A 57671-nucleotide genomic window follows, 5' to 3' on the forward strand; every position below is an offset into this window, starting at 1 on the left:
GGAGACGGCGGACACGTCGCGCCCCGAGCGCTCGGCGTACCGCTCGATCAGCTCGGCCGGGGCGGGGTGGCCGGGGGCCTCGGCGGTGGTGGAGACGGGCGACTTCGGCATGCCGAGCGGCCTGCTGTACATCACCAGCAGACCGAGGTCGGTCAGCGGGTCGCCGAGGGTGGACATCTCCCAGTCGAGGACGGCCCTGATCGTGTCGTCCTCGCCGATCAGCACGTTGTCGAGCCGGTAGTCGCCGTGCACCACCGCGGGGGCGGGGGAGACGGGCAGCTCCCGGCCGAGCGCGGCGTGCAGCTCGTCGATGCCGGGCAGGTCGCGGTTGCGGGAGGCGTCCAGCTGCTTGCCCCAGCGGCGCAGCTGGCGGTCCAGGAATCCCTCGGGCCGGCCGAAGTCCGCCAGGCCCACCTCGGCGGGGTCGACGGCGTGCAGCTCGACGAGCGTGTCGACCAGGTTCAGCACGGCGTCCCGGGTGCGCTCGGGGCCGAGCGGGGCGAGCTGACCGGCGGTGCGGTACGGCGTGCCCGCCACGAACTCCATGACGTAGAACGGCGCCCCGAGCACGTCCTCGTCCTCGCACAGCAGCACCGGCCGCGGCACCGGCACGCGCGTGGGGTGCAGGGCGCTGATCACCCGGTGCTCGCGCTTCATGTCGTGCGCGGTGGCCAGGACGTGGCCGAGCGGCGGGCGGCGTACGACCCACCGCGAGACGCCGTCGGTGACCGCGTAGGTGAGGTTCGACCGTCCGCCCTCGATCAGCCGGCCGGTCAGCGGGCCGCACACCAGCCCCGGCAGCTCACGGTCGAGCAGACCGCGCAGCCGGTCGGGGTCGAGGCCTGGCGGGTGGTCGGAAGCCATCGTCGCTCCTACGGACGCGTGAACGGGACGCCTTCATGATGCCGACCGGTCGGTATGCCGTCCAGAGTGTCGCGCGAACGTGATCGGAGCCACGATAGGCCGAAAGTCGTGCGGCCGGTCGCCGACGGGCGTGCCGGCGGGCGCGGGACCCGGACGCCCCCGTGTCCGGTCAGAGGACCAGGGCCGCCGCGCACACCGCCAGGGCCGCCGTGCACAGGGTGGCCGCCGTGGCGTGGCGGGGCGCCATGGCCGCGGGGCGGCCGGTCGCCGCCAGGGTGCGGATGCGGGCGTGGGCCAGGAGCAGGAAGCCCAGCCACAGGGCGCAGCACAGGGCCGCGGCGACGACGCGGGCGGGCGACGGGCCGGCGTGCAGGGCGCTGCGGACGGCCAGTACGGCGGCGACCGTGCCGGACAGCGTGGTGCGCCGCCAGGCGAGCCGGGTCCGCTCCGGCTGCAGCCCCGGGTCCCTGTCCCCCTCCGTCGTCCGGGACCGGGCCCCGGCTTCCGTCGCCGCCGGTCCCGGGTCCCTGTCCCCGCCCGTCATCCCTCGCCGCCCGCGAGCACCACGACGACCATCGCGACCGCCACCACGGCCACCACCAGGCTCAGCAGCGCCGGGAACCGCGACACCGGCAGGTCCTCGCCCCGCCGCATGGCCCGCTCGCACCGCACCCAGTGGTTGACCGCGCGCAGCGCGCACAGCACGCCGGACGCCAGCAGCGCCAGCGCCAGCCCGATCCGCCAGCCCCGGCCCAGGTCGGGCAGGAACTGGTCCACCGCGAAGCCGCCGCCGATCAGCGCGAGCGCGGTGCGCAGCCAGGCCAGGAAGGTGCGCTCGTTCGCCAGCGAGAACCGGTAGTCGGGCGTCTCGCCCTCCTCGCCGACCTGTCCGGGCGCGAACCAGAGCCGGACGTTCCGCACGAGTTCGATCACGCGTCCGACCCTATCCGGCCGTTTCCCGCCGGGCCCGGAGACGTTCGTAGGCCGCCAGTCCGTCCGGGACCCACTCCCACTCGGGGAGCCGGCGCTCGACCTCCTCCTCGGGAAGGAAGGCGTGCCAGGCCACCTCCTCCGCCTGGGGGCGCACCGGCAGGTCGCAGCGGACCCGGTAGACGGCCGACCACCAGCTGCCGCCGGCTCCGTCGTAGCGGAACTTGAACAGGAACTCGGGCCGGGGCAGTCCGTCGACGCCCAGTTCCTCCTCGGCCTCGCGCAGCGCCGCGTCGTCGTAGGACTCGCCGGCGCCGACCACTCCGCCGACGAACATGTCGTACAGCGAGGGGAAGACCAGCTTCGTCGGCGTGCGGCGGTGCACGAAGACCCGGCCGGCCGCGTCGCGGGCCAGGACGAAGACGCAGCGGTGGGTGAGGCCCCGCGCGTAGACCTGCCCGCGCGGCAGCCGGCCGACGACGTGGTCGTGCTCGTCGACGACGTCGAGGATCTCGTCAGCGGCGCTCATGGACCCATCCAAGCAGGCCGCCGGTTTCGGCCGGGCGCAGGGCGGGGGTCCGGGCCGGCGCCGGGCAGCCCCTGCGGCATCGCGGGGTGCAGGCCGAGCAGGACGATGCCGGTGACGACCGCCGCGAGCCCGCCCGCCTCCCAGGCCAGGGCCCCCGCGTCGGTGCGCAGCCGGTCGCCGAGGAAAGCGACGCCGCAGACGATGCCCGCCAGCGGCTGGGCGGCGGTCAGGGCGGGCAGCGAGGCGCGCAGCGGGCCCGCCTCGAACGCGCTCTGCACCAGGATCAGCCCGGTCACGCCGAGCAGGACGACGCCGTACGGCTGCCAGCCGGTCAGCAGCGCCGGGAGGCCGCCCGCATCGAAGCGCTGCCCGCTCAGGCGCGTCAGGGCGTCCTGCACGCCGTACAGCAGGCCCGCCGCCAGGCCCAGCAGCACCGGGGCCGATCCGGGGCAGCGCCGCGCGCGGGCCGTCAGCAGGAGGGCCAGGGCCGTCATCGCGCCCACGACGGGCCAGGGGCGGACCGCGTCGTCGGCCGGGGTGCCGCCGTGGGGCTGCCCGGCCACCAGGAACGCCGCCACCCCGCCCGCGAGCAGGACCAGCCCCGACCAGCCCTGCCGGCCCAGCGGCTGCCGGGTCCGGCGGCGGGACAGGGCGAGCGCGAACAGCAGGTTCGTCGCGAGGAGCGGCTCCACCACGGAGAGCCGGCCCGCGCCGAGGGCGGCGGCGCCCAGCGCCGTCCCGGCGATCATCAGCGCGATGCCGCCGAGCCAGTGCGGCACGCGGGCCAGGTCGAGCAGCAGCCGCGGCGAGAGGAAGTCGCCGCGCGGGGCGTGCCGGGCCGCCTCCTGCTGGAGGACGAAACCGCATCCGAGGCAGCAGGCGGCGCCGAGCGAGAGAGCGAGTACCAGGAACGACAAACCGCTTACCTCGATGGTCACCCGGCCGCGCCGATGCGCGCCGGTCGGCGGGCTCGGCCGCGGCGCCCGGCATGGCCGGAGGGCGGCGCGCGACCGCCCGGCCATCGTGGGCGCCGGCCGGTGAGGACGCCATGACCTGGGTCACGCCGGGGTCCCGCGGAGCCCTGGCGACTGCAAAGATCCCCTCGGCCCGGCGCATCGGCGGGTCGATCAATTCCCGCCATTCATCCGGTGGTTGAAGCCTGTCATATTCCGTTCGAGCTTGACGGAAAGCGTTGGCTATGGATTTGCTGTGCGGGATCGGCGCAGGCGGCCGATGACCGCGATCGTCACCTCGAGGAAAGTCCGGCGTGTCCCCACCCCCACCACTTCCGGGCCGCGGGCGCAAAAGCCCCGAGCGGGCGTTCGACGCGGCGCTCGACGACGGTGAGCTGGGCGCCGCCCGCGCCGCCCTGGCGCAGGGGCGCTGGCAGGTCGCCCGCTCCCTGCTGGCCCGCACCGGCGACGACTGGGACCGCCGGGGCCACCGCGTCGCCGTCCTCGCGTCGGAACCGTACTGCGCCGCCTGGACCCGCGCGTGGCTGCTCGCCGAACCCGACTCCGCCGACGCCCCCGTGCTGCTCGCCCTGGCACAGGTGCGCCGGGCCCTGCTCGGCAAGGAGGAGCCGGTGCGCGCCCGCGAGTCCTGCCGCGCCGCCGCCGAACGCCTCCCGGCCGACCCGACCCCCTGGCTCGGCCTGCTCATGCTGGAGCGCGAGCTGGGCCCCGAGGAAGCGGTGGTCCGCGGCTTCGAGGAGGTGCGGGCCCGCCACCGCGAGCACCATCACGCCCACCACCTGATGGTCGCGCGCCTCGCCGAGCGCCGGGCCGGGGCCGGGTCCGACCCGCTCCACGAGGTCTACGACTTCGCCGACTGGGCCGCCGAGCAGGCCCCCGCCGACTCCCCGCTCGCCGTCCTGCCGGTCGTCGCGCACGCGGAGCGCTACCGGGCCCTCGCCGCCGCCGGCCTGGAGCCCGCCGACCCGGCCGCCTCCGAGCACTGGGCCGGCCGCCGCGCGCGGCAGGCGATGAAGGCCGCCTTCGACTGGTGGCTGGAGTGGGAGCACGACGGCCACCCGCGCCGCCTCGTCGACCTCAACTACCTCGCCCACGCCAAGTGCTGCGAGGGCCGCGACGCCGAGGCCGCCGCCCTGTTCCAGCGCATCGGGGGCCGAGCCACCCCCCAGCCGTGGTCCTACCCGGACCGCGACCCCTGCACCGCCTTCCGCGCCGCGCGCGACCGGGCGCTCGGCGCGGCATGACCGCGTACGCGGCGGGCGGCGCGACCGCTGAACGCCGCCGCCGTTCCCGCCCGCTATATGACCAGCGACAACAGCAGCACCACGGCGCCCGCGACCACGGAGATGATCGTCTCCATCAGCGACCAGGTCTTGATGGTCTGCCCGACGTCGAGGCCGAAGTACTCCTTCACCAGCCAGAAACCGGCGTCGTTGACATGGCTGAAGAAGAGCGAGCCGGCGCCGATGGCCAGGACCAGCAGGGCGGCGTGGGTGGTCGACATGTCGGCCGCGAGCGGCGCCACCAGTCCGGCCGCCGAGACGGTCGCCACCGTCGCCGAACCGGTCGCCAGCCGGATCGCCACCGCGATCAGCCAGGCCAGCAGCAGCGCCGGGATGGACCAGTCCTCGGAGATGTCCAGCACCATCCGCCCCACACCGGAGTCGATCAGCGTCTGCTTGAAGCCGCCGCCCGCGCCGACGATCAGCAGGATGCCCGCGATGGGCGCGAGCCCCTTCTCGACCATCCCGGAGACCCGTTCCTTGGAGAACCCGGCGGGACGGGCCAGCGTGAAGATGCCGACGAGCACGGCGGCCAGCAGCGCGATCAGCGGCGAGCCGATCACGTCGAACACGCGCTGCACGGTGTTCTCGGGGTCGTCGATCACGATGTCGACCAGCGCCTTGGCGAGCATCAGCACCACCGGCAGCAGGATCGTCGCCAGCGTCGCGCCGAAGCCCGGCCGCTTCTCCAGGTCCTCCGAGGCGCGCTGGGGGATCATCCGCTCCGGCGCCGGGACGTCCACCCAGCGGGCCGCGAACCGCGCGAACAGCGGGCCTGCGACGATCACCGTCGGGATCGCGACCAGGACGCCGAGGGCCAGGGTGACGCCGAGGTTGGCGCCGACCGCGTCGATCGCGACCAGCGGGCCGGGGTGGGGCGGCACCAGCCCGTGCATCACGGACAGGCCCGCGAGCGCCGGGATGCCGATGCGCATCAGGGAGTAGTTGCCGCGCTTGGCGACCATCAGCACCACCGGGATCAGCAGCACCACGCCGACCTCGAAGAACAGCGGAAGGCCGATCACGGAGGCGATCAGCACCATCACCCACGGCATCGACCGGCCGCCCGCCCGGGCGAGGACGGTGTCCACCACCTGGTCGGCGCCGCCGGAGTCGGCGAGCATCTTGCCGAGGATCGCGCCGAGGGCGATCAGTACGCCGACGCCCGCGACGGTGGAGCCCAGTCCGGCGGTGAAACTGGCGATGGCCTTGTCGAGCGGCGCCCCGGCGAAGGCTCCGAGAGCCAGCGAGCCGATGGTCAGCGCCAGGAAGGCGTGCAGCTTGAACCGGGTGATGAGCAGGACGATGACGGCGATGCCCGCCAGCACGGCGATGCCCAGCTGGGCGTGGCCGGCCGAGGTGATCGGCTCGACGGGGTCCGCTGCCAGCATCTCGGCGCTGAGCCTGGTCACGGGAGTCACGGGGGTTCCTTGCGGTGAGGGGGGAGGCGGGGGAGAAGGGGGTGCGGTGGGGGAGAAGCGGGTGGGGGGTGGGCTCAGTCCGTGCCGAGGGTTCCCAGCGCGGCCGTGGCGCGCGCCGTGATCTCCTCCGGCGTCACCGAGACGTCGACCGCGACGCCGGCCTCGTCCGGCTGCAGCGGCTGCAGCGCGGCGAACTGCGAGTCCAGCAGCGCCGTCGGCATGAAGTGGCCCTGCCGCTGCGCCATCCGCCGCTCGATCAGGGCGCGGTCGCCCGCGAGGTGCAGGAACACGACGCCGGGAGCGGCGGCCCGCAGCCGGTCGCGGTAGGCGCGCTTGAGCGCCGAGCAGCTGACCACGCCGCCCAGCCCGGTCCGCTCGTGCGCCCAGGCGCCGATCGCGTCCAGCCACGGCAGGCGGTCCGCGTCGTCCAGGGGGACGCCGGCCGACATCTTCGCGATGTTCGCCTGCGGGTGGAAGTCGTCGCCCTCGGCGTACGGGACTCCGAGCCGGGCCGCGAGCAGCCGACCGATGGTCGTCTTGCCCGTGCCGGCGACACCCATGACCACGACCACGTGGGGGCTGCGCATGACTGCCTCGCTGTCTTCCTCGACATGGGACACCGGCTTCGTCATCCGGCGTCGACGTCACTGAAACCGATTAGGTACGACGAATTCAAGAGCCTGTGACAAATAAGTCTGACTTTTTGATCGCGTGATCCGCCCCGTACGCTGAGTGCATGAGCACACCGGACCGGGGGCTGCACGGCCGCGTTCTGGACACCCTCGGCCCCGAGATCACCGCGGGGGAGTACCCTCCGGGCAGCGTTCTGCGCACCGACGAACTGGCCCAGCGCTTCGACGTCTCGCGCTCCGTGATGCGCGAGGCGGTGCGGGTGCTGGAGTCCATGCACCTGGTCGAGTCCCGTCGCCGGGTGGGCGTCACCGTGCGGCCGGCGGCCGAGTGGAACGTCTACGACCCCCAGGTCATCCGCTGGCGGCTGGCCGGCGCCGACCGCGCGCGGCAGCTGCGCTCACTCACCGTGCTGCGCTCCGCCGTCGAACCGGTCGCGGCGGGGCTCGCCGCGACGAACGCCACCGCCGAGCAGTGCGCCGAGCTGACCGAGTGCGCCCTCGGCATGGTCGCCCACTCGCGCGGCCACCAGCTCGAGGGCTACCTCCTGCACGACATCGCCTTCCACCGGGTGATCCTCAACGCCTCCGGCAACGAGATGTTCGCCCGCCTGGGCGACGTCGTCGCCGAGGTGCTCGCCGGGCGCACCCGGCACGACGTCATGTTCGACGACCCCGACCCGGCCGCCGTCAGCCTGCACGTGCGGGTCGCGGAAGCGGTGCGGGAGGGCGACGCGGACCGTGCCGAGCGGCTGACGCGTCAGATCACGGTGGGGGCCCTCCAGGAACTCGACGTCCTCGCGCCGTAGGCCCTTCGCGACGGGCCCGGCCCGTCAGTCGAGGAACTCCCCGTCGACGTAGACCCACGCCCCGTCGACGCGCTCGAACCGGCTGCGCTCGTGCAGCGAGCCGCCGCGGAACGACGCCCGGAAGGTCACCGTCCCGGTGGTGTGGAACGCCGACCCCTCGCTCGTGCCGAGGACCTCCAGGCCGGTCCACCGCATCCCCGGGTCCGGGTCGAGGCGCGCGGGGCGCGTGCGCGGGTGCCAGGTCCGCAGCAGGTAGCTCTCGTCCCGCCGCACGAACGCGCTGTAGCGGGAGCGCATGAGCGCCTCCGCGGTCGGCGCCGTCGCCGCGCCCCGATGGAATCGGCCACAGCACATCGCGTATCCCTCCGCGAGACCGCAGGGGCACGAGGAGTCGTGCGCGGCGGGGGCGGATCGTCGGCTGCCGGAACGTGCGGGGCGTCGGGACATGTGTGCCATTCTGCTGCATCACGGACCGTGGAGGAATCGTGCAACCCCCGGCGTGACACGCGCACATCGTGTGCGGGTCGTGGCGGTCGCCCTCCATCGAACCTCCCCCGGGGCCGGCGCGAAGGCGCCTTGCCGGGGCGGCCGACCGGTCCTCAAGGTGGAGTGAGCACCTGAGCATCAGGAGTCACAAGTGAGCCGCTTGGCCCGGACGGCCGTCCGCCCGGGCAGTGACGGGGGAAACTGATGCGGTGTCACGGACCCGGCGTACGCGTTACGTGCCGTAACCCTTCGTGCACCGATGCCACCACTCCTCCGCCATCTCGGCGCACGCGCAGGCCGCCGCGTTGCGGACGCTCCTCGCCCGGACCGCGTACCCGGGTATCGCCGCCGCGACATGCCGCCACCACGGCTGGTCCGAGCGCTCCGTCATCGGCCACAGGGAGTGGCAGCCCGGCAAGATCGACCCGCGCGGGTTCACCATGGACGGCATGCGCCGCCGCATCGCCGAACGCCTCCGCGACGCACCCCCCGCCACCGGGCCCGCCCCGAAGCCCGAGCCTCAGCCGTCCCGGCCCCGCTACGAGCCCTCCCCGGCAGCGCCTTCTTCCACGCAGGCCAGAAGTCGCCCGTCATCACCGCGATGGGCCGCCGGCTCGTCGCCGAGGGCTGCTCCCGCTACGAGGACGGCCCCGGCCCCGAGTGGACCGAGGCCGACCGCCGCTCCTACGCCGCCTGGCAGCGCAACCTCGGCTACGAGGGCAAGGACGCCGACGGCATCCCCGGAAGGACCAGCTGGGAGGCGCTCAAGGTGCCCAACACCTGAACCGGCCTACGCGGACCCGGCGTTGGTCGGCGGATGCGCCGGCCGCGCCGGAATCCGCGTCTGCTGCTCCGGCAGCGGCGGCAGCGCCGTCCCGTACAGCCACGCGTCGAACAGCCCGTCCAGCGGCTCCGCCGCGTACCGGGCCGCGTGCGCGGTGAACGCCGCCGTGCTCACCGCGCCGCCCCGGTGCAGCCCAGCCCAGCCGCGCAGCATCCGGTAGAACGCCTCGTCGCCCAGCGCGCAGCGCACCGCGTGCACGGCGAGCCCGCCCCGCTGGTAGACCCGGTCGTCGAACATCAGCTTGCGGCCCGGGTCGGCCAGCCGCAGGTCCTGCGGCAGCCCGGCCAGCACCCGGTGCGCGGCGGCGGCCTGCTGCTGCGCCGTCCGCCCGCCGGAGCGCTCCGACCACAGCCACTCGGCGTACTTGGCGAACCCCTCGTTCAGCCAGATGTGCCGCCAGTCGGCGATGGACACGCTGTTGCCGAACCACTGGTGTGCCAGCTCGTGCGCCACCAGCCGCTCCCAGCCGCGCGCCCCGTCCACATGGTTGGACCCGAACAGCGACAGCCCCTGCGCCTCCACGGGCACGTCCAGCTCCTCCTCGGTCACCACCACCGCGTAACCGTCGAAGGGATAGGGCCCGAACAGCTCCTGGAACAGCTCCATCATCGCGGGCTGCCGCGCGAAGTCCCGGGAGAACTCCGGCAGCAGACGCGCCGGGATGTGCCCGTGCTGCGGCACCCCGCCCGGCCCCGGATCGCCGAGCAGCACCGTCTGGTACTTCCCGATCGCCAGGCCCACCAGGTAGCTCGACGTCGGCGCGGACTGCTCGTACACCCAGGTCGTCGTCGACGCCTTGGTCGTCCGGGTCAGCAACCGCCCGCCCGCCACCACCGCGTACGCCGACGGCGTCGTCACCGAGATCTGGTACGACGCCTTGTCGGCCGGCCGGTCGTTGCACGGGTACCACGACGGCGCCCCCACGGGCTGGCTCGCCACCAGAGCCCCGTCCGCCAGCTCCTCCCAGCCGAGTCCGCCCCAGGGGCTGGACACCGGCCTCGGGTTGCCCGACCAGTGCACCTCCACGGTGAACGCCGCCCCCGCCCGCAGCGCCTTCGCCGGCCGAACCCGCAGTCTGCCGCCCCGGTGCGTGTAGTGCGCCGCCCGCCCGTCGACCTTGACCCGGCCGACCCGGAACTGCGCCAGGTTCAGCTGGAACTCGGCGAGCGGGGCCGGGCCGGCGATGGCGTTGATCCGCGCCGTCCCGGACAGCCGGTTGGGGCCCGGACGGTAGTCGAGCACCAGCTCGTAGCGGTGCACCCGGTACCGGGAGTCGCCATGGGCCGGGAAGTACGGGTCCGGACCCGCCGCCTGCTGAACCGCCACTGCCGCGTCCGCTCCCTGCCCTGTGCTCGTACGACGTTCCCCGTCCCCGCCCCCGAGCGCGGCGGGAGCCGCTACCGGCGCCATGACTCGATCGGGTTGCCCAGCCAGCGGGTGTCGTCAGGGACGGACTCCGCCGCCATCACCAGCGACGCCGGACCCAGCGTGGTACGGGCGCCGACGGTGCTGCCGGGCAGGACGATTCCGCCAGGGCCCAGCGTCGCGCCCTCACGGAGGACCACAGTATCCGTCCGCAAGATCCGGTCGTGGAAGAGGTGGGTCTGCAGCACACAGCCCCGGTTCACCGTCGCCGCGTCCCCGAGCGTCACCAGGTCCGCCTCCGGCAGCCAGTGGCTCTCCACCCAGGCGCCCCGGCCGATCCGCGCCCCGAGCCCGCGCAGCCACGCCGTCAGCACCGGCGTGCCCGTCACCGGCCCGGCCAGCCACGGCACCGCCAGCACCTCCACGAAGGTGTCCGCCAGCTCGTTGCGCCACACGAAGCCGCTCCACAGCGGATGCTCCCCGCTGCGGTGCCGTCCGACCAGCGCCCACTTCGCCGCCACCGACACCCCGGCCGCCACCGCGCCCGCCGCGAGCAGCACCACCCCGCCCAGCGGCCACGCCCAGCCGCCCAGCGCCGCGAGCGCCGCCACCGTCAGCACCGCGATCCCCGCCGAGCAGAACACCGGCACGATCCGGCACACCTCCACCAGCGCCCGCGCCCACAGCAGCCGGGCCGGCGGATCGTACGTCCGGCTCCCGTCCGCGTCGGCCGAGCTGCGGGGCAGCTTCACCGGCGGCAGCCCCAGATACGAGCTGCCCTTCTTCGCCTTCTTCGGCGTCGCCGACAGCACTCCCACCAGGCCCCCGTCCGGCACGCTGCGCCCCGGCGCGGTCATCCCCGAGTTGCCGAGGAACGCCCGCCGCCCGATCTGCGCCCGCCCGACCCGCACCCAGCCGCCGCCCAGCTCGTACGGCGCGGTCAGCGTGTCGTCGGCGAGGAACGCGCCCTCGCCGACCGTCGTCAGGCTCGGCAGCGCCAGCACCGTCGACACCTCCGCGCCCCGCCCGATCCGCATCCCGAGCAGCCGCAGCCACACCGGCGTGACCAGCCCGGCGTACAGCGGGAACAGCATCTCCCGCGAGCGGTCCATCAGCTGCGTCACCGACCAGGCCTGCCAGCCGCCCCGGCTGTGCGTCGGATACGTCCCCTCGCGCAGCCCCAGGCTCAGCAGCCGCACCGCCGCCAGGATCAGCAGCGCGTACGCCGCCCCGAACGCCAGCGTCGCCGGAACCAGCGCGAGCGCCGCACCCCGCAGGGCCCCGCCGATGCCGGCGTCCGGGTCGACGAACAGGCCCGCCACGGCCAGCGCGGCGGCGACCGAGACCACCGGCAGCGCGCTCAGCGCGAACCCGGTCGCCCCGTACGCCGCCCGCCACAGCCCGCCGCGCGGCGGACGCTCCTTGGGCCAGTTCCGCTTGGCCCGGCCCAGCTTCACCGCGGGCGCGCCCGCCCACCGCTGTCCGGTCGGGATCTGCCCGGCCACGGCCGAACCCGGGGCCACCTCGGCCCGCTTGCCCACCCGCGCGCCGGGGAAGAGCACGCTGCGCGTCCCCACCACGGCGTGCGCGCCGACCCGCACCGGGCCGATCTCCAGCATGTCGCCGTCCAGCCAGTGCCCGGCCAGATCGACCTCCGACTCCACGGCCGCGCCCCGGCCCAGCCTGAGCATCCCGGTGACCGGCGGCAGCGAGTGCAGATCCACCTCCGGCCCCACCCTGGCGCCCAGTGCCCGCGCGTAGCGCTGCAGCCACGCCCCGGTCAGCGAGGTCGCCCCGCTGCACTCGGCCAGCCGCTCCGCGGCCCACAGCCGCAGATGCACACTCCCGCCCCGCGGATGACGCCCCGGCCGCACTCCGCGCAGCAGCAGCCGCGCCCCGCCCGCCGCCAGCGCCAGCCGTCCCGGCGGGCTGAAGAACACCACCGCGCCCGCCGCCACCAGCCACCAGGGGGCCGTCGGCAGCCAGGCGTATCCCGGCAGGACGTTCCCGAGCGCTGCCAGCACGACGCTCCAGCGCAGCCCCACCAGCGTGAACAGCGGCAGCAGCACCAGCAGTTGCACGGCCTGCGCCCGGCGCGGCACCGGAGCCACGGTTCGCGCGGCCCCGTCGCCCTGCGCCGACTCCTCCAGGTGCCGGGCCAGCTTCCGCAGCACCGGCTGCTGGTACAGGTCGAGCACCGCCGCGCTGGGATACCGCTCGCGCAGCCGGGTGGTGAGCCGGGCGGCGGCGAGGCTGCCCCCGCCGATCGCGAAGAAGTCGTCGTCGGCGCTCGCCACCGGCACGCCCAGCACCTCGCTCCACTGCTCGGCGAGCCACGCCTCCGTGCCGTACAACTGCTCGACGGGACCGGTACTCTCCACGCTCTCCAGCGGCCACGGCAGCGCGGCCCGGTCCACCTTCCCCGACGTGCGGGTCGGCAGGTCCTCGACCGGCGCGAGCAACGGCACCAGCGCGGCGGGCAGTTCGGAGCGCAGCCGGGCCACGGCCGCCGCGGCGTCCCAGCCGTCCTGCGTCACGACGTAGCCGACCAGCAACTGGTTGCCGCCGCGCGCCGTGCGCACCGCCGCCGCGGCCCCCGCGACACCGGGCAGCGCCTGCAACGCCGCGTCCACCTCGCCCAGTTCGATGCGCCGCCCGCCCAGCTTGATCTGCTCGTCGGCCCGCCCGAGGAACACCAGCCCTTCCGGCTCCGCCCGCACCAGGTCGCCGCTGCGGTACGCCCGCTCCCATCCCAGCGACGTCAGCGGCGCGTACTTCTCCGCGTCCTTCCGCGCGTCGAGATACCGGGCGAGCCCCACCCCACCGATCACCAACTGGCCGCTGCCGCCCATCGGGACCGGCTCCCCGGCCTCGTCCACGACGGCCAGCTCCCAGCCCTTCAGCGGCAGCCCGATCCGCACCGGCTCCGCGCCGCTCATCAGCGACGCGCACGCCACGACGGTCGCCTCGGTCGGCCCGTAGGTGTTCCAGACCTCGCGTCCCTCCGTCACCAGCCGCTGCACCAGCTCGGGCGGGCACGCCTCACCGCCGAAGATCAGCAGCCGTACGTCGTTGAGGGTCTCCGGCTCCCACAGCGCGGCCAGCGTCGGCACCGTGGAGACCACGGTGATCTCCTGCTCCACCAGCCACGGCCCGAGATCGGCGCCGCTCCTGACCTGCGCGCGCGGCACCGGCACCAGGCACGCGCCGTAGCGCCAGGCCAGCCACATCTCCTCGCAGGACGCGTCGAAGGCGACGGACAGGCCCGCCATCACCCGGTCGCCGGGCCCGATCGGCTCCTCGGCGAGGAACAGCGCGGCCTCGGCGTCCACGAACGCGGCGGCGCTGCGATGGCTGACGGCGACGCCCTTCGGCTTCCCGGTGGACCCGGAGGTGAAGATGACCCAGGCGTCGTGCCCGACGCCGGGGCGGGCGGCCGGCGTCCCGGAGCGGCCGTGCACGGTCAGCTCGTGCCCCGCCCCGACGACGGCCCGCACACCGGCCTCGCCGAACACCAACGCGGCCCGCTCGTCCGGGTCCTCGGCGTCGACCGGCACATAGGCGGCGCCCGCGGCGAGGACGGCCAGGATCGCCACGTAGAGGTCGTTGGTCCCGGACGGCACCCGCACTCCGACGCTGTCCCCGAGCCCCACCCCGGCGGCCGCCAGCCGCCCGCGCAGTCCCTCCACGGCGGCGGCGAGGGCGCGGTAGGTCAGCGCGGCGGTCCCGTCGTCCAGGGCCGGCTCGTCCGGGAAGGCGCGCACGGACGCGTCGAAGACGTCGACCAGCGTGCGCGGGGAGGCTGCGGGGCCGCCGGAGAAGAGGGCGGCGCCCGTGGGGGAGCGGTGGTTCTGGTCGTGCTGGTCGATCTGGTCGAACTCGTCGCCGAGCAGGCCGAGAGCACTGCTCTCGTCTATGGCTGCCATCGGGTCCTCGCGTCTCGATCCCGGAAGCCTCCGGGGCGCTGGCGGGCCCGCAGGTGCGCCTGGGGTTGTCCGGATCCAGCTCCGTAACAAGCCGGAAATTTTAGTACGAGGCGGGTCCGCGCCCCGGCCGAAACCGGCGCGGGACGACGAGAGATGCCCCACAATGCAGAAGACCCCTGCTCAGCAGGGGTCTTCACTGGTGTCCGAGGGGGGACTTGAACCCCCACGCCCGATAAAGGGCACTAGCACCTCAAGCTAGCGCGTCTGCCATTCCGCCACCCGGACAAGGTGTGTGTCGTGCAGGGTTTCCCCCGCGGCGACGACGTAAACATTACCAGGCTTTCGACGAGGGCCGATCACACCCCCGGGCGGCCGGTCCGCCCCGTGAACGGCGTGTGACGGCCGGGCCCGGTCTTGGGCGCCCGCCCGCCCGGGAGGGAGGATGAGGGGGAACCACCAGCGGCGACAGCGGGAGGAACAGCGTGAGCCAGACGGACACGGCCGGGAGCGTCACCGGCGAGGACGAGGTCGTGGACCTCTGCCGCGAGCTGATCCGGATCGACACCAGCAACTACGGCGACCACTCCGGGCCGGGCGAGCGCAAGGCGGCCGAGTACGTCGCCGAGAAGCTCGCCGAGGTGGGCCTGGAGCCGACGATCCTGGAGTCCCACCGGGGCCGCGCCTCCACGGTGGCCCGCATCGAGGGCGAGGACCCCTCCCGGCCCGCGCTGCTCATCCACGGCCACCTCGACGTGGTTCCGGCCAACGCGGCCGACTGGACCCACGACCCGTTCTCCGGCGAGATCGCGGACGGCTGCGTGTGGGGCCGGGGCGCCGTCGACATGAAGGACATGGACGCGATGACCCTCGCGGTCGTCCGGGACCGGATGCGCAGCGGCCGCAAGCCGCCCCGCGACGTCGTCCTCGCCTTCCTCGCCGACGAGGAGGCCGGCGGCACCCACGGCGCCCGCTACCTCGTCGACGAGCACCCGGACCTGTTCGAGGGCGTCACCGAGGCGATCGGCGAGGTCGGCGGATTCTCCTTCACCGTCAACGAGAAGCTGCGGCTGTACCTGATCGAGACCGCCCAGAAGGGCATGCACTGGATGCGCCTGACGGTCGAGGGCACCGCCGGGCACGGCTCGATGACCAACACCGACAACGCCATCACCGAACTGTGCGAGGCCGTCGGGCGGCTGGGCCGGCACACCTGGCCGGTGCGGGTCACCAAGACCGTGCGGTCCTTCCTGGACGAGCTGTCCGACGCCCTCGGCACCGAACTCGACCCCGAGAACATGGACGAGACGCTCGCCAAGCTCGGCGGCATCGCCAAGATGATCGGCCCCACCCTGCGCAACTCGGCCGCGCCGACCATGCTCGGCGCCGGCTACAAGGTCAACGTCATCCCGGGCCAGGCCACCGCGCACGTCGACGGGCGCTTCCTGCCCGGCTACGAGGAGGAGTTCCTCGCCGACCTCGACCGGATCCTCGGCCCCCGTGTGAAGCGGGAGGACGTGCACGGCGACAAGGCCCTGGAGACCGACTTCGACGGCAAGCTGGTCGACGCCATGCAGAGCGCGCTCGGCGCCGAGGACCCGATCGCCCGCGCGGTGCCCTACATGCTCTCCGGCGGCACCGACGCCAAGTCCTTCGACGACCTCGGCATCCGCTGCTTCGGCTTCGCGCCGCTGCGGCTGCCGCCGGAGCTGGACTTCGCGGGGATGTTCCACGGGGTGGACGAGCGGGTGCCGGTGGACGGGCTGAAGTTCGGCGTGCGGGTGCTCGACCGGTTCCTCGACGCCTCCTGACAATTCGCGCGCGTGTGCCGGTCCTTACCGGGACGGGTGAATGCGCTCATCAGGTCGTAGCCCTATTCATTCCTCCTCGTTACTGCTGGTGCGATCAGCTACTTGGATCGCATTGCCAACTAGGAGGAATAATGATCAAGAAGATCGTCGCCGCCGCGGCTGCCACCGGTGGCCTGGTCCTCGCGGGCGCGGGCCTCGCCGTCGCCGACTCCGGCGCGCAGGGCGCCGCCGTGCACTCCCCGGGCGTCGTGTCGGGCAACGTTGTCCAGGTCCCGGTCCACGTGCCCGTGAACGTCTGCGGCAACACGGTCTCCGTGATCGGCGTGCTGAACCCCGCCTTCGGCAACACCTGCGTCAACAGGTGACGTTCCGCCCACGGTTTTTCTGAGGGTCCGAGTTCCGTCGGCCCCGGAGTGCGCGCCATGCGCTCCGGGGCCGACCGGTCTTCTCACCTCGTCACGCGAGCGCACACAGATCGAAGGGGGAATGGGGAATCATGGGAAAGGTCACCCGAAAGGGACTGCTGACCATGGCGGCGGCGACCGGAGTGATCGCCGCCATGGGGGGCCAGGCGTACGCCCACACCGGCTCCGAGGCCGACGGCACGGCCGCCGGTTCGCCCGGCGTGCTGTCCGGCAACGTCGTCCAGGCGCCGGTGCACGTGCCGGTCAACGTCTGCGGCAACACCGTCAACGTCATCGGCCTGCTCAATCCGGCCGCCGGCAACGCCTGCGCCAACCAGGGCGGAGGCGGTGCCGGGGGTGCCCAGGCGGAGGGCACGGCCGAGGGGTCGCCGGGCGTCGGCTCCGGCAATCTGATCCAGGCGCCGGTCCATGTGCCGGTCAACGTCTGCGGCAACACCGTGGACGTGGTGGGCGCCGGCAACCCGGCGGCGGGCAACGACTGCGGCAACGGCGGCCCGGGCGGCGGCGACACCGAGCCGCCGCCGGGACAGCCGGGAGAACCGGGAAAGCCGGGTGAGCCCGAGGAACCGGGGGAGCCCGGCGATCCGGGGCAGCCGGGGGAGCCCGGCGAACCCGGTGAGCCGGAGCAGCCGAACGAGCCGGACAACCCGGGCAATCCGGGTCGGCCCGGCGAAACGGGCGGCGGGGAAGGCCCCGACGCGGGCGTCAACCGGCCCGGGCCCCAGTCCGGGGGCGGCGGTGAACTCGCCGAGACGGGAAGCGGCCTGCCCATGGGCGCGGCCATGTCACTGAGCGCGGGCGCGCTGTTCGCGGGCGCGATCCTCTACCGCAGGGCGCGCACGTCCGCGTAGCACGGCGCCGCGGCGAAGCGGAACGGAACGGGCCGGGCCCCGCCACGGCGGGACCCGGCCCGTTCCGGCGTCCTCCGTTCCGGCACCGTCCCGATCACCAGGTGGCGCGAACCTGGCGGATGATCCGCCGCCGCAGCCGCACCCTGCGGCTGCCGTCGCGCAACAGGCTCAGACGGTGCAACTCCCAGTGTCCGTACTCCGCGTGGTCGGTCAGCAGACGTGCCGCCTCCTTGCGGGAGACCCCGCGCGGCACGTACACGTCGACAAATTCGTATTCCGGCATCGCATCTATTGTGCGGGCACCGGCCCGGTACGGATAGCGTCTGCACTATGTCTGATGCTGCGCAGTCCACCGCTGCCGAGGTACGCGCCGCCGCCGAGGCGGTCAAGACCGCGCTCGACCGCCACCTGGCCGCGGTCGAACGCCGGTCGGGGGAGGACGACCCGGCCGTCTACGAGGCGTTCAACGAGCTGGCCGCGGCCGCGGAGGCGTACGACGAGCTGCTCTACGACCGCTACGACGAGGTCACCCCCTTCGAGATCCCCGGCGCGGAGGACTCGTTGCCCCCGTACGCGGGTCCCGCGGAACCGAACGCCCTCAGTGTGCTGATCCGCCGCGACTACGCGGTGGCGGAACCGCAGCGGCTGATGGCGCAGGCCCAGCGGATCGAGGCGGCCGACGACGACGGCCGGGGCGCGGAGTTCGCGGGCTCGGTCCACGGTGCGCTCGGCATCCTGTTCGGGGAGTTCGAACCGGACGAGATCGCCTCCCGGCACAAGGAGTTCGGCCTGGAGGAGGGCGACTCCACGCTGTGGGTGACGGCCGCCGACGAGCCGGCCGAGCCGGGCGAGTGGCTGGAGGCGCCGTTCGACGGCGTGGACCCGCAGGAGGTGGTCTGCCGCTTCGACGTCAGCGCGGTCTTCGACGACGACGCCGAGGACGACATCGACATCGACGACGCCGACGACGACGAGGACATCGAGGTCGTGGTGCTGGACGAGGACGAGGAGCTGGAGCCGCTCGACGCGGACCGGTGACACAGCCTCGCCCTGCACGGCGGCGGCCGCACCGGAAGGTGCCCGGGACGGCGGCGGACACCCGGGAAGCGATGCTTCCCGATGGCCGCCGCCGTTTTCGTCGGTCTCGACCGCCCGGTTCGGCCCGGTCCCGTTCGACCCAGCCCGGTTCCGCGCGGTCCGATTCCGCGCGGTCCGATTCCGCGCGGTCCGATTCGGACGGACCGGCCTGGCCCGGCCGGTGCGGCACGGCTCGGCCCGGACCAGCTTGGCTCGGCCGGCCCGGCCCGGTCCGGTCCGGTTCAGCTTGGCCCGGCCGGGACACGGGCCGGGATCAGCCGGTCGTCGGCAACTGCGCCGCCAGCAGCTCCGGCAGCCGGGTCGTGCGGGGCTTGGGCCCGACCTCGGCGACCGCCCGCGGCAGCGCCTGGTCCACCCCGTGGACGACGGACAGATGCCGCTCCGCCCGCCCGAACGCGGTGTAGACCCACGGCCGGCTGAGGGCCTGCGCGGCGTCGCCCGGCAGCACGACCACCGCGGCCGGCCAGCGGGCCCCCACGGCCTGGTGCGCGGTCAGCGCCCACCCGTGGCGCACGGACCGCTCCACGCGCTCCTTGGGCACGACGACGGCCTCCCCCAAGCAGGACAGGTGCAGCCCGTCGGCGTCCGCCGTGACGACCCGGCCCGGCAGCGTGCGTCCGGGCGCGGGGGAGTAGGCGATCCGGTCTCCCGGGTCGAAGCCCCCGAAGCGGCCGGGGCCGGGGTTGAGCCGCTCCTTCAGGGCCGCGTTCAGCGCGCGGGTGCCGGCCGCGCCGCCGTGGCCCGGCGTGAGGACGACGGTCTCCTCGGCGGGCACGCCCAGCGCCCGGGGCACCGAGTCGGCGACGAGCTGCACGGTGCGGTGCACGGCTTCGCCGGCGTCCCGCACCGGCACGATCACGACCTCCTTGCCGGGCGCCTCGACCTGGAGCAGCTCGCCGACGCCGATGCCGGACACCAGCTCGCCCAGCGGACCGGGGTCCGGCCGCCGGGAGGCCACCTGCGGGCAGCCGCGCACGGCGAGCAGGTCGGCGAAGACGCGGCCGGGCCCGACCGACCACAGCACGCCCGGATCGCCGCTGAGCACCAGCCGCGCGCCGTCCGGCAGCGACTCCGTGAGCAGCGCGGCCGTCTCCACGTCGAGCTGGGGCGCGTCCAGGACGACGAGCAGGTCCAGGTCCAGCGCTCCCTCGGGGTCCCGCCCGGGGCCCTCGGCCCCGGAGAGCAGCCCGGCGACCGTCGCGACGGACTGGGCCGGGGCGGCGAGCCGCGCCCGGCCCACGGGGCTGTGGACGGCGGCCCAGGCCCGCAGCCCCGGACCGCGTGCGGCGGCGAGCAGCTCCGCCGCCTCCGCGCGGGCGGCCTCGCCACCGGTGTGCAGCACGAGTCCGTGCCCGGCGACGGCGCGGATCAGATCGGCGGCGGACCCCCGCGCCCCTGCGGCGGCCCGCTCCCACTCGTCGGCCGGACGACCCTCCTTCGGCACGGAGTTGATCAGCCGGGCCAGCCCGTCGGCGAGGCTCTCCTCGGCGAGCGCGTACCGCTCGAGCCCTGCGAGAACCCGTACGGGCGCCGGGTCCTCCGCCTTCTCCTCGTCCTCCGCCTGCTCCTCCACACCGTCCTGGAAGGCCAGGACGTCACCCTCCGCCAAGGCGCCCTGCACGGCGCCGTCCGGATCGGGGACGCCCCGTCGGGACAGGGCGGCGTGCAGGGCCGGAAGCTCCAGGGCGGTGTGCCCGGCGAGCGCCGCCTGCTCCAGCAGCCAGCCGGTCACCGCCCGGCCCCGCCGCTCGTCGTCCGGTCCGCACTCGGCGCCCAGCAGCGCCCGGGCGAACCCGTCGGCCTGCTCGGGGCGCACCCCGGCGACGCGCAGCAGCTGCCAGGGGTCGGCACGCAGCCGCTCGGCCGCGCCGTCCCCGAGCACGGCGGCGGTGTCCGCGGCCAGGGCCTCGGGCGCCCCGCCCTCGGCCAGCACCCGCCGTACGGCCTCCACGGCGTCCGGCGCGGGCCCGGCGGGGGCGGGCGCGGGCTGCTGGGGACGCCGTACGGGCGCGGGGGCCGGCCGGCGCGGCGGGGGCTCCTCGAAGACGGTGGCGGGCGGCTTCTCCCCGCTCTCCACGGCCCGGACGGCCGCGAGCAGGTCGGCGGCCTTCCCGCTCAGCTTGGCCCCGGCCTCGATCCGGGCCTTCTCGGCCTTCCGCCGCTCGATCCGCTCCCGCTCGACGCGCTGAGCGGCCAGCTCGGCCTCGGCCTCGGACAGCGCCCCGGGCGCACCCTCCGCGGCACCGCCCGGCTCGGCGCCCCCCGCACCTTCCGCCCCGCCGGGCTCGGCTTCGCTCCCGGACGCGCCGTCGTCCTCCGTGGCGCCGCCCTCCCCGTCCTCCGGCCCGCTGCCCTGGGCCGCCGCCCCGGGAGTCCCGCCGTCCTCCTCGCCGGCGCCGCGGGGCGCGCCGCCCGTCACCGTGCCTGCCGCACCCCCGGGCCCCGCCCCGCCGCCCTCCGCCGCGGTGCCCGGCGTCGTGCTCTCCGCGGCCTCGGTGGTGTTCGGCTCCGTGCTCACAGCGTGCTCCAGTCGTGATCGGGGTAGTGGTGCACCGGCGCGGACACGTCGTCCAGCGCCCGGCAGATCTCGTCGGGCAGACTAAGCGCCTCCACTGACAACGCCGCCGTGAGCTGCTGCGCGTTGCGCGCGCCGACGATCGGGGCGGTCACGCCGGGGCGGTCGCGAACCCAGGCGAGGGCCACCTGGAGCGGGGTCACCGCGAGGCCGTCCGCCGCCGTGGTCACCGCCTCCACGATCCGGTCGGCCGTGTCGTCAAGATACGGCTCGACGAACGGCGCCAGATGCTCCGAGGCGCCGCGCGAGTCCGGCGGCGTCGTGTTGCGGTACTTGCCCGTCAGCACGCCCCGCCCGAGCGGCGAGGACGGCAGCAGCCCGATCCCGAGGTCGATCGCGGCCGGCAGCACCTCCCGCTCCACGCCGCGCTGGAGCAGCGAGTACTCCATCTGCGTGCACGCCAGCCGCGTGCGCGTCCCCGGCGCCGCGAGCTGCCAGGTCCCGGCCTTGGCGAGCTGCCAGCCGCAGAAGTTGGAGACGCCCGCGTACCGCGCCCGGCCGCTGCTCACCGCCAGGTCCAGCGCCTGCAGCGTCTCCTCCAGCGGGGTGTCCGGGTCGTAGGCGTGGATGTGCCACACGTCGACGTAGTCCGTGCCGAGCCGGGCCAGCGAGGCGTCCAGCGCCGACAGCAGATGCCCGCGCGAGCCGTCGAAACGCCGGTCCGGGTCGGGCACGCTGCCGGCCTTGGTGGAGATCACCAGGTCCCGCCGCGGCACCAGCCCGTCGACGAGCCGCCCGAGCAGGTACTCGGCCTCCCCGTCCCCGTACACGTCGGCCGTGTCGACGAGGCTCCCGCCCGCTTCCCAGAACGTCTTCAACAGGTCCGCGGCGTCGTGCTCGTCGGTGTCCCGGCCCCAGGTCAGGGTGCCGAGTCCGATCCGGGACACGCGCAGGCCGGTACGGCCGAGATGCCTCTGCTCCATGACCGCCGAGATTACTGGCCGGAACTCGTGCCGTGGGATGCCTGTGGACAACGGATGCGCGCAGCGCCCGCACGCGCCCCGCCGGGCGCGCCCCCACACGCTAGGGTCGAGGCCACAAGGGACGTTACTGATCAGTAAGGGGAAGGTCATGCAGCTCGGGATCAACCTCGGCTACTGGGGCGCCGGAATGGACGGGGACAACCTCGCCGTCGCCCAGGAGGCCGACCGCCTCGGCTACGCCGTCTGCTGGGCGGCCGAGGCCTACGGCTCCGACGCCGCCACCGTGCTCAGCTGGGTCGCGGCCCGCACCGAGCGGATCGACGTGGGCTCGGCCATCTTCCAGATCCCCGCCCGACAGCCCGCGATGACCGCGATGACGGCCGCGACCCTCGACTCCCTCTCCGGCGGCCGCTTCCGCCTCGGCCTCGGCGTCTCCGGCCCGCAGGTCTCCGAGGGCTGGTACGGCGTCAGGTTCGACAAGCCGCTGGCCCGCACCCGCGAGTACGTGGAGATCGTCCGCCGGGCGATGACCCGCGAACGCCTCTCCTACCAGGGCGAGCACTGGACCCTCCCGCTGCCCGACGGCCCCGGCAAGCCCCTGAAGCTGACCGTCCACCCGCAGCGCGAGCACATCCCGCTCTACATCGCCGCGATCGGCCCGAAGAACCTGGAGCAGACCGGCGAGATCGCCGACGGCGCCCTGCTGATCTTTCCCTCCGCCGAGCACCTGGAGGAGACGGCCGTCCAGCACCTGCGCGCCGGCCGGGAGAAGGCCGGCAAGACCCTGGACGGCTTCGACGTCTGCCCGACCCTGCCGCTCGCGGTGGGCGACGACAAGGACGTCCCGGCCCTCGCCGACACCTTCCGCCCGTACACCGCCCTCTACGTCGGCGGCATGGGCAGCCGCAAGCAGAACTTCTACAACCGGCTCGCCCGCCGCATGGGCTACGAGCAGGCCGCCGAGGAGATCCAGGACAAGTACCTCTCCGGCGACAAGCAGGGCGCCGCGGCGGCCGTGCCGCACGAGCTGATCGACCGGACCACGCTGCTCGGCTCGGTGGACCGCATCGCGGACCGGATGAAGGCGTACGCGGCGGCGGGGGTCACCACCCTGACGCTGGCCCCCGCGGGCTTCACGCTGGAGGAGCGCCTGACCGCCCTGCGCGCGGGCACCGAGGCCCTGGAGCGCGCCGGACTGGCGTGACACGCAAGGGGGGCGGGCCGGAAACCGCGGCCCGCTCGCGTGCGTGAGGCGGCCGCGTGGCCGTGGCGGGGGCTCGGGGGCGTCCCCGCCACGGCCGTCACGGGAACAACGCGCCGGCCCGCGCGCGGTCACGCCCCCGAGCCGACCGGCGTGTCCTTCTTTCGGCGGAGTTGTCCGACAGAACGGTTGCCACCCCCGCACGGGCCCCTTTGACTCGTTCTTCGCGGACTTCGCGGATCCCGCAGAGAGGGGCCCCAGATGCTTTCGGCCAAAAGCCTGTTCCAGGAGATCCTCGAGCACGACGAGTCCTTCCGCCTCTTCTGCTCCATCGCCGCGAGCGGCGAGACCCAGGGCGGCTGGGAGAACGCCCGCATCGCCGCGCTCGTCCCCGAGAGCGAGCGCGCCCTCGCCCCCAGGATCACCCGCCACGGCGCCGACGAGGACAAGCACGGCCGGATCTTCAACGCCCTGCTGAGGAAGCGCGGCCTCGACCCCGCCCCCGTACCTCCCGAGACCGACTACACGATGCTCCTGGAACGCCACGGCATCGGCCTCGCCCACGCCCGGCTCCGGCGCGACGAGCCGCTCACCGTCCAGGACATCGTCACCTACCTCGCCCACAGCCGCGTCACCGAGCAGCGCGCCTCCGAGCAGATGCGGCTGCTGCGCAAGCACTTCTCCGGCCACCCCGACATCGGCCGCGCGGTCCGCATGATCTCCGACGACGAGGACAGCCACCTCGCCTACTGCCACGAGGAACTGCTCCGCCTCGCGCGCGCCGGCCACGACCGGGCCATCCGGCGGACGCTGCGCGAGTGCGCCCGCGCCGAGATCCGGGTCTACCGGGACGTCAGCCTCGCCGTCATGGCCCACATGGGCCGTATCCTCGGCTGGTCCGGGCCCAAGGCCGCCGTCCTCGCCCTCGGCATCCACGCCGTGTACGCGTACGAGCGGCTCGGCGGCCTGCGCCGCATGGTGTCGCTGCGGATGCCCGACCGCCGCGACGCCCTCGGCGGACCCGCCGCTCCCGCCGCCGAGTTCGCCTGAGCCCGGCCGCGCCCGCCCTCACAGCCAGCCCCGCTGCTTGAACAGCCGGTACAGCAGCACCTCCAGGGCGGCCATCAGGGCGATCACCGCCGGATACGCCCACACCCAGCGCAGCTCCGGCATGTGCTCGAAGTTCATGCCGTAGACCCCGGCGATCATCGTGGGGACCGCGGCCATGGCCGCCCACGCGGAGATCTTCCGCATGTCGTCGTTCTGCCGGACGCTCATCTGCGCCAGATGCGCGGACAGGATGTCCGACACCAGCCGGTCCAGGCCCTCCACCGACTCGTTCACCCGCGTCAGATGGTCGCCGACGTCCCGGAAGAACGGCCGCGCCCGCTCGTCGACGAACGGCACCGAGCCGAACGCCCCATTGCCCGCCAGCCGTGTCATCGGCGGCGCCAGCGGCCCGGTCGCCCGGCGGAACTCCAGGATCTGCCGCTTGAAGTTGTAGATCCGCGACGCCGTGTGGCGCGAGCCGCCGTCGTCCGGCGAGAAGACCTCCGCCTCCAGCTCCTCCAGGTCGGTCTGGAGCTCCGCGGACACCTCCAGGTAGTGGTCCACCGCCGCGTCGGCGATCGCGTACAGCACCGACGTCGGACCCTTGCCGAGCAGCTCCGGCTCCCGCTCCAGCCGCCGCCGCACGGCCGCCAGCGGCGCGCCCTCGCCGTGCCGGACCGTCACCACGAAGCCGTCCCCGAGGAAGACCATCACCTCTCCGGTGGACACGGCGTCGCTCTCCGGCTCGTACACCACCGGCTTCAGCACCAGGAACAGCGAGTCGTCGTAGACCTCCAGCTTCGGCCGCTGGTGCGCCTTCAGGGCGTCCTCGACGGCCAGCGGGTGCAGCCCGAACTCCTCGGTGACATGGGCGAACTCCTTCTCACCGGGCTCGTGCAGCCCGATCCACACGAACCCGCCCGCCGTCCGGGCGTCGGCCAGGGCGTCGGACAGATCCTCGGGCCCCTCGGCCCGCCGTCCGTCCCGGTAGATGGCGCAGTCCACGATCACTCGGCGGTCTCTCCCGTCCTCGGCACGCCGGTGCACCCCGGCGTGCGCCTACGCTGGTCGGCATGCCCACGCTGATCCTCGTCCGGCACGGACGTTCCACCGCCAACACCGAAGGCGTACTCGCCGGCCGGACGCCCGGCGTCGCCCTCGACGAGCGCGGCGCCGAGCAGGCCGCCGCACTGCCCGGCCGGCTCGCCGAGCTGCCTCTCGCCGAGGTCGTCACCAGCCCGCTCCAGCGCTGCCGCGAGACCGTCCGCCCGCTCCTGGACGCCCGCCCCGGCCTCACCGCGCACACCGAGGAGCGGATCAGCGAGTGCGACTACGGCGACTGGTCCGGCCGCAAGCTCGCCGAGCTGAAGGACGAACCGCTGATGGAGATCGTGCAGGCCCACCCCTCGGCCGCGGCGTTCCCCGGCGGGGAGTCCCTGCGCACGATGCAGACCCGCGCCGCCGAAGCGGTGCGGGAGTGGAACGCGCGCGTGGAGCGCGACCACGGCCCCGACGCCGTGTACCTCATGTGCTCCCACGGGGACATCATCAAGTCCCTCGTCGCCGAAGCCCTCGGACTGCATCTCGACCTCTTCCAGCGGATCGCTGTGGAACCGTGTTCCATCACGGCGATCCGTTACACCCGTCTGCGGCCCTTCGTCGTGCGCCTCGGCGACACCGGGGACTTCGCCTCCCTGGTGCCGCGCCAGGAACCGCCGGCCCAGGACGCACCGGTCGGGGGCGGTGCGGGCGCACCGTGATCGTCGCCCGCAGTAGGGTGAAGCGGTCGCAGTAGCGCCGCACTCGCCCGCAGTCGAAGTCGACCCACGATCAATGGAGACAGGACGTGTCCCGTCAGGTGTTCCTCTACGACCCCCCGGACCGCTTCGTGGCCGGCACGGTCGGGCTGCCCGGACGCCGTACGTTCTTCCTCCAGGCCTCAGCCGGCTCCCGGGTGACCAGCGTGGCCCTGGAGAAGACCCAGGTCGCCGCGCTCGCCGAACGCATGGACGAACTGCTGGACGAGGTGGTGCGGCGCAGCGGCGGCAGCGCGGCGGTGCCGGCCGTCGCCCCCGCCGAGATCACCGACACCGCCCCCCTGGACACCCCCGTCGAGGAGGAGTTCCGGGTCGGCACCATGGCCCTCGCCTGGGACGGCGAGGAAGAGCGCATGATCGTCGAGGCGCAGGCCCTGGTGGAGCTGGACGCCGACACCGACGAGGACCTCGCCGAGGCGGAGGAAAGACTCCTCCAGGACGAGGAGAACGGACCCCCGATGCTGCGGGTCCGGCTCACCGGCGCCCAGGCCCGCGCGTTCGCCAAGCGCGCCCTCGACGTCGTCAACGCCGGCCGGCCGCCGTGCCCGCTGTGCAGCCTGCCGCTCGACCCGGAAGGACACGTATGTCCGCGCCAGAACGGATACCGCCGCGGAGCGTGACGGCCGCCGACGCCGCGCTGCTCGCCGTCGGCGAGCTGACCGTGCGCGGACGCATCCGTGACGCCTCCAACGCCGCCCTGTACTGCACCGTCGCGCACGAGGGCCGGGAGGCGGCCTGCGTGTACAAGCCGGTCGCCGGGGAGCGCCCGCTGTGGGACTTCCCCGACGGCACCCTCGCCCGGCGCGAGGTGGCCGCGTACGAGGTCTCCGAGGCGACCGGCTGGGGCCTGGTCCCGCCGACCGTGCTGCGCGACGGGCCCTACGGCGAGGGCATGTGCCAGCTGTGGATCGAGGCCGTGCCCGGGGACGAGCTGCTCGCCCTGGTGGACGCGGAGGAGCCCGGGCCCGGCTGGAAGGCCGTCGGCCTCGCCGAGGTGGGCGAGGGCCGGACCGCGCTGCTGGTGCACGCCGACGACCCGCGGCTGCGCCGGCTCGCCGTCCTCGACGCCGTGATCAACAACGCCGACCGCAAGGGCGGCCATCTGCTGCCCGCCGCGGACGGACGGCTCTACGGCATCGACCACGGCGTCACCTTCAACACCGAGAACAAGCTGCGCACCCTGCTGTGGGGCTGGGCCGGGGAGCCGCTGCCGGACGAGGCCGTCGACGTGCTCAAGCGGCTGCGCGAGGACCTCGCGCCGGGCGGCGCCCTCGCCGGACGCCTCGCCGGTCTGATCACCGGGGCGGAGCTGGACGCCACGCGCGCGAGGATCGACGCCCTCCTCGCCACCGGCGTGCATCCCGAGCCCGGCGGGGAATGGCCGGCCATTCCCTGGCCACCCGTATAGCCCCGGCCGGGCTCCCGGGCCGCGGAGGCCCGGAAGGCATACCGGCCGCGGAAACACAAGAGCGCCTTCCCGGCCGAACCGCCCGATCCGGTTCGTATACGGGACTCCGGTCCGGTTAGGCTCGAGTCATGCATGCCTGGCCCGCTTCCGAGGTCCCCGCCCTGCCTGGTCAGGGCCGCGACCTGAGGATCCACGACACCGCGACCGGCGGCCTCGTCACCCTCGACCCCGGTCCCGTCGCCCGTATCTACGTCTGCGGCATCACCCCCTACGACGCGACGCACATCGGTCACGCGGCGACCTACAACGCGTTCGACCTCGTGCAGCGCGTGTGGCTCGACAACCAGCGCCAGGTCCACTACGTCCAGAACGTCACCGACGTCGACGATCCGCTGCTGGAGCGGGCGCAGCGCGACGACATCGACTGGGCGGCCCTGGCGGAGCAGGAAACCGCCCTGTTCCGCGAGGACATGACGGCCCTGCGGATGCTGCCCCCGAAGCACTACATCGGCGCCGTCGAGGCGATACCCGGCATCGTTCCGCTGGTGGAACGACTGCGCGACATGGGCGCCGCCTACGAGCTGGACGGCGACGTCTACTTCTCCGTCGAGACCGACCCGAACTTCGGCAGGGTCTCCGGCCTCGACGCCGCCGCCATGCGGATGCTGTCCGCCGAGCGCGGCGGCGACCCCGACCGCCCGGGCAAGAAGAACCCCGTCGACCCGATGCTGTGGATGGCCGCCCGCGAGGGCGAACCCAGCTGGGACGGCGGCTCCCTCGGCCGCGGCCGGCCCGGCTGGCACATCGAGTGCGTCGCCATCGCCCTCGACCACCTCGGCATGGGCTTCGACGTCCAGGGCGGCGGCTCCGACCTCGCCTTCCCGCACCACGAGATGGGCGCCTCCCACGCCCAGGTGCTGACCGGCGACTTCCCGATGGCGAAGGCCTACGTCCACGCCGGCATGGTCGCCCTGCACGGCGAGAAGATGTCCAAGTCCAAGGGAAATCTGGTCTTCGTCTCCCGGCTGCGCCGCGACGGCGTCGACCCGGCCGCCATCCGGCTGGCGCTGCTCGCCCACCACTACCGGGCCGACTGGGAGTGGACCGACCAGGTGCTGCAGGACGCCGTGGCCCGGCTCGGCCGCTGGCGCGCCGCGGTCTCCCGGCCCGACGGACCGCCCGCCGAGGCGCTCGTCGAGCAGATCCGCGACGCCCTCGCCGAGGACCTCGACGCGCCGGCCGCGCTGGCCGCCGTCGACCGCTGGGTCGCCCTCCAGGAGCAGAGCGGCGGCGCCGACGCGGGCGCGCCCGGGATCGTCTCCCGCGCGGTGGACGCGCTGCTGGGCGTCGCGCTGTAACGGCCGCCGCCACGACGCGAGAAGGGCGCCCCGTCGCGGACGGGGCGCCCTTCTCGTTCAGCCGGTCGACCGTGTGCGGGTCCGGCGGTCATTCCTCGGTCGGCTCGTCGTCCTCCGCGTCCGGCTTCGGCGGCTTCGGCGGGCGAGTGCGGCCGCCGGGGCTGTCCCGCAGATACGACGTCGTACCGTCCCCGCCGTCCGCCGTGGCGTGCCCGCCGGGCGCGGTGCCGCCGCCGTCCCGGCGCCGCAGGTACCGCTCGAACTCGCGGGCGATCGCCTCGCCCGACGCCTCCGGCAGCTCCGCGGTGTCCCGGGCCTCCTCCAGCGTCTGGACGTACTCCGCGACCTCGCTGTCCTCGGCGGCCAGCTGGTCGACGCCCACCTGCCAGGCGCGAGCGTCCTCGGGCAGCTCGCCCAGCGGGATCCGCACGTCGATCAGGTCCTCCAGGCGGTTGAGCAGGGCCAGCGTCGCCTTCGGGTTGGGCGGCTGCGACACGTAGTGCGGCACCGCCGCCCACAGCGACACGGCCGGCACTCCCGCGTGCGTGCACGCCTCCTGGAGGACGCCGACGATGCCCGTCGGACCCTCGTACTTGGTCTCCTCCAGGCCCATCCGCCGCGCCAGGTCCGGATCGGACGTGGTCCCGCTGATCGGCACCGGACGGGTGTGCGGGGTGTCCCCGAGCAGCGCGCCCAGGATCACCACCAGCTCCACGCCCAGCTCGTGCGCGAAACCGAGCAGCTCGTTGCAGAACGAGCGCCAGCGCATGGACGGTTCGATGCCGCGGACCAGCACCAGGTCGCGCGGCTTGTCGCCGCCGACCCGGACCACCGAGAGCCGTGTCGTCGGCCAGGTGATCTTGCGGACTCCGGCGTCCATCCACACGGTGGGCCGGTTGACCTGGAAGTCGTAGTAGTCCTCGGCGTCCAGCGCCGCGAAGACCTCGCCCTTCCACTCCCTCTCGAGATGCGCGACCGCGGTGGAGGCGGCGTCGCCGGCATCGTTCCAGCCCTCGAACGCGGCCACCATGACCGGGTCGATCAGCTCGGGAACCCCCTCGAGCTCGATCACCCAGTGCCTCCTTCCGACGTGCTCTCGCTTGACGACCCAACCTTACGGCGTTCGGAGGGGGCGCCCGCAGCCCCCTGGACGGGGGAGTGCACGGATCACTGCCCAGCTCACCCGAGTTGAACACCCGTTCCCGGGACGTGCGGAAGGGGCGGCTCCATCCATGGGAACCCACCGGAATCCATGGGAATCCAAGGGAAACCGTGGGAATCCGCGGGGAGCCGCCCCTTGCCGCCGTGCCGTGCCGTGCCGTGCCGTGCCGTGCCGTGCCGTGCCGGGCCCGGTCCTTGCGGACTACTTCGCGTCGAGCACGGACTGCACCTTCGCGCGGACCTCGTCCGTGGCCAGGCCGCGGATCGTCAGCGTGGTGCGGCGGCGCAGTACGTCGTCGGCCGTCTCGGCCCACTCGTGGTCGCGGGCCCACACCACCTGGGCCCAGATCTCCGGGGCGTCCGGGTGGACGCGCTCGGCGAGGGCGGGGTCGCCGTTCGCCAGGCGGGCGATGTCGAAGGCGAGGGAGCCGTAGTGGGTGGCCAGGTGGCGGGCGGTGTCGGCGGCCATGCGCGGGCCGGGCGCCGGGCCGTCGACCAGCAGCCGGTGGGCGACCGCGCGCGGGTTGGCGATGCCGGGCAGCGGCAGCTTCTTCGGCAGCGAGGCGACCGGCTCGAAGTCCTCGCCGAGCGGATGGCCCGGCAGCGATTCCAGCTTCCTCATGACGGTCCGTCCGATGTGCCGGAACGTCGTCCACTTGCCGCCGGCGACCGACAGCATCCCGCCCCGGCCCTCGGTGACGACCGTCTCCCGCCTGGCCTTGGCGGTGTCGCCGGGACCGCCCGGCAGCACCCGCAGACCCGCGAAGGCGTACGTGATCAGGTCCCGTTCGAGCTGCTGGTCGCGGATGGAGAAGGCGGCCTCGTCGAGGATCTGGGCTATGTCCCGGTCGTTGACGGCGACGTCGGCCGGGTCGCCCTCGTACGGCTCGTCGGTGGTGCCGAGCAGCAGCATGTCCTCCCAGGGGAGGGCGAAGGTGATGCGGTACTTGTCGATCGGGGTGGCGAGCGCGGCCTTCCACGGGGAGGTGCGCTTGAGCACCAGGTGCGCGCCCTTCGACAGCCGGATCGACGGCGCGGCCTTCGGGTCCTCCATCCGGCGCAGGTGGTCGACCCAGGGGCCGGTGGCGTTGAGCACCAGCCGGGCGTCGACGCCGAACTCCTCGCCCGACAGCCGGTCGCGCAGCTCGGCGCCGGTGACCCGGCCCCGGGTGAAGCGCAGACCGGTGACCTCCGCGTGGTTGAGGACGACGGCGCCCGCCTCGACGGCCGCGCGGACCGTCATCAGAGCCATCCGCGCGTCGTTCATCTGGTCGTCGCCGTACACGGCCACGGCCTTGAGGTTCTCGGTGCGCAGCTCGGGCACGTCCGCCTGTGCCCTGGCGGGGGACAGGAGGTGGCCGACGCCGTCGCCGAAGGCGGACAGCGCGGAGTAGGCGAAGACGCCCGCGCCGAGCTTGGCCGCGCCGTGCGGGCCGCCCTTGTAGACCGGCAGGTAGAAGGTGAGCGGGTTGGCGAGGTGGGGGGCCACCTGGCGGGAGACCGCGCGGCGCTCGAAGTGGTTCTCCGCCACCAGCCTGACCGCGCCGGTCTGGAGGTAGCGCAGCCCTCCGTGAAGCAGCTTGGAGGAGGCGGAGGAGGTGGCGCCGGCGAAGTCGCCGGCGTCGACCAGCGCCACCCTGAGACCGGACTGCGCGGCGTGCCAGGCGGTGGAGATGCCCAGGATGCCGCCGCCGATCACAAGAAGGTCGTAGGACGCCTTGTCGAGCCGCTCCCGGGTCTCGGCGCGGCTCGGTCCCGTGCCGTGGGCCGGGCGGGTGCCCGGCGCGGGCACGGACTGCAGGGTGGACTGGCTGGTCATGGTGGGTGGTTGCTCCTCGTCAGCTCTCTTGAGCCAGGGGCCGGGGACGGCCCGCGCGTGCCGGGGGAGGCCGGGGAGAGCCCCGTGGGCGACGCGCGGGCCGGGTCCGGGTCCCGTCAGCTCTCGTCCTCGAGCCAGCCCATGGTCCGTTCGACGGCCTTGAGCCAGTTCTTGTACTCACGGGCGCGGGTGTCCGCGTCCATGCGGGGGGTCCACTCGGCGGCCCGCCGCCAGTTGGCGCGCAGGTCGTCGGTGCTGTTCCAGAAACCGACGGCCAGGCCGGCGGCGTAGGCGGCGCCGAGGCAGGTGGTCTCGGCGACCATCGGGCGCACCACGGGGGCGTCCACGAAGTCGGCGAGGGTCTGCATCAGCAGGTTGTTGGAGGTCATGCCGCCGTCGACCTTCAGGGCGGCCAGCTCCACGCCGGAGTCCTTGGTCATGGCGTCGGCGATCTCCCGCGTCTGCCAGGCGGTGGCCTCCAGCACCGCGCGGGCCAGGTGCGCCTTGGTGACGTACCGGGTGAGGCCGGCGATCACCCCGCGGGCGTCGGAGCGCCAGTACGGGGCGAACAGTCCGGAGAAGGCCGGCACGAAGTAGGCGCCGCCGTTGTCCTCGACGGACAGCGCGAGCGTCTCGATCTCGGCGGCGGTGGAGATCAGGCCCATCTGGTCGCGCATCCACTGCACCAGCGAACCGGTGACGGCGATCGAGCCCTCCAGGGCGTAGACCGTGTCCTGGTCGCCGATCTTGTAGCCGACGGTGGTCAGCAGGCCGCTGTAGGAGTTGATGATCTTGTCGCCGGTGTTCATCACCATGAAGGTGCCGGTGCCGTACGTCGACTTGGTCTCGCCCTCGGAGAAACAGGTCTGGCCGAACAGGGCCGCCTGCTGGTCGCCGAGCGCGGAGGCCACCGGGATGCCGCCGAGCAGCTCGCCGAGGCGGCCGCCCCTGATCTCGCCGTACACCTCGGCCGAGGAGCGGATCTCGGGGAGGATGCGCGTCGGCACGCCGATGGACTCGGCGATCCTCTCGTCCCACTCCATGGTGTGGAGGTTCATCAGCAGGGTGCGGGAGGCGTTGGTGACGTCGGTGACGTGCCGGCCGCCGTCGACGCCGCCGGTGAGGTTCCAGATGACCCAGGTGTCCATGGTGCCGAAGAGGATGTCGCCCGCCTCGGCGCGCTCCTTGAGGCCCTCGACGTTGTCGAGCAGCCAGCGGGCCTTGGGGCCGGCGAAGTAGGAGGCGAGCGGCAGGCCGGTCTCGCGGCGGAAGCGGTCCTGGCCGACGTTGCGGCCCAGTTCCTTGCACAGGGCGTCGGTGCGGGTGTCCTGCCAGACGATGGCGTTGTGGACCGGCTCGCCGGTGGTGCGGTCCCACAGCACGGTGGTCTCGCGCTGGTTGGTGATGCCGATGGCCTTGATGTCGTCGCGGGTGATGCCCGCCTTGGCGACGGCGCCGGCGACGACCTCCTGGACGTTGGTCCAGATCTCGGTGGCGTCGTGCTCGACCCAGCCCGGCTTCGGGAAGATCTGCTCGTGCTCCTTCTGGTCGACGGCGACGATGCGCCCGTCGCGGTCGAAGACGATGCAGCGGCTGGAGGTGGTGCCCTGGTCGATGGCGGCGATGAACGGGCCGGCGGTGTGGGCGTCGGTCACGGTGTGCTCCTGATTCACAGGTACGGACTGGGGATGACGTGCGCTGGCTGCTGCGGCGGTCCTGACGGACTGTCTAGGCGAATCCCTAGGCGAAGGCCAGCCTGTAGATGCCTGCCGCGAGCGCGCCGCCGATCAGCGGTCCGGCGACCGGGATCCAGGCGTAGCTCCAGTCCGAACCGCCCTTGTTGGGCAGCGGGAGCAGCGCGTGCACGATGCGCGGGCCCAGGTCGCGTGCCGGGTTGATGGCGTAGCCGGTGGGGCCGCCCAGGGAGAGGCCGATGCCCACCACGACCAGCGAGGTGATCAGCGCGCCGAGGATGCCCAGGCCGTTGCCGTCGTCGTTGAGGCCCTGCGTGAGGACGGCGAGCACCAGCACGACCGTGCCGATGATCTCGGTGGCGAGGTTCTGCGCCACGTTCCGGATCTCGGGGCCGGTGGAGAAGATGCCCAGAACCGGGCCCGCGCCCTTCTCCCGGGCCTCCACGGCCTTCGCGTCGGTGTCCTCGGCGCCCGGTCCGCCGACGATCTCCCGGTCGGTGAGGTGGGCGTGGAACTGGCCGTAGTACGCGACCCAGACCAGGGCGGCGCCGATCATGGCGCCGAGCAGCTGTCCGGCGAAGTAGGCCGGGACGTCGCCCCAGGCGTTGTCCTTGACCGCGATGCCGACGGTGACCGCCGGGTTCAGGTGGGCGCCGGAGAGCGGCGCCGAGGTGTAGACCGCCGTGAGCACGGCGAAACCCCACCCGAAGGTGATGGCGAGCCAGCCGGCGTTGCGGGCTTTGGAGGCCTTCAGCGTGACGGCGGCGCAGACGCCGCCGCCGAGCAGGATGAGCATGGCGGTACCGATGGTCTCGCCGATGAAGATGTCGGAGCTGGACACCCGCGACTCCTTTGTCCTTCGTCCAGGGGAAGAGCGATGCCGGCCCTTGGCGTTGTCACACTCTAGCGCGTATTGCCGGTAGGTGTTCGACAATGCCGACCGATGGACGGGAGTCTCGCTTCGGCGTTCCGTGCACGTCAAGAGTTCTGTTGTCGGAAGCCCGATCGTTACTGATTCCCGTGACCTGCCGGTCCGTCCCCTGGGGCGACCGCCGCCTATCTGCGGATAGCGACCGCAGTGCCTGTTGTGAGACGTTTTGTTGCCGTTCCGGGCCGGTTTCAGGGTAGGGCGAGGACCGGGACGGCGTACGGACGTCCCGGTCTCGGCGGGTGTGTCTAGAAGCGCCCGGCGCCCAGGTCGCGGGAGACCGCGCGGGCGCAGTCGCGCACGGCCGCGATCAGGTCGGGGCGCAGCTCGCCGTCCCGGCACAGCCGCTCCACGGCCCCCGTGATGCCGACCGAGCCGACCGGCATCCGCCGCCGGTCGTGGATGGGCGCGGCGACGGACGCCACGCCCTCCCAGGTCTCCTCCACGTCGGCGGCGTAGCCCCGTGCGCGCGTGAGGTCGAGGATGTGCTCGAAGGCGGCCGCGTCGCAGACGGTGCGGTCGGTGAAGGGTTTGCGGTCGGCCTCGAGCGCCTCGCTGTGGGCGACCGGGTCGTAGGCGGAGAGCACCTTGCCCAGCGCGGTGGAGTGCAGCGGCTGCATGGCCCCGATCTCCAGGACCTGCCGGCTGTCGTCGGGGCGGAAGACGTGGTGCACGATGAGCACGCCCTGCTGGTGCAGGACGCCGAGATAGACGCTCTCGCCGCTCGAACGGGCCAGGTCGTCGGTCCACACCAGGGCGCGGGCGCGCAGTTCGTGCACGTCCAGATACGTGGTGCCCAGGCGCAGCAGCTCGGCGCCCAGCTGGTACCGCCCGGATGCCTCGTCCTGCTCGACGAAGCCCTCCTGCTGGAGGGTGCGCAGGATGCCGTGGGCGGTGCCCTTGGCGAGGCCCAGCGACGAGGCGATGTCCGACAGGCCCAGCCGCCGCTCGCCGCCCGCGAGCAAGCGCAGCATCGCCGCCGCCCGTTCGAGCGACTGGATGTTCCGTGCCATCGCCGTCCTGCCCTCCGTCCCTTCGACCGTCGAGCAGCGCTTGCGGCTGCCGCTGTCAGGTACTGTCCGCCGTTCGGCAATGTCGAACACTACCGGTCCATGCCGACCTCCCGCCAATGGCAGGCCGGGAGTTGCCTCCGGGACGCCGCCCGCCCTCGGCGGTGTCCCGCCCCGCCGCGGTGTGCGCCGGGGCGGTCCGTGTCGTGGACCACCTGACCCTAGGGCCTCGATCCCGGCTACCCTGGCGGCGTGCGCCTTCCGCCGGGGACAAGCCGGTGACCTTCCTCCGGAGCCGTCCGGCCGTCCGGAGCCGTCCGGAGACACCGGAGGGATCCGGGACACCGGACGGGTCCGGCGGGGGAAAGCGCAAAGCCGACAGCCGTCGCATTATCAGGGAGCCCTTACATGGCCTCGTCGCCGCAGTCCACCTCCGCCGACACCCGGACCCGTGTGTCCGCCCTCCGTGAGGCCCTCGCCACCCGCGTGGTGGTCGCCGACGGAGCCATGGGCACGATGCTCCAGGCCCAGGAACCCACCCTCGACGACTTCCAGAACCTCGAGGGCTGCAACGAGGTCCTCAACGTCACCCGCCCCGACATCGTCCGCTCGGTGCACTCCGCCTACTTCGACGCGGGCGTCGACTGTGTCGAGACCAACACCTTCGGCGCCAACCTCAGCGCCCTCGGCGAGTACGACATCGCCGACCGCATCCACGAGCTGTCCGAGGCCGGCGCCCGCATCGCCCGCGAGACCGCCGACGAGTTCACCGGCCGCACCGGACAGCAGCGCTGGGTCCTCGGCTCCATGGGCCCCGGCACCAAGCTGCCCACCCTCGGCCACACCACCTTCGCCGCCATCCGCGACGCCTACCAGAAGAACGCCGAGGGCCTCCTCGCCGGCGGCGCCGACGCGCTGCTCGTGGAGACCACCCAGGACCTGCTGCAGACCAAGGCCTCCGTCGTCGCCGCCCGCCGCGCCATGCAGGCCGCCGGATACGACGTCCCGCTGATCGTCTCCGTCACCGTCGAGACCACCGGCACCATGCTGCTCGGCTCCGAGATCGGCGCCGCGCTCACCGCGCTGGAGCCGCTCGGCATCGACATGATCGGCCTGAACTGCGCCACCGGCCCCGCCGAGATGAGCGAGCACCTGCGCTTCCTCGCCCGCCACTCCCGCGTCCCGCTGTCCTGCATGCCGAACGCCGGACTGCCCGTGCTCACCTCGGACGGCGCCCACTACCCGCTCGGCGCCCCCGAACTGGCCGACGCCCAGGAGAACTTCGTCCGCGACTACGGCCTGTCCCTGGTCGGCGGCTGCTGCGGCACGACCCCCGAGCACCTGCGCCAGGTCGTCGAGCGGGTCCGCGGCCTCGCTCCCGCCGAGCGCTCCCCGCGCCCCGAGCCGGGCGCCGCCTCCCTCTACCAGTCGGTGCCGTTCCGTCAGGACACCTCGTACCTGGCGATCGGCGAGCGCACCAACGCCAACGGCTCCAAGAAGTTCCGCGAGGCCATGCTGGAGGGCCGCTGGGACGACTGCGTGGAGATGGTGCGGGAGCAGATCCGCGAGGGCGCGCACATGCTCGACCTGTGCGTGGACTACGTCGGCCGGGACGGCGTCGCCGACATGGAGGAGCTGGCGGGCCGCTTCGCCACCGCCTCCACGCTGCCGATCGTGCTGGACTCCACCGAGGTCGAGGTCATCCGGGCCGGCCTGGAGAAGCTCGGCGGACGCGCGGTCATCAACTCCGTCAACTACGAGGACGGCGACGGCCCCGACTCCCGCTTCGCCAAGGTCACCCGGCTCGCCCGGGAGCACGGCGCCGCCCTGATCGCGCTCACCATCGACGAGGAGGGCCAGGCCCGCACCGTCGAGAAGAAGGTCGAGATCGCCGAACGGCTGATCGCCGACCTGACGGGCAACTGGGGCATCCGCGAGGAGGACATCCTCATCGACTGCCTCACCTTCACCATCTGCACCGGCCAGGAGGAGTCCCGCAAGGACGGCATCGCCACCATCGAGGCCATCCGCGAGCTCAAGCGCCGCCACCCCGACGTGCAGACCACGCTCGGCCTGTCCAACATCTCCTTCGGCCTCAACCCGGCCGCCCGCATCCTGCTCAATTCCGTCTTCCTCGACGAGTGCGTCAAGGCCGGCCTGGACTCCGCGATCGTCCACGCCTCCAAGATCCTCCCCATCGCCCGCTTCAGCGAGGAGGAGGTGCAGACCGCCCTCGACCTGATCCACGACCGGCGCACCGAGGGCTACGACCCCCTCCAGAAGCTGATGCAGCTCTTCGAGGGCGCCACCGCCAAGTCCCTGAAGGCCGGCAAGGCCGAGGAACTGGCCGCGCTCCCGCTGGACGAGCGCCTCAAGCGCCGGATCATCGACGGCGAGCGCAACGGCCTGGAGGCCGACCTGGACGAGGCGCTGAAGGACCGCCCCGCCCTGGACATCGTCAACGACACCCTGCTCGACGGCATGAAGGTCGTCGGCGAGCTGTTCGGCTCCGGCCAGATGCAGCTGCCGTTCGTCCTCCAGTCCGCCGAGGTGATGAAGACCGCCGTCGCCCACCTCGAACCGCACATGGAGAAGACCGACGACGAGGGCAAGGGCACCATCGTGCTCGCCACCGTCCGCGGCGACGTCCACGACATCGGCAAGAACCTCGTCGACATCATCCTCTCCAACAACGGCTACACCGTCGTCAACCTCGGCATCAAGCAGCCCGTCTCCGCGATCCTGGAAGCCGCCGAGGAGCACCGCGCCGACGTCATCGGCATGTCCGGTCTCCTCGTCAAGTCCACCGTGATCATGAAGGAGAACCTCGAGGAGCTGAACGCCCGGGGCCTGGCCGCGAACTACCCGGTCATCCTCGGCGGCGCCGCCCTCACCCGCGCCTACGTCGAGCAGGACCTGCACGAGATCTACGAGGGCGAGGTCCGCTACGCCCGCGACGCCTTCGAGGGTCTGCGCCTGATGGACGCCCTCATCGGCGTCAAGCGCGGTGTGCCCGGCGCCAAGCTCCCCGAGCTCAAGCAGCGCCGGGTGCGGGCCGCGGCCCCCGCCGTCGTCGAGGAGCACCCGGAGGAGGGCCACGTCCGCTCCGACGTCGCCACCGACAACCCGGTCCCGAGCCCGCCCTTCTGGGGCACCCGCGTCGTCAAGGGCATCCAGCTGCGCGAGTACGCCTCCTGGCTCGACGAGGGCGCCCTGTTCAAGGGGCAGTGGGGCCTCAAGCAGGCCCGCACCGGCGAGGGACCGTCGTACGAGGAACTCGTGGAGACCGAGGGCCGCCCCAGGCTGCGCGGGCTGCTCGACAAGCTCCAGACGGAGAACCTGCTGGAGGCGGCCGTCGTCTACGGCTACTTCCCGTGCGTCTCCAAGGACGACGACCTGATCATCCTGGACGAGGCCGGCAACGAACGCACCCGCTTCACCTTCCCCCGCCAGCGCCGCGGCCGCCGGCTGTGCCTCGCCGACTTCTTCCGCCCGGAGGAGTCCGGCGAGACCGACGTCGTCGGCCTCCAGGTCGTCACCGTCGGCTCCCGCATCGGCGAGGAGACCGCCCGGCTGTTCGAGTCCGACTCCTACCGCGAGTACCTGGAGCTGCACGGCCTGTCCGTCCAGCTCGCCGAGGCCCTCGCCGAGTACTGGCACGCGCGCGTGCGCTCCGAGCTGGGCTTCGCCGGAGAGGACCCCGCCGACGTCGAGGAGATGTTCGCGCTCAAGTACCGCGGCGCCCGCTTCTCCCTCGGCTACGGCGCCTGCCCCGACCTGGAGGACCGCGCCAAGATCGCGGACCTGCTGGAGCCGGAGCGGATCGGCGTCCGCCTCTCGGAGGAGTTCCAGCTCCACCCCGAGCAGTCCACCGACGCCATCGTCATCCACCACCCGGAGGCCAAGTACTTCAACGCCCGGTGACCGCCGGGCGGGCCTGCGCCCACCCTCCGTGACGCCGTTCACCGCAAAAGGATCGGCCGCGTCGTACAATGGTCGGTCCACGACAGGCCGGTTCCCGCCCGGGAACCGGCCTGGTCGTCCCTCAAGGAGGTACGTGGATGACGACAACGCTTCCCGCGCCCGACGCCCGGACGGCCGACGGCTCGGCCCTGCAGGCCGTGCTCCTCGACATGGACGGCACCCTCGTCGACACCGAGGGCTTCTGGTGGGAGGTCGAGGCGGAGGTCTTCGCCTCCCTCGGCCACACCCTGGACGACTCCTGGCGCCATGTCGTGGTCGGCGGCCCCATGAGCCGCAGCGCGGGCTTCCTGATCGAGGCCACCGGCGCCGACATCACCCTCGCCGAACTGACCGTGCTGCTCAACCAGGGGTTCGAGAAGCGCATCGACCGGCACCTGCCGCTGATGCCGGGCGCCACCCGGCTGCTCGCCGAGCTCGCCGCCCACGACGTCCCCACCGCCCTCGTCTCCGCCTCGCACCGCCGCATCATCGACCGCGTGCTCGCCTCCCTCGGCGCCCAGCACTTCGCCCTCACCGTGGCCGGCGACGAGGTCGCCCGCACCAAACCGCACCCCGATCCCTACCTGGTCGCCGCCGCCGGGCTCGGCGCGGACCCGACCCGCTGCGCCGTCGTGGAGGACACCGCGACCGGCGTCGCCGCCGCCGAGGCCGCCGGCTGCCATGTCGTGGCCGTCCCCTCCGTCGCCCCCATCGCCCCGGCCCCCCGGCGCACCGTGGTGCACTCCCTCGAAGAGGTCGACCTGGCATTTCTGCGCGGCCTGATGACATTCACCGCCCAGCAGTCCACCCCGGCGGAAAGCTGAAAGGACATCAATTTCCGGTCCCCGGCCCGACCCTGGAACGCCGGAAATCCGAACCGATTCCGAACGCCCCCGGGCGACTGTCAACCGCCTCCTCACACCCGGCCGACCGGGTGAGGTTCCTCACGCCGACCGGCCTCGACAGCCCGTCGCGTATGTGCTTCACGCCCCCTTTGCCGGGCCGTCGGCCGGACCATGTGCCCCGATTCGTGGGACGCTGCACGAATCCTTCCCCCGTCGGGTTTTCGGTGCGTCCACGCCCGGTTTCGCAGCGTGATGAACACCCAACTCCGGTTGCCGTGAAGCCCTCTGCGGGCGCCCATTAATCTCGTCGCGAGAACACCACTCGCACCACCCGTGATCCGCGGCGCCACCCCTGCATGCCGGGTACACGGACCTGACAGCTCTGGAGAAACTCGAGCATGAACCGCAAGACCCTGGTGCTGCCGGCCGTCGTCGGCCTGCTCGCCCCCGTACTCGCCGCCTGCGGCGGATCGGACGGCGGAAGCGGGGACGGGGACGCCATCGTCGTCGGCACCACGGACCGGTTCGTCACCTCCGAGGAAGCCCCCGCGCCCCTCGACCCCGCCTACGCCTACGACGTCGGCACCTGGAACGTCCTGCGCCAGACCGTGCAGACCCTGATGATCCAGCCCCGCGGCGACGGCCAGCCCGTCCCCGAGGCCGCCCAGAGCTGCTCCTTCACCGACACCGGCAACGAACGCTACGCCTGCAAACTGCGCCCCGGCCTGAAGTTCGCCGGCGGCGACGCCATCACCGCCGAGGACGTCAAGTTCTCCATCGACCGCGCCCGCTCCCTCAAGGCCGACAGCGGCGTCTTCGCCCTGCTGTCCACCATCGACACCGTCGAGACCAAGGGCGACGACGAAGTCATCTTCCACCTCAGGACCGCCGACGCCACCTTCCCGTACAAGCTGTCCACCCCGGTCGCCGGCATCGTCAACGCCGAGGACTACGAGAAGGACAAGCTGCGCGAGGGCTTCTCCGTCGACGGCTCAGGCCCCTACACGCTGCGGGCCGAGGAGAGCGACGGACAGGTCACCAGGGCCGTGTTCACCAAGAACGCCGACTACCGGGGCGCCCTCGAGGTGAACAACGAGAAGGTCGAGATGGTCCCCTACGAGGACGCCGACGCCATGGGCGCCGCCCTCGCCGACGGCGACATCGACCTGATGACCCGTTCCATGACCCCCGAGCAGATCCAGAAGCTCGCCACCGACTCCGAGGACGCCGTCGACCTCATCGACATGCCCGGCCTCGAGATCCGCTACCTGGCCTTCAACACCGACGCGCCCTCCGTCAAGGACAAGGCCGTACGCCAGGCCATGGCCCAGCTCGTCGACCGCACCGCCCTCGTCTCCGAGGTCTACGGCTCCCAGGCCGAGCCCCTCTACTCGCTCGTCCCGGCCTCCGTCACCGGCCACTCCAACGCCTTCTTCAACAAGTACGGCGACCCGGACCCCGACAAGGCCGAGGACCTCCTCGCCGACGCCGACGTCGCCACCCCGGTGAAGCTGACCCTGCACTACACGACCGACCACTACGGCGCCGCCACCAAGAAGGAGTTCGAGGTGCTGAAGAAGCAGCTCAACTCCAGCGGCCTGTTCGACGTCACCGTCGAGGGCGCCCCGTGGGAGACCTTCGTGCCCGCCGAGCGCAACGGCGAGTACGACGTGTGGGGCATGGGCTGGTTCCCCGACTTCGCCGACGCCGACAACTTCCTCGCGCCCTTCCTGGACGACGACAACTTCCTCAGGTCGCCGTACGCCAACAGCCGGATCCGGGGCACCCTGATCCCCGACTCCCGCCGCGAGGCCGACCGGTCCGCCGCCGTCGAGAGCGTCACGGAGATCCAGGACATCGTGGCCGAGGACGTGCCGATCCTGCCGCTGTGGCAGGGCAAGCAGTACGCCGCCGCACGCGACGACGTGACCGGCGCCGCCTACGCGCTCAACTCCTCCTCCACCCTCCAGCTGTGGGAGCTCGGCCGCGGTGTGAGCGGCTGACGCCACCCCTTCGTGCCCGGCGCCCCCGACCGAGGCGCCGGGACCCTTCCGAGAACGACGCTTCGAGAACGACGTAAGGCACACGCACGTGAACATGCGCACCCAGTGGCCCGTCCTGCCGATCGTGGCAGGACTGGCCTCCGGCCTGCTGACCGGATGCGGAACGGAGACCGGGGGCTCCGGCGACAACGGCTCGAACGTGGTCATGGGGATGTCCGACGACGTCCTGGCCACCGACCCCGCCTCCGGCTACGACCCCGGCTCCTGGCTGTTGTTCAACAACGTCTTCCAGTCGCTGCTCAGCTTCCCCAAGGGCGGCACCGAACCGCAGCCCGAGGCCGCCAGCGCCTGCGCCTTCACCGACACCGAGACCAAGGTCTACAAGTGCACCCTGAAGGACGGCCTGAAGTTCAGCAACGGTGACGCCCTCACCTCCGAGGACGTCAAGTTCTCCTTCGACCGCATGCTGAAGATCGACGACGCCGAGGGCCCGGCGATCATGTTCCCCATGCTGGACGAGGTCGAGACCCCGGACGAGAAGACCGTCGTCTTCCGGCTGAAGGTGCCCGACGCCACCTTCCCCAGCAAGATCGCCTCCGGCGCCGGCTCCATCGTCAACCACCGCGAGTACGACGCCGACGGCCTGCGCGAGGACGGCGGCGCCGTCGGCTCCGGCCCCTACAAGCTGGAGTCCTTCACCGAGGACGAGGCCGTCTTCTCCGTCAACGAGCACTACAAGGGCACCGCCGAGGTACAGAACGACGGCGTCACCCTCAAGTTCTTCCACGGCGACCAGAGCGCCCTCAAGAAGGCCCTCCAGAACGGCGACGTCGACATCGCCTACCGAGGCCTGAGCGCCGGCGACATCGCCGACATCGAGAAGGCGTCCGACAGCGCCGGCATCGAGGTCATCGAGGGCAGCAGCGCCGAGGTCCAGCACCTCGTCTTCAACATGGACGACCCCGTCGCCGGCCGGCTCGGCGTCCGCAAGGCCATCGCCCACCTCATCGACCGCGAAGCCCTGATCAAGGACGTCTACCAGGGCACCGCGTCCCCGCTGTACTCGATCATCCCGGCCGGCATCGGCGGCCACAACACCGCCTTCTTCGACACCTACGGCGCCGGCCCCTCCAAGGCCAAGGCCGAGGCCGCGCTGCGCGCCGACGGCATCACCGACACGGTCCGGCTCACCCTCTGGTCGACGCCCTCCCGCTACGGCCCCGCCACCGACCAGGAGCTCAAGGCCATCGCCGGGCAGCTCAACGAGAGCGGCCTGTTCGAGGCGGACGTCAAGTCCGTCCCCTTCGAGCAGTACGAGAAGGACATCGCCGCCGGCAAGTACGGCGTCTACGTCAAGGGCTGGGTGCCCGACTACCCCGACGCCGACAACTTCACCGCGCCGTTCTTCGGCGAGGGCAACGTCCTCGACAACAACTACGCCAACGGCACCATCACCGGCACCCTCATCCCGCGCACGGCGGCCATGAGCGACCGCGCCGCCACCGACGACGAGTACGGGCGGCTCCAGGACATCGTCGCCGACGAACTGCCCGTCCTGCCGGTGTGGCAGGCCAAGCAGTACGCCGTCGTCCGGGACGGCGTGTACGGCCTCGAGTACTGCCTCGACGCCTCGACCGTGTTCCGCTTCTGGGAGATCAGCAAGGCCTGACCCGGCGCCGAACACACCGGAGGGCGCCCGCCTCGACGAAGCGGGCGCCCTCCCGGCGTCCTGGGATGCCCGGCGGCCTCGGCCGCTCACTGCGCGCCGGGACGCACCAGACCGCTCTCGTACGCGTACACCGCGGCCTGCACCCGGTCCCGCAGCCCCAGCTTCGTCAGCACATGACCCACATGCGTCTTGACGGTCGTCTCGCTGACGAACAGATCCGCGGCGATCTCCGCGTTCGACAGCCCGCGGGCGACCAGCTTCAGCACCTCCACCTCACGCTCGGTGAGCGTGTTCAGCGTGTCGGGCACCGGCTCCTCGCCGGACGGCAGATGCGTGGCGTACTTGTCCAGCAGCCGGCGCGTGATGCTCGGCGCGAGCATCGCCTCCCCGGCCGCCACCACCCGGATGGCCTGCACCAGCTCGTTGGCCGGCGCGTCCTTCAGCAGGAAACCGCTGGCCCCCGCCTTCAGCGCCTCCACCACGTACTCGTCCAGATCGAACGTCGTCAGCACCAGCACCTTCGCCGGGCCGTCCCGGCCGGGACCGGTGATCTGCCGGGTCGCCTCCACGCCGTCCATCCGCGGCATACGGATGTCCATGAGCACCACGTCGGGCTGCAGGGCCCGCACCTGGTCGAGCGCCTGAAGGCCGTCACCGGCCTCCCCGACGACCGCGATGTCCTGCTCCGCCTCCAGGATCATCCGGAAGCCCGTACGCAGCAGCGGCTGGTCGTCGACCAGTAGGACACGGATGGCCACGTAAGTCTCCTTCGGCTAGTCCGCGCCCATTCTGCCCTGCGCCACGGGGCCCGACTCGACCGCCCTCACCGGCAGCGGATAGGGCGGGGGAGTGCCGCCGAACTCCGGGCACACCGACTGGTGATCGCACCAGCCGCACAGCTTCGTCGGGCGCGGCCGCCAGTCGCCGCTCTCGGTGGCCTGCGAGATCGCCTCCCACAACGCCAGCAGCTTGCGCTCCACCCGCTCCAGATCGGCCACGACCGGGTCGTACGTCAGCACGTCGCCGCTGCCGAGATACACCAGCTGGAGCCGGCGGGGCACCACCCGCTTCAGCCGCCACACCACCAGGGCGTAGAACTTCATCTGGAACAGCGCGCCCTCGGCGTACTCCGGGCGCGGAGCCTTGCCCGTCTTGTAGTCGACGATCCGCACCTCCCCGGTCGGCGCCACGTCGACCCGGTCGATGATCCCGCGCAGCCGCAGCCCCGACTCCAGCTCCGCCTCCACGAACAGCTCCCGCTCGGCCGGCTCCAGCCGGCTCGGGTCCTCCAGCGTGAACCATCGCTCCACCAGCCGCTCCGCCTCGCCCAGCCAGCGCGCCAGCCGCTCGCCCCGCGGATCGTCCGCGAACAGCTCGGCCACCTCCGGCCGGGACTCCCGCAGCCGGTCCCACTGCCCCGGGATCAGCGCCTTGGCGCGCGGCGCGGTGCGCTCCGCGGCCGGGGCGTCGAAGAGCCGCTCCAGCACCGAGTGCACCAGCGTGCCCCGGGTCGCCGCCTCGCTCGGCTTCTCCGGCAGCCGGTCGATCACCCGGAACCGGTACAGCAGCGGGCACTGCATGAAGTCACCGGCACGCGACGGCGACAGCGAGGACGGAGGCATGACCACGCGCTCACGGGAAACACTGACGGCGGCGGCCGCCCCCGTAGCGGTATCGCCCTGGCCGATGCTGTGGGCCTCCGTCGCGCCCCCGGTGCTGGTCTCCATGCCCACAGACCATACGGCCCGCCACTGACAGCGACCCAGTCGCGGTGCCGGGGCGGAACGCGACGCGGGGTCCGCATACCATCGACCCCAGACCCTTCCGCCCCGGCAGGCGCGGAAGACGCTGAAACGAGGGGACACCGTGAACGAGAGCGGCGGGAGCGGGCAGCCGCGGCCGGGCACCGAACAGCCGACCGAACACCGACCCACGCCCTCCCCGACCCGCCCACCGGGCGACACGGCCGGCCCGGCCCCCGACGAGCGCCCCGAGACGCCGGCCGAGGAGGCCGAGGAGACCCGGGGCGAGCCCGACTCGGCCACCCCCGCCCCGGACGCACGCCCCGAGTCGCCGGCACCCGAGTCACCGGCACCCGAGACGTCCCCGGCCCCCACGCCCGCGCCGACCCCGACCCCGGCCTCCCCGGAGGACGCGCCCGCCCGCGCCCCCCAGTCCCCGCCCCCCGCCGACCGCCCCGCCTCCCCGCCCCGGCCCCCCGCGGGCGGCGCCAAGGGACAGCCCGCCTTCGGAGACGCGCCCGCCGCACAGCGGCCCGAACCCGGCGGCGGCCTGCTGATGGGACGGCCCTTCGGGGTGCCCGTGTACGTCGCGCCCAGCTGGTTCCTCGTCGCCGCCCTGATCACCTGGGTCTTCGGCGGACAGCTGGACCGCGTCCTGCCCGAGCTGGGCGCCGCCCGCTACCTCGTCTCCCTCTTCTTCGCCGTCGCCTTCTACGCCTCCGTACTCGTCCACGAGCTGGCCCACACCGTCGCCGCCCTCCGTTTCAAACTCCCCGTGCGCCGCATCCAGCTCCAGTTCTTCGGCGGCGTCTCCGAGATCGAGAAGGACGCCGAAACCCCCGGCCGGGAGTTCGTCCTCGCCTTCGTCGGCCCTCTGCTCTCCCTCGTCCTCGCCGGCCTCTTCTACCTCGCCCTGCTCCCCGTCGAGCCCGGCACCGTCCCCGGCGTCCTGCTGGCCGGCCTGATGATCTCCAACCTCATCGTCGCCGCCTTCAACCTCCTGCCCGGCCTCCCCCTCGACGGCGGCCGCATGCTCCGCGCCGTCGTCTGGAAGATCACCGGCAAGCCCATGACCGGCACCGTCGCCGCCGCCTGGGTGGGCCGCGCCCTCGCCGTCTCCGTCCTGATCGGCCTGCCCCTGCTCACCCAGTCGGGCGCCCTCGGCTCCGACGCCGTCGACAACGTCGGCATGGACACCGTCATGGACGCCCTGCTCGCCGCGATCCTCGCCGCCATCATCTGGACCGGCGCCGGCAACAGCCTGCGCGTCGCCCGCCTGCGCGAGCACCTCCCCGAACTGCGTGCCCGCACCCTCACCCGCCGGGCCGTCCCCGTCGAGAGCCACACCCCCCTCTCCGAGGCCCTGCGCCGCGCCAACGCCGCCGGAGCCCGCGCCCTCGTCGTCGTCGACTCCGACGGCAGCCCGCACTCCCTCGTCCGCGAGACCGCCATCGTCGGCGTACCCGAACACCGCCGCCCCTGGGTCACCGTCGGCGGCCTCGCCCAGGAGATCACCGACGGCATGCGCGTCTCCGCCGAACTCGCCGGCGAGGACCTGCTCGAAGCCCTGCGCGCCACCCCCGCCACCGAATACCTCGTCGTCGAGGACACCGGCGCCATCTACGGCGTCCTGTCCGCCGCCGACGTCGAGCGCGCCTTCGTGAAGGCCATGGCCAGGCCCTCCTAGCCGCCCGGCCGGTGGTCGGCGCCTCCGCCGACGACCGGTAGGCTGGTCACATGTCCGAACCGACCGGTGCCGCCCGCCGTCGCGGGCCCTTCAAGGTCGGGGACCAGGTACAGCTGACCGACCCCAAGGGCCGCCACTACACGTTCACGCTCGAAGCCGGGAAGAACTTCCACACCCACAAGGGTTCCTTCCCGCACGACGAACTGATCGGCGCACCCGAGGGCAGCGTTGTCCGCACCACCGGGAACGTCGCCTACCTCGCGCTGCGCCCCCTGCTCCCCGACTACGTCCTGTCCATGCCCCGCGGGGCCGCCGTCGTCTACCCCAAGGACGCCGGGCAGATCCTCGCCTTCGCCGACATCTTCCCCGGCGCCCGCGTCGTGGAGGCCGGCGTCGGCTCGGGCTCGCTCAGCAGCTTCCTGCTGCGCGCCATCGGCGACCAGGGCATGCTGCACAGCTACGAGCGCCGCGCCGACTTCGCCGAGATCGCCCAGGCCAACGTCGAACGCTACTTCGGCGGCCCGCACCCCGCCTGGCAGCTCACCGTCGGCGACCTCCAGGACAACCTGTCCGACACCGACGTCGACCGCGTCATCCTCGACATGCTCGCCCCCTGGGAATGCCTGGAGGCCGTCTCCAAGGCGCTCGTCCCCGGCGGCATCCTGTGCTGCTACGTCGCCACCACCACCCAGCTCGCCCGGACCGTCGAGTCCATCCGCGAGATCGGCTCCTTCAACGAGCCGACCGCCTGGGAGACGATGATCCGCAACTGGCACATCGAGGGCCTCGCCGTCCGCCCCGACCACCGGATGATCGGCCACACCGGCTTCCTCCTCACCGCCCGCCGCCTCGCCGACGGCGTCGAGCCGCCCATGCGCCGCCGCCGCCCCGCCAAGGGCGCCTACGGCGAGGACTACTCCGGACCCAACGCCGACGGCGGAATGGGCCGCTGACCCACCCGGGCCGTCGCGCACCCGGTGCCCCCGCACGGCCAACGCCACCACGCCGTGGCCGAGTTCCCGCAGACCGCCGGGAACCCGGCCACGGCGTCCGCGCATTGACACCCCGCCACCGCCCACCACCGGGCGGCCGACCCCACCGTTCACAGGCACCACGGCGTGTGGCACCATGCAGGCCACCCCCACCGGCACAGCCCTCACGGGAGACACTCCTAGTGCAGCACTCCGCGGTCCCGGAACTGGCCCACGCCCACACCCGCCCCATTCACTGGCTGGCCACCGCCACCGCCGTCGCCGGCGTGGTCGCCCTCTCCTCGATGCTCCAGCCCGACCCGGCGACCGCCGCCCAGACCCCCCGCCACCAGGCGCAGCCCGCCGCCCCCGCCGCCGCGCCCCCGACCACCGACGGCGTCGACTTCCCCATCGAGTGCGGCCCCGTCGACGCCGTGGTGGAACGCAAGCAGTCCACCGACCTCGACGGCGACCACCGGCCCGAGACCGTCGCCGTCGTCCACTGCGACGCCGGCATCAGCACCCCGCCCGACGGCGTCTACGTCCTCACCCGGGCCGCGGGCCAGGCGGCCCCCCGCGTCGTCGCCACCCTCCTCGACCCCAAGGACCGGTACACCGTCCGCGACTTCACCGCCCGCGACGGCGCCGTGCTCGCGACCCTCCTCGGCTACTCCTCCGACTCCGTGCCGACCTGCTGCCCCGACGTCGAGGAGAGCGCGAAGTGGCAGTGGAAGAACGGTGCGTTCGTCCGCTCGTCACCCGCCGAGGCCCGCAGCGTCTGACCGCCGCATCCCGGCCCTGCTCCGCCGGTGTGAGAAATCAGACAGCCCTAACCCACCGTAAAGATCAAGTCACTCCGCGTCCGGACCGAAGACCTCGACCCCGTCCGAAACCCGACGCACATGGATGCATTCGCCCGGACACTCCCGAGCCGAGTCCACCACGTCCGTGAGAAGCGGCAACGGCACGGGCGTTGTCGCCCCCGCCGCCTGCAACAGCTCGTCGTCCGCGCCCTTCACATAGGCCAGACCATCGATGTCCAGCTCGAACACCTCGGGCGCGTACTGGACGCAGATGCCGTCGCCGGTGCACAGATCCTGATCGATCCACACCTCCAGGGCCTCACCCTCGACTCCGGCCTCCTGCTGCACGGTCACTCTCCTGCCCTCTTCCTTCCGTAACGAACCGAACGGGAATCCGGCCAGCTCTGACGGGTGTTGAACGCTTCGACCCTACCTCCGGCTGCTTTTCCATCGCGTTCCGTGGGTATTCCCCTGGCGTGAGGGAGAGCGCAAGGGTGAAGATCGGACACACCCCGACAGTCTTTGTGATCTAGGGGTTTCAATCGACACCCACCCAGGTAGGGTCTGGAAGCGTCCAGCTCCCCTTGGAGGAGGTGAGGACCGTGGCAGCCCACGACGACGACATGAACCGCGGCATCCGCCCGGGACGCGGGTCCGACGACCCGGCCGGGCAGATTGCCTACCTTGAGCAGGAGATCGCCGTCCTGCGACGCAAGCTCGCCGACTCTCCGCGACACACGAGGATTCTCGAAGAGCGGATCGTCGAGCTGCAGACCAACCTGGCCGGCGTGTCCGCCCAGAACGAACGACTCGCCAACACCCTGCGCGAGGCCCGCGACCAGATCGTGGCCCTCAAGGAAGAGGTCGACCGGCTCGCCCAGCCGCCCGCCGGCTTCGGCGTCTTCCTGCAGGCCAACGACGACGGCACCGCCGACATCTTCACCGGCGGCCGCAAGCTCCGGGTGAACGTCAGCCCCAGCGTCGAGCTCGACGAGCTGCGGCGCGGCCAGGAAGTCATGCTCAACGAAGCGCTCAACGTGGTCGAGGCCATGCAGTTCGAGCGCGTCGGCGAGATCGTCACCCTCAAGGAGATCCTCGAGGACGGCGAGCGCGCCCTGGTGCTCGGGCACACCGACGAGGAACGGGTGGTACGGCTCGCCGAGCCGCTGCTGGACGTGACCATCCGCGCCGGCGACGCCCTGCTGCTCGAACCCCGCTCCGGCTACGTCTACGAGGTCGTGCCCAAGAGCGAGGTCGAGGAACTCGTCCTCGAAGAGGTCCCCGACATCGGCTACGAGCAGATCGGCGGCCTCGGCAACCAGATCGAGGCCATCCGGGACGCGGTCGAGCTGCCGTACCTCTACCCGGACCTGTTCAAGGAGCACGAACTGCGCCCGCCCAAGGGCGTCCTGCTCTACGGCCCCCCCGGATGCGGCAAGACGCTCATCGCCAAGGCCGTCGCCAACTCGCTGGCCAAGAAGGTCGCCGAGGTCACCGGCCAGGCCGCCGGCAAGAGCTTCTTCCTCAACATCAAGGGCCCCGAGCTGCTGAACAAGTACGTCGGCGAGACGGAGCGGCAGATCCGCCTCGTCTTCCAGCGGGCCCGCGAGAAGGCCAGCGAGGGCACCCCCGTCATCGTCTTCTTCGACGAGATGGAATCCCTCTTCCGCACCCGCGGCTCCGGCGTCAGCTCCGACGTCGAGAACACCATCGTTCCGCAGCTCCTCGCCGAGATCGACGGCGTCGAGGGCCTGCAGAACGTGGTCGTGATCGGCGCCTCCAACCGCGAGGACATGATCGACCCGGCCATCCTGCGCCCCGGCCGGCTCGACGTGAAGATCAAGATCGAGCGTCCCGACGCCGAAGCCGCCAAGGACATCTTCGGCAAGTACCTGACAGAGCGGCTCCCGCTGCACTCCGAGGACCTCGGAGAGCACGGCGGAGACCGGGGCGCATGCGTCCAGGCCATGATCCAGACGGCCGTGGAACACATGTACGCCGAATCCGAGGAGAACCGCTTCCTCGAGGTCACCTACGCCAACGGCGACAAGGAAGTCCTCTACTTCAAGGACTTCAATTCCGGCGCCATGATCGAGAACATCGTGGGCCGCGCCAAGAAAATGGCGATCAAGGACTTCCTCGAACACCAGCAGAAGGGTCTGCGCGTCTCCCATCTCCTCCAGGCCTGCGTGGACGAGTTCAAGGAGAACGAGGACCTGCCCAACACCACCAACCCGGACGACTGGGCCCGGATCTCCGGAAAGAAGGGCGAGCGGATCGTCTACATCCGCACCCTGATCACCGGAAAGCAGGGATCCGACACCGGCCGCTCCATCGACACCGTGGCGAACACCGGGCAGTACCTTTAAAGCACAGGGCGGCTGCGGGTGCCCCGCCGGGTACCCGCAGCCGACTGCTTTTCCGGCCACGGCCGCAATGGAACCGCGCAAGGCAATGACGCAAATGATCTCCCCACCAGCGCAAAGGCGTTCTAGGCTCTTCCATACCGCCGAACCGCCGGTCGCGGGCACCGGCACCGCGCACACCACCCGGCGCCGGCGGGATCTGAGCGGCGCCCGCGACCGAGGGAGCCGCCGGGCAAGGAGGGCCGCATGACCGTACGGCGAGTAATGGGCATCGAGACGGAGTACGGGATCTCCGTCCCCGGCCACCCCAACGCCAATGCCATGCTCACCTCGTCCCAGATCGTCAACGCCTACGCGGCGGCGATGCACCGGGCCCGCCGGGCCCGCTGGGACTTCGAGGAGGAGAACCCCCTGCGGGACGCCCGAGGCTTCGACCTCGCCCGCGAGGTCGCCGACTCCAGCCAGCTCACCGACGAGGACATCGGCCTCGCCAACGTCATCCTCACCAACGGCGCCCGCCTCTACGTCGACCACGCCCACCCCGAATACAGCGCCCCCGAGGTCACCAACCCCCGGGACGCCGTCCTCTGGGACAAGGCCGGCGAACGGATCATGGCCGAGGCCGCCGAGCGGGCCGCGCAGCTGCCCGGCGCCCAGCCGATCCACCTCTACAAGAACAACACCGACAACAAAGGCGCCTCCTACGGCACCCACGAGAACTACCTGATGAAGCGGGAGACCCCCTTCTCGGACATCGTGCGCCACCTGACGCCCTTCTTCGTCTCCCGCCAGGTCTTCGCCGGCGCCGGCCGCGTCGGCATCGGCCAGGACGGCCACGAACACGGCTTCCAGCTCAGCCAGCGCGCCGACTACTTCGAGGTCGAGGTCGGTCTCGAGACCACCCTCAAGCGCCCGATCATCAACACCCGCGACGAGCCGCACGCCGACGCCGAGAAATACCGCCGGCTCCACGTGATCATCGGCGACGCCAACCTCTCCGAGATCTCGACCTACCTCAAGCTGGGCACCACGGCCCTGGTCCTGTCCATGATCGAGGACGGCTTCATCGCCGTCGACCTGGCCGTCGACCAGCCCGTCCGCACCCTGCACCAGGTCTCCCACGACCCGACCCTCAAGCGGCTCGTCACCCTGCGCAGCGGCCGGACGCTCACCGCGGTCCAGCTCCAGATGGAGTACTTCGAGCTGTCCCGCAAATACGTCGAGGAACGCTTCGGGGTCGACGCCGACGACCAGACCAAGGACGTCCTCGCCCGCTGGGAGGACACCCTCAACCGGCTCGAACGCGACCCCATGAGCCTCGCCGGAGAGCTCGACTGGGTCGCCAAACGCGAACTGATGGAGGGCTACCGGCGCCGCGACGGCCTCGACTGGGACGCCGCCCGGCTCCACCTGGTCGACCTCCAGTACGCCGACGTACGCCCCGACAAGGGCCTCTACAACCGCCTCGCCGCCCGCGGCCGCATCAAGCGCCTGCTGGACGAGGCGGAGGTCCAGCGGGCCGTCACCAAGCCCCCGGAGGACACCCGCGCCTACTTCCGCGGACGCTGCCTGGAGCAGTACGCCGACGACGTCGCCGCGGCCTCCTGGGACTCGGTCATCTTCGACCTCCCGGGCCGGGACTCGCTCCAGCGGGTCCCAACCCTGGAACCGCTTCGCGGAACGCGTAATCACGTCAAGGAGCTCCTGGACCGCTGCCGCACCGCGGAGGACCTGGTCAAGGTCCTTTCCGGCGGCTGAGGGGTACCCGTCCGGGGGCGGGCGGCCGGGGTGGAAACCCCGGCCCCCGGGAATCATCGAGGTGGGCCCCGTACGTTGAAGGAACTGCGGGGCCGATGTCGGACCCGGCTTGTAGGGTCTGATCATCACCGATCGGCAGATGTCGGGCGAACTGAGCGGGGTGAGGGATATGGCGACCAAGGACACCGGCGGCGGCCAGCAGAAGGCGACGCGTTCCACGGAGGAGGTCGAGGAGCAGGCCGCGGAGACGCAGGCCGCGGAGGACCTCAAGGAGCGCCAGGAGAAGCTGAGCGACGACGTGGACTCGGTGCTGGACGAGATCGACGACGTGCTCGAGGAGAACGCCGAGGACTTCGTTCGCTCATTCGTTCAAAAAGGCGGCGAATAGCCTTCGAGTCGAAGGTCTTAGCGACTTTATGCCTTTGAGGTGAAGGTCGGGTGAATCGCTGTTCGCGGTACGAGGAGCACGTGCCGCGAGCAGCGTTCGCCGAACGGCGCGTCCTCACCACAGCCGGGAGTGACGCGAGCGTCGCTGCCCGGGCGTGGCTCCGTGTGATCTTTCCGAAGGTGCCCGCCGTGCATGTGGATCACTGCCACAAGACGGGTAGGGTCCGTGGCGTACTGTGCTTCAACTGCAATTCGGCCATCGGCAAGTTGGGGGACGATCCCGACGCCGTCCGCCGTGCGGCCGCTTACCTGGAAGGAAACGCGTGGAAGCCAACACTCGTAGCACCGGGCGTCTACCAGCTGCCTTCCTGACGCCTGGGTCGTCCTCCTTCATGGACTTCCTCTCCGAGCACCAGCCCGAGCTGCTGCCCGGCAACCGTCAACTCCCGCCCACGCAGGGCGTGATCGAGGCGCCGCACGGCACCACGATCGTGGCCGTGACGTTCCCGGGCGGTGTCGTGCTCGCCGGTGACCGGCGCGCGACCATGGGGAACGTCATCGCGCAGCGGGACATCGAGAAGGTGTTCCCGGCCGACGAGTACTCGGCGGTGGGCATCGCCGGCACCGCCGGTCTGGCCGTGGAGATGGTGAAGCTGTTCCAGCTGGAGCTGGAGCACTTCGAGAAGGTGGAGGGCGCCCAGCTGTCGCTGGAGGGCAAGGCGAACCGCCTGTCCACGATGATCCGTTCCAACCTCGGCATGGCCATGCAGGGCCTGGCCGTGGTGCCGCTGTTCGCCGGGTACGACGTGGACCGCGGCAGGGGCCGGATCTTCTCCTACGACGTGACGGGCGGCCGTTCCGAGGAGCACGGCTTCGCGGCGACGGGCTCGGGCTCGATCTTCGCGCGCGGTGCCATGAAGAAGCTGTTCCGTGCCGATCTGACCGAGGCCGACGCCACGACCCTCGTGGTGCAGGCCCTGTACGACGCGGCAGACGACGACTCGGCGACCGGTGGTCCCGATGTCGCCCGCCGGATCTACCCGATCGTCACCGTGATCACCGAGGACGGTTTCCGCCGGCTGACCGAGGACGAGTCCTCGGAGATCGCCCGCGCGGTGCTGGAGCGGCGTCTGGAGCAGCCGGACGGTCCGCGGGCCGCGTTGCTGTAGGCGCGGCGGTTCTTGGTCAGGGTGATCCAGTGACTTCCACAGAAAGGGACGGATAACCGGTGTCGACGCCGTTCTATGTCTCACCCCAGCAGGCCATGGCCGACCGGGCGGAGTACGCCCGCAAGGGCATCGCCCGCGGTCGCAGCCTGGTCGTGCTGCAGTACGCCGACGGCATCGTGTTCGTCGGTGAGAACCCGTCCCGTGCGCTGCACAAGTTCAGCGAGATCTACGACCGGATCGGCTTCGCCGCGGCCGGCAAGTACAACGAGTACGAGAACCTGCGGATCGGCGGTGTGCGCTACGCCGATCTGCGGGGTTACACCTACGACCGGGACGACGTGACGGCGCGTGGTCTCGCGAACGTCTACGCGCAGACGCTGGGCACGATCTTCTCCTCGGCGGGTGAGAAGCCGTACGAGGTGGAGCTGGTCGTGGCCGAGGTCGGTGAGACGCCGGACGGGGACCAGATCTACCGGCTGCCGCACGACGGCTCGATCGTGGACGAGCACGGCTCGGTGGCGGTGGGCGGCAACGCGGAACAGATCAGCAGCTATCTGGATCAGCGGCACCGGGACGGCATGACGTTGGCGGAGGCGCTGAAGCTGGCGGTGCAGGCGTTGTCGCGGGACACCAACGGCAGTGAGCGGGAGATTCCCGCCGAGCGGCTGGAGGTGGCGGTGCTGGACCGTACGCGTCCGCAGAAGCGCAAGTTCAAGCGGATCACCGGCCGTCAGCTGGGCCGGCTGCTGGAGGCCAATGGCGCGTCGACGGCGGCGGAGGCCGAGGACCAGGCCGGCGAGGACGAGTAGCCGTAGCGCGCGGTGTGCGGGAGCCCCGGCCGGGGGTTGGACTGGCCGGGGCTTTCCTGTGCGCGGGGTCAGTCGGCCGGCGGGGGCGCGGTGGAGGCGCGTACGACGAGTTCGACGGGGATGTCGCCGCGTTCGGGTTCGCGGCCTTCGAGGACGGCGAGGAGGGCTCGCATGCCGCGTTCGCCGAACTGTTCGGCGTCGAGGCGGACGGTGGTCAGTTCGGGGTCGATGGCGGTGGCGAGGGCGAGGTCGTCCAGGCCGGTGACGGAGATGTCGTCGGGGATGCGCAGGCCGAGGCGGCGCAGGGCCTTGTAGGCGCCGGCGGCGAGTTTGTCGTCGTCGCAGACGATGGCGGTGGGGCGGGGGCCGGGGCGGGCGAGGGCGGCCTGGGCGGCGGCGAGGGCGCCGTCGATGGTCAGGGGGGCGCGGGCGGTGCGCAGGGTGGTGCCGGGGGCGGTGGTGAGGCGGGCGGCCAGTTCCCGGGCGCGGACCGCGAAGGTCCAGGAGGGCACGTCGGCGGCGAGGTGGAGGTAGCGGCGGTGGCCGAGGCCCAGGAGGTGTTCGGCGATCCGGCGGACGGCGTCGGCGATGTCGAGGTTGACCGTGGCTGCGGCGCCGGGGCTGCCGGCGGGGTCGCTGTCGAGCATGACGAGGGGGAGCTGGCCGCCGCGGATGGCGGTGAGGGCGTCGGCGGCCATGGAGGAGGCGATGACGCCGTCGAGGGCGGCCTGGGCGGAGGCGAAGGGGTCCTTGGCGGGGCCGATGCCTTCGGGGGAGGGGTAGAGGACGACGCCGAAGCCGTGGGCGGCGGCGACGCGGGCGGCGCCGGTGTAGACGCCGGCGAAGAACTCGGTGGTGAGGGCGGGGACGACGAGGAGGACGGTGCGGGTGCGGCCGAGGCGCAGGTTGCGGGCGGCGAGGTTGGGCCGGTAGTCGAGTTCCTCGGCGGCCTGGCGTACCCGTCGGGCGGTGGGTTCGGATACCCGGCCGCGCCACTTGCCGCCGAGGACCAGGGAGACGGCGGCCTGGGAGACGCCGGCGGCCTGGGCGACGTCGCGGCTGGTGGGTCGGGTGCTGCCGGGTGCCACCGTCGGCCTGCTCCTTCGTGGGCGGTCGTCCGGGTCTGACGCCTGGACGGGTGAACAGCAGACATGGTACGTATGACGAACGACGTTATACGTACAACCTCCGGGCAACCGCAGTGCGACCCGGTCGGAAGGCGGACATGGCCACGGGATATCTGGAGATCCTCCGGGCGAAGCACGCCACCCGGCTGCTGGTCGGGACGCTGGTGGGGCGGCTGCCGAACGCGACGGCGGCGATCGCGATCGTGCTGTTCGTCCGCGCGGAGGGCGGTTCGTACAGCCTCGCCGGCGTGCTGGCGGCCGTGTACGGGGTCGCCAACGCGGTCGGGCAGCCCGTGCTGGGCCGCCTGGTGGACCTGTACGGCCAGCCGCGCGTCCAGTTGCCGGCCGCCCTCGCCTCCGCCCTGGCGACGGCCGTCTTCGCCGTCAGCGGCACGGGGGCGCTCGCGCTGTCGTATGCGGCCGTGGCCGCGGCCGGCCTGTTCACGCCGCCCCTGGAGGGCGGGCTGCGGGCGCTGTGGCCGTCGGTGCTGCGCCGGGAGGACCAGGTGCACACGGCGTACGCGATGGACGCGGTGGCGCAGGAGGTCATGTTCACCGTCGGGCCGCTGCTGGTGACGCTGTGCGTGTCGCTGTGGTCGGCGCAGGCGGCGCTGCTGCTGGTGAACGCGGTCGGTGTGCTGGGGGCCTTGTCGGTGGTGCTGTCGCCGCCGTCGCGTGCCTGGCGGTCCGCGCCGCGCGAGGCCCACTGGCTGGGGGCGCTGCGTTCGCCGGGGCTGGTGGCGCTGCTGGCGGCGTTCCTGTTCGTGGGCGTGGCGCTCGGCTCGATCACCGTGGCGGCGGTGTCGTACGCGGACGGGCACGGGGGCGACGCCGTCTACGGCTGGCTGATGGCGGCGCTGGGGCTGGGCGCGCTGGTGGGCGGGTCCGTGTACGGGGCGCGACGGTGGGCTGGTGCGCCGGAGCGGCGACTGCGCGTGCTGGTGGGGCTTTTGGCGGTGTGTTATCTGCCGCTGATGCTGCTGCCGGGTCCGGTGGCGATGGCGGCGCTGACCGCGCTGGCGGGTGTGTTCCTGGCGCCCGCGATCGCCTGTGCGTTCGTCATCGTGGACCGCCACGCGCCGCGGGGCACGGTCACGGAGGCGTTCTCGTGGCTGGTGACGACGTTCACGGTGGGGGCGTCGGTGGGGACGGGGCTGACGGGGCCGGTGCTGGAGTGGGGCGGGGC

General features: G+C 72.6%; 48 protein-coding genes, 1 tRNA gene and 2 pseudogenes (2 of these 51 cut by a window edge). 27 read left to right on the forward strand and 24 right to left on the reverse strand.

Annotated features, from left to right (window positions below; all coding sequences use genetic code 11):
• From ACZ6KF_RS17490 to ACZ6KF_RS17510, 5 genes are all read right to left on the reverse strand, one after another.
• Positions 1 to 864, reverse strand: partial view of a phosphotransferase family protein gene (locus ACZ6KF_RS17490; protein WP_469239133.1) — the 5' portion only. 159 nt of this gene lie to the left of the window's left edge; the window shows 864 of its 1023 coding nt (coding positions 1-864); its start codon is at positions 862 to 864; its stop codon lies off the left edge, out of view.
• Positions 865 to 1033: 169 nt separating this feature from the next.
• Positions 1034 to 1408 carry a DUF202 domain-containing protein gene (locus ACZ6KF_RS17495; RefSeq protein ID WP_469239135.1) on the reverse strand — a complete coding sequence of 125 codons (375 nt, stop codon included), beginning with the start codon at positions 1406 to 1408 and terminating at the stop codon, positions 1034 to 1036.
• Positions 1405 to 1797 (reverse strand): YidH family protein, encoded by a 393-nt coding sequence (locus ACZ6KF_RS17500; RefSeq protein ID WP_469159100.1) that lies wholly within the window; start codon positions 1795 to 1797, stop codon positions 1405 to 1407. Before ACZ6KF_RS17500 ends, ACZ6KF_RS17495 begins: the two co-directional genes overlap by 4 nt.
• 10 nt (positions 1798 to 1807) lie before the next feature.
• Complete coding sequence (locus ACZ6KF_RS17505; RefSeq protein ID WP_356626943.1) at positions 1808 to 2323, reverse strand: NUDIX hydrolase; 516 nt, start codon at positions 2321 to 2323, stop codon at positions 1808 to 1810.
• A complete protein-coding gene (locus ACZ6KF_RS17510; protein ID WP_356626944.1) occupies positions 2320 to 3240 on the reverse strand; it encodes a DMT family transporter in 921 nt (306 codons plus the stop codon). The genes ACZ6KF_RS17505 and ACZ6KF_RS17510 overlap by 4 nt, the downstream gene beginning before the upstream one ends.
• A gap of 350 nt (positions 3241 to 3590) precedes the next feature.
• Between ACZ6KF_RS17510 and ACZ6KF_RS17515 the strand changes: the two genes are divergently transcribed.
• On the forward strand, positions 3591 to 4541 hold the full coding sequence (locus ACZ6KF_RS17515) for a hypothetical protein (RefSeq protein WP_469176500.1): 951 nt from the start codon (positions 3591 to 3593) through the stop codon (positions 4539 to 4541).
• Positions 4542 to 4594: 53 nt separating this feature from the next.
• Here the strand turns inward: ACZ6KF_RS17515 and ACZ6KF_RS17520 are convergent, their stop codons facing one another.
• Both ACZ6KF_RS17520 and ACZ6KF_RS17525 read right to left on the reverse strand, forming a co-directional pair.
• Entirely contained in the window at positions 4595 to 5992 is a 1398-nt protein-coding gene (locus ACZ6KF_RS17520; protein WP_469159180.1) for a GntP family permease, read from the reverse strand.
• A gap of 83 nt (positions 5993 to 6075) precedes the next feature.
• Positions 6076 to 6588, reverse strand: a complete 513-nt coding sequence (locus ACZ6KF_RS17525; protein WP_356626946.1) for a gluconokinase — start codon at positions 6586 to 6588, stop codon at positions 6076 to 6078.
• Between the two features lie 149 nt (positions 6589 to 6737).
• Between ACZ6KF_RS17525 and ACZ6KF_RS17530 the strand changes: the two genes are divergently transcribed.
• Positions 6738 to 7439, forward strand: a complete 702-nt coding sequence (locus ACZ6KF_RS17530) for a FadR/GntR family transcriptional regulator (RefSeq protein WP_356626947.1) — start codon at positions 6738 to 6740, stop codon at positions 7437 to 7439.
• A 24-nt stretch (positions 7440 to 7463) separates the two neighbouring features.
• Here the strand turns inward: ACZ6KF_RS17530 and ACZ6KF_RS17535 are convergent, their stop codons facing one another.
• Positions 7464 to 7886: a YchJ family protein gene (locus tag ACZ6KF_RS17535; protein ID WP_469239137.1), complete on the reverse strand. Its 423-nt coding sequence runs from the start codon at positions 7884 to 7886 to the stop codon at positions 7464 to 7466.
• Between the two features lie 383 nt (positions 7887 to 8269).
• Between ACZ6KF_RS17535 and ACZ6KF_RS17540 the strand changes: the two are divergent.
• Positions 8270 to 8709, forward strand: a pseudogene (locus tag ACZ6KF_RS17540) (peptidoglycan-binding protein); the annotation flags it as partial.
• 6 nt (positions 8710 to 8715) lie between these two features.
• Here ACZ6KF_RS17540 and ACZ6KF_RS17545 read toward each other — a convergent pair.
• From ACZ6KF_RS17545 to ACZ6KF_RS17555, 3 genes are all read right to left on the reverse strand, one after another.
• Entirely contained in the window at positions 8716 to 10095 is a 1380-nt protein-coding gene (locus ACZ6KF_RS17545) for a M1 family metallopeptidase (RefSeq protein WP_469239139.1), read from the reverse strand.
• 71 nt (positions 10096 to 10166) lie between these two features.
• On the reverse strand, positions 10167 to 14060 hold the full coding sequence (locus ACZ6KF_RS17550; RefSeq protein ID WP_469239141.1) for a Pls/PosA family non-ribosomal peptide synthetase: 3894 nt from the start codon (positions 14058 to 14060) through the stop codon (positions 10167 to 10169).
• A 197-nt stretch (positions 14061 to 14257) separates the two neighbouring features.
• A tRNA-Leu gene (locus ACZ6KF_RS17555) sits at positions 14258 to 14345 on the reverse strand.
• 197 nt (positions 14346 to 14542) lie between these two features.
• Here ACZ6KF_RS17555 and ACZ6KF_RS17560 point away from each other — a divergent pair.
• The 3 genes from ACZ6KF_RS17560 (at position 14543) to ACZ6KF_RS17570 (ending at position 17144) form a co-directional block, all read left to right on the forward strand.
• The gene (locus tag ACZ6KF_RS17560; RefSeq protein WP_356626952.1) at positions 14543 to 15868 is read left to right on the forward strand and encodes a M20/M25/M40 family metallo-hydrolase; all 1326 of its coding nucleotides are present in this window, start codon (positions 14543 to 14545) and stop codon (positions 15866 to 15868) included.
• Positions 15869 to 15999: 131 nt separating this feature from the next.
• Positions 16000 to 16233, forward strand: coding sequence for a chaplin ChpH (gene chpH, locus ACZ6KF_RS17565; RefSeq protein ID WP_356626953.1), 234 nt, complete (start codon positions 16000 to 16002; stop codon positions 16231 to 16233).
• A gap of 131 nt (positions 16234 to 16364) precedes the next feature.
• Entirely contained in the window at positions 16365 to 17144 is a 780-nt protein-coding gene (locus ACZ6KF_RS17570; RefSeq protein ID WP_469239143.1) for a chaplin, read from the forward strand.
• Between the two features lie 94 nt (positions 17145 to 17238).
• Here ACZ6KF_RS17570 and ACZ6KF_RS17575 read toward each other — a convergent pair whose 3' ends face one another.
• Positions 17239 to 17427: a DUF5703 family protein gene (locus ACZ6KF_RS17575; RefSeq protein WP_356626955.1), complete on the reverse strand. Its 189-nt coding sequence runs from the start codon at positions 17425 to 17427 to the stop codon at positions 17239 to 17241.
• A 47-nt stretch (positions 17428 to 17474) separates the two neighbouring features.
• Here ACZ6KF_RS17575 and ACZ6KF_RS17580 point away from each other — a divergent pair, with 47 nt between their 5' ends.
• On the forward strand, positions 17475 to 18182 hold the full coding sequence (locus tag ACZ6KF_RS17580) for a hypothetical protein (protein WP_356626956.1): 708 nt from the start codon (positions 17475 to 17477) through the stop codon (positions 18180 to 18182).
• 313 nt (positions 18183 to 18495) lie between these two features.
• Here ACZ6KF_RS17580 and ACZ6KF_RS17585 read toward each other — a convergent pair whose 3' ends face one another.
• Together ACZ6KF_RS17585 and ACZ6KF_RS17590 are read right to left on the reverse strand one after the other, a co-directional pair.
• Positions 18496 to 20760: a helix-hairpin-helix domain-containing protein gene (locus ACZ6KF_RS17585; RefSeq protein ID WP_469239145.1), complete on the reverse strand. Its 2265-nt coding sequence runs from the start codon at positions 20758 to 20760 to the stop codon at positions 18496 to 18498.
• Positions 20757 to 21740 carry an aldo/keto reductase gene (locus ACZ6KF_RS17590; protein ID WP_356626958.1) on the reverse strand — a complete coding sequence of 328 codons (984 nt, stop codon included), beginning with the start codon at positions 21738 to 21740 and terminating at the stop codon, positions 20757 to 20759. The genes ACZ6KF_RS17585 and ACZ6KF_RS17590 overlap by 4 nt, the downstream gene beginning before the upstream one ends.
• 148 nt (positions 21741 to 21888) lie before the next feature.
• Here ACZ6KF_RS17590 and ACZ6KF_RS17595 point away from each other — a divergent pair, with 148 nt between their 5' ends.
• Positions 21889 to 22944: an LLM class F420-dependent oxidoreductase gene (locus ACZ6KF_RS17595; RefSeq protein ID WP_356626959.1), complete on the forward strand. Its 1056-nt coding sequence runs from the start codon at positions 21889 to 21891 to the stop codon at positions 22942 to 22944.
• A gap of 258 nt (positions 22945 to 23202) precedes the next feature.
• A complete protein-coding gene (locus tag ACZ6KF_RS17600) occupies positions 23203 to 23991 on the forward strand; it encodes a ferritin-like domain-containing protein (protein ID WP_356626960.1) in 789 nt (262 codons plus the stop codon).
• Positions 23992 to 24009: 18 nt separating this feature from the next.
• Here the strand turns inward: ACZ6KF_RS17600 and corA are convergent, their stop codons facing one another.
• A complete protein-coding gene (corA, locus tag ACZ6KF_RS17605) occupies positions 24010 to 25002 on the reverse strand; it encodes a magnesium/cobalt transporter CorA (RefSeq protein ID WP_356626961.1) in 993 nt (330 codons plus the stop codon).
• Positions 25003 to 25064: 62 nt separating this feature from the next.
• Between corA and ACZ6KF_RS17610 the strand changes: the two genes are divergently transcribed.
• The 4 genes from ACZ6KF_RS17610 to mshC all read left to right on the forward strand — a co-directional run bounded on the left by ACZ6KF_RS17610 (position 25065) and on the right by mshC (position 28574).
• On the forward strand, positions 25065 to 25751 hold the full coding sequence (locus ACZ6KF_RS17610; protein ID WP_356626962.1) for a histidine phosphatase family protein: 687 nt from the start codon (positions 25065 to 25067) through the stop codon (positions 25749 to 25751).
• Between the two features lie 86 nt (positions 25752 to 25837).
• Positions 25838 to 26428, forward strand: coding sequence for a DUF3090 domain-containing protein (locus ACZ6KF_RS17615; RefSeq protein WP_356626963.1), 591 nt, complete (start codon positions 25838 to 25840; stop codon positions 26426 to 26428).
• Entirely contained in the window at positions 26392 to 27216 is an 825-nt protein-coding gene (locus ACZ6KF_RS17620) for an SCO1664 family protein (protein ID WP_469239148.1), read from the forward strand. Before ACZ6KF_RS17615 ends, ACZ6KF_RS17620 begins: the two co-directional genes overlap by 37 nt.
• Before the next feature lie 128 nt (positions 27217 to 27344).
• On the forward strand, positions 27345 to 28574 hold the full coding sequence (gene mshC, locus ACZ6KF_RS17625) for a cysteine--1-D-myo-inosityl 2-amino-2-deoxy-alpha-D-glucopyranoside ligase (RefSeq protein WP_356626965.1): 1230 nt from the start codon (positions 27345 to 27347) through the stop codon (positions 28572 to 28574).
• An 88-nt stretch (positions 28575 to 28662) separates the two neighbouring features.
• Here the strand turns inward: mshC and ACZ6KF_RS17630 are convergent, their stop codons facing one another.
• From ACZ6KF_RS17630 to ACZ6KF_RS17650, 5 genes are all read right to left on the reverse strand, one after another.
• Positions 28663 to 29646 carry a PAC2 family protein gene (locus tag ACZ6KF_RS17630; RefSeq protein WP_356626966.1) on the reverse strand — a complete coding sequence of 328 codons (984 nt, stop codon included), beginning with the start codon at positions 29644 to 29646 and terminating at the stop codon, positions 28663 to 28665.
• Between the two features lie 291 nt (positions 29647 to 29937).
• A complete protein-coding gene (locus ACZ6KF_RS17635; protein ID WP_356626967.1) occupies positions 29938 to 31554 on the reverse strand; it encodes a glycerol-3-phosphate dehydrogenase/oxidase in 1617 nt (538 codons plus the stop codon).
• Between the two features lie 116 nt (positions 31555 to 31670).
• Complete coding sequence (gene glpK / locus ACZ6KF_RS17640) at positions 31671 to 33209, reverse strand: glycerol kinase GlpK (protein WP_356626968.1); 1539 nt, start codon at positions 33207 to 33209, stop codon at positions 31671 to 31673.
• Between the two features lie 85 nt (positions 33210 to 33294).
• Complete coding sequence (locus tag ACZ6KF_RS17645; RefSeq protein WP_356626970.1) at positions 33295 to 34089, reverse strand: MIP/aquaporin family protein; 795 nt, start codon at positions 34087 to 34089, stop codon at positions 33295 to 33297.
• A gap of 335 nt (positions 34090 to 34424) precedes the next feature.
• Entirely contained in the window at positions 34425 to 35189 is a 765-nt protein-coding gene (locus ACZ6KF_RS17650) for an IclR family transcriptional regulator (RefSeq protein ID WP_356626971.1), read from the reverse strand.
• Positions 35190 to 35594: 405 nt separating this feature from the next.
• On the opposite strand from ACZ6KF_RS17650, the gene metH reads away from it, so the two are divergent.
• The 4 genes from metH to ACZ6KF_RS17670 all read left to right on the forward strand — a co-directional run bounded on the left by metH (position 35595) and on the right by ACZ6KF_RS17670 (position 43666).
• The gene (gene metH / locus ACZ6KF_RS17655) at positions 35595 to 39110 is read left to right on the forward strand and encodes a methionine synthase (RefSeq protein WP_356626972.1); all 3516 of its coding nucleotides are present in this window, start codon (positions 35595 to 35597) and stop codon (positions 39108 to 39110) included.
• A 137-nt stretch (positions 39111 to 39247) separates the two neighbouring features.
• A complete protein-coding gene (locus ACZ6KF_RS17660; protein WP_356626973.1) occupies positions 39248 to 39973 on the forward strand; it encodes an HAD family hydrolase in 726 nt (241 codons plus the stop codon).
• Between the two features lie 419 nt (positions 39974 to 40392).
• Positions 40393 to 41997: an ABC transporter substrate-binding protein gene (locus ACZ6KF_RS17665; protein ID WP_356626974.1), complete on the forward strand. Its 1605-nt coding sequence runs from the start codon at positions 40393 to 40395 to the stop codon at positions 41995 to 41997.
• Positions 41998 to 42085: 88 nt separating this feature from the next.
• Positions 42086 to 43666: an ABC transporter substrate-binding protein gene (locus ACZ6KF_RS17670; RefSeq protein ID WP_469159109.1), complete on the forward strand. Its 1581-nt coding sequence runs from the start codon at positions 42086 to 42088 to the stop codon at positions 43664 to 43666.
• 86 nt (positions 43667 to 43752) lie between these two features.
• On the opposite strand, the gene ACZ6KF_RS17675 is transcribed toward ACZ6KF_RS17670, so the two are convergent.
• Both ACZ6KF_RS17675 and ACZ6KF_RS17680 read right to left on the reverse strand, forming a co-directional pair.
• Entirely contained in the window at positions 43753 to 44424 is a 672-nt protein-coding gene (locus tag ACZ6KF_RS17675) for a response regulator transcription factor (RefSeq protein ID WP_356626976.1), read from the reverse strand.
• A gap of 15 nt (positions 44425 to 44439) precedes the next feature.
• Entirely contained in the window at positions 44440 to 45393 is a 954-nt protein-coding gene (locus ACZ6KF_RS17680; RefSeq protein ID WP_356626977.1) for a RecB family exonuclease, read from the reverse strand.
• 139 nt (positions 45394 to 45532) lie between these two features.
• Here ACZ6KF_RS17680 and ACZ6KF_RS17685 point away from each other — a divergent pair, with 139 nt between their 5' ends.
• The 3 genes from ACZ6KF_RS17685 (at position 45533) to ACZ6KF_RS17695 (ending at position 48848) form a co-directional block, all read left to right on the forward strand.
• On the forward strand, positions 45533 to 47095 hold the full coding sequence (locus ACZ6KF_RS17685; protein ID WP_469159110.1) for a site-2 protease family protein: 1563 nt from the start codon (positions 45533 to 45535) through the stop codon (positions 47093 to 47095).
• 50 nt (positions 47096 to 47145) lie between these two features.
• The gene (locus tag ACZ6KF_RS17690) at positions 47146 to 48048 is read left to right on the forward strand and encodes a tRNA (adenine-N1)-methyltransferase (RefSeq protein WP_356626979.1); all 903 of its coding nucleotides are present in this window, start codon (positions 47146 to 47148) and stop codon (positions 48046 to 48048) included.
• Between the two features lie 221 nt (positions 48049 to 48269).
• A complete protein-coding gene (locus tag ACZ6KF_RS17695; RefSeq protein ID WP_469176485.1) occupies positions 48270 to 48848 on the forward strand; it encodes a hypothetical protein in 579 nt (192 codons plus the stop codon).
• 69 nt (positions 48849 to 48917) lie between these two features.
• Here the strand turns inward: ACZ6KF_RS17695 and ACZ6KF_RS17700 are convergent, their stop codons facing one another.
• The gene (locus ACZ6KF_RS17700; RefSeq protein ID WP_356626981.1) at positions 48918 to 49223 is read right to left on the reverse strand and encodes a ferredoxin; all 306 of its coding nucleotides are present in this window, start codon (positions 49221 to 49223) and stop codon (positions 48918 to 48920) included.
• Between the two features lie 248 nt (positions 49224 to 49471).
• Between ACZ6KF_RS17700 and arc the strand changes: the two genes are divergently transcribed.
• The 6 genes and pseudogenes from arc (at position 49472) to prcA (ending at position 55358) form a co-directional block, all read left to right on the forward strand.
• The gene (gene arc, locus ACZ6KF_RS17705) at positions 49472 to 51238 is read left to right on the forward strand and encodes a proteasome ATPase (protein ID WP_356626982.1); all 1767 of its coding nucleotides are present in this window, start codon (positions 49472 to 49474) and stop codon (positions 51236 to 51238) included.
• 243 nt (positions 51239 to 51481) lie between these two features.
• The gene (gene dop / locus ACZ6KF_RS17710; protein ID WP_469239150.1) at positions 51482 to 52993 is read left to right on the forward strand and encodes a depupylase/deamidase Dop; all 1512 of its coding nucleotides are present in this window, start codon (positions 51482 to 51484) and stop codon (positions 52991 to 52993) included.
• 169 nt (positions 52994 to 53162) lie between these two features.
• Positions 53163 to 53381 carry a ubiquitin-like protein Pup gene (locus ACZ6KF_RS17715; protein ID WP_356626984.1) on the forward strand — a complete coding sequence of 73 codons (219 nt, stop codon included), beginning with the start codon at positions 53163 to 53165 and terminating at the stop codon, positions 53379 to 53381.
• Positions 53382 to 53494: 113 nt separating this feature from the next.
• Positions 53495 to 53752, forward strand: a pseudogene (locus ACZ6KF_RS17720) (endonuclease VII domain-containing protein); the annotation flags it as partial.
• Complete coding sequence (gene prcB, locus ACZ6KF_RS17725) at positions 53704 to 54549, forward strand: proteasome subunit beta (RefSeq protein WP_356626985.1); 846 nt, start codon at positions 53704 to 53706, stop codon at positions 54547 to 54549. The pseudogene ACZ6KF_RS17720 and the gene prcB, both read left to right, overlap by 49 nt.
• A 59-nt stretch (positions 54550 to 54608) precedes the next feature.
• Positions 54609 to 55358: a proteasome subunit alpha gene (prcA, locus tag ACZ6KF_RS17730; protein ID WP_356626987.1), complete on the forward strand. Its 750-nt coding sequence runs from the start codon at positions 54609 to 54611 to the stop codon at positions 55356 to 55358.
• A 68-nt stretch (positions 55359 to 55426) separates the two neighbouring features.
• On the opposite strand, the gene ACZ6KF_RS17735 is transcribed toward prcA, so the two are convergent.
• Positions 55427 to 56446: a LacI family DNA-binding transcriptional regulator gene (locus tag ACZ6KF_RS17735; protein WP_469239152.1), complete on the reverse strand. Its 1020-nt coding sequence runs from the start codon at positions 56444 to 56446 to the stop codon at positions 55427 to 55429.
• Positions 56447 to 56583: 137 nt separating this feature from the next.
• Here ACZ6KF_RS17735 and ACZ6KF_RS17740 point away from each other — a divergent pair, with 137 nt between their 5' ends.
• Positions 56584 to 57671: the 5' portion of an MFS transporter gene (locus ACZ6KF_RS17740; RefSeq protein ID WP_469239154.1), read on the forward strand. It continues 172 nt past the right edge of the window; the window shows 1088 of its 1260 coding nt (coding positions 1-1088); the start codon lies at positions 56584 to 56586; its stop codon lies off the right edge, out of view.

Source organism: Streptomyces sp. NPDC046379, assembly GCF_055587785.1.

Excerpts from the sequence above, each read along its gene's own strand:
- metH (WP_356626972.1), top strand. The coding sequence starts at position 35,595 with ATGGCCTCGTCGCCGCAGTCCACCTCCGCCGACACCCGGACCCGTGTG.
- ACZ6KF_RS17580 (WP_356626956.1), top strand. The coding sequence starts at position 17,475 with ATGTCTGATGCTGCGCAGTCCACCGCTGCCGAGGTACGCGCCGCCGCC.
- mshC (WP_356626965.1), top strand. The coding sequence starts at position 27,345 with ATGCATGCCTGGCCCGCTTCCGAGGTCCCCGCCCTGCCTGGTCAGGGC.
- ACZ6KF_RS17650 (WP_356626971.1), bottom strand. The coding sequence starts at position 35,189 with ATGGCACGGAACATCCAGTCGCTCGAACGGGCGGCGGCGATGCTGCGC.
- ACZ6KF_RS17610 (WP_356626962.1), top strand. The coding sequence starts at position 25,065 with ATGCCCACGCTGATCCTCGTCCGGCACGGACGTTCCACCGCCAACACC.
- ACZ6KF_RS17530 (WP_356626947.1), top strand. The coding sequence starts at position 6,738 with ATGAGCACACCGGACCGGGGGCTGCACGGCCGCGTTCTGGACACCCTC.
- ACZ6KF_RS17635 (WP_356626967.1), bottom strand. The coding sequence starts at position 31,554 with ATGACCAGCCAGTCCACCCTGCAGTCCGTGCCCGCGCCGGGCACCCGC.
- ACZ6KF_RS17575 (WP_356626955.1), bottom strand. The coding sequence starts at position 17,427 with ATGCCGGAATACGAATTTGTCGACGTGTACGTGCCGCGCGGGGTCTCC.
- dop (WP_469239150.1), top strand. The coding sequence starts at position 51,482 with ATGACCGTACGGCGAGTAATGGGCATCGAGACGGAGTACGGGATCTCC.
- ACZ6KF_RS17505 (WP_356626943.1), bottom strand. The coding sequence starts at position 2,323 with ATGAGCGCCGCTGACGAGATCCTCGACGTCGTCGACGAGCACGACCAC.
- ACZ6KF_RS17590 (WP_356626958.1), bottom strand. The coding sequence starts at position 21,740 with ATGGAGCAGAGGCATCTCGGCCGTACCGGCCTGCGCGTGTCCCGGATC.
- ACZ6KF_RS17690 (WP_356626979.1), top strand. The coding sequence starts at position 47,146 with ATGTCCGAACCGACCGGTGCCGCCCGCCGTCGCGGGCCCTTCAAGGTC.
- ACZ6KF_RS17665 (WP_356626974.1), top strand. The coding sequence starts at position 40,393 with ATGAACCGCAAGACCCTGGTGCTGCCGGCCGTCGTCGGCCTGCTCGCC.
- ACZ6KF_RS17715 (WP_356626984.1), top strand. The coding sequence starts at position 53,163 with ATGGCGACCAAGGACACCGGCGGCGGCCAGCAGAAGGCGACGCGTTCC.
- ACZ6KF_RS17550 (WP_469239141.1), bottom strand. The coding sequence starts at position 14,060 with ATGGCAGCCATAGACGAGAGCAGTGCTCTCGGCCTGCTCGGCGACGAG.
- ACZ6KF_RS17595 (WP_356626959.1), top strand. The coding sequence starts at position 21,889 with ATGCAGCTCGGGATCAACCTCGGCTACTGGGGCGCCGGAATGGACGGG.
- ACZ6KF_RS17535 (WP_469239137.1), bottom strand. The coding sequence starts at position 7,886 with ATGTCCCGACGCCCCGCACGTTCCGGCAGCCGACGATCCGCCCCCGCC.
- ACZ6KF_RS17660 (WP_356626973.1), top strand. The coding sequence starts at position 39,248 with ATGACGACAACGCTTCCCGCGCCCGACGCCCGGACGGCCGACGGCTCG.
- ACZ6KF_RS17525 (WP_356626946.1), bottom strand. The coding sequence starts at position 6,588 with ATGCGCAGCCCCCACGTGGTCGTGGTCATGGGTGTCGCCGGCACGGGC.
- ACZ6KF_RS17570 (WP_469239143.1), top strand. The coding sequence starts at position 16,365 with ATGGGAAAGGTCACCCGAAAGGGACTGCTGACCATGGCGGCGGCGACC.
- chpH (WP_356626953.1), top strand. The coding sequence starts at position 16,000 with ATGATCAAGAAGATCGTCGCCGCCGCGGCTGCCACCGGTGGCCTGGTC.
- ACZ6KF_RS17600 (WP_356626960.1), top strand. The coding sequence starts at position 23,203 with ATGCTTTCGGCCAAAAGCCTGTTCCAGGAGATCCTCGAGCACGACGAG.
- ACZ6KF_RS17495 (WP_469239135.1), bottom strand. The coding sequence starts at position 1,408 with ATGACGGGCGGGGACAGGGACCCGGGACCGGCGGCGACGGAAGCCGGG.
- ACZ6KF_RS17680 (WP_356626977.1), bottom strand. The coding sequence starts at position 45,393 with ATGGAGACCAGCACCGGGGGCGCGACGGAGGCCCACAGCATCGGCCAG.
- ACZ6KF_RS17620 (WP_469239148.1), top strand. The coding sequence starts at position 26,392 with ATGTCCGCGCCAGAACGGATACCGCCGCGGAGCGTGACGGCCGCCGAC.